Below are 57,671 nucleotides of genomic sequence, written 5' to 3'. Positions count from 1 at the left end.
CCCTATCATTGGCAATGGCGACATCACCACCCCTCAACATGCCAAAGAATGTTTCGACCGCTACGGCGTGGATGCCATCATGATTGGACGGGCCAGTTTCGGACGTCCCTGGATTTTCAAGGAAGTAAAGCATTATCTGGAGACCGGAGAAGAACTTCCACCCCTTTCTTTCAAATGGCGGATGGATGTCTTACGACAGGAAGTACTCGACAGTGTGAACCTGCTGGATGAACGCAGAGGTATTCTGCACGTGCGCCGCCACCTGGCTGCCTCCCCGCTGTTCAAAGGGATTCCCAACTTCAAGGATACCCGCATCGCCATGCTGCGTGCAGAGACACTCCAGGAGTTAAATACCATCCTAGATCACATTGAAAATACATTCGGTAAGGAATAAGACTCCTTACCGACTTTTTCCTTAATACATGATGCGCTTGAAAACGGGCGAAATGAACCACCGCTTGTACATCAGCGTAGCCAGCTGGTACACGAAGAATGCGGTAATCAATCCCACGAGAGAATCAATCAGGTAGTGCGCCTGAATGTAGACCGTGGCACAGCAAAGCAACACATAGAACGGGAAAAGGATATAAGCCAGCTTCCGGTTCACACGCCAGGCCATAATCATCACAATGGTAGAGATACCCACATGCGAGCTGGGGAAAGCGGCGGTAGGGCGTTCGCCCACTTCCTGAGAGGCCTCCACCAGATTATAGAAGAATCCATGCTCATATCCGGGCCCCGGAAGCAAGAACGTATTGTGGTTGAAATAATCGCCGATGGGCGTAAAGTCACACGCATTCACCTTGTCCATCCCAATGGCCGGGAAATAAAACTGCGGACCTGCAACCGGCACCAGAATATAGAACAGGTAGTAAATGAAGAAAGAGGTGACCAACACAAAACAGATTTTCTCAAACCACTCAAACCGGGTCAGAAAGTAATACACCACCACAATCAGCATCATGGGATAATAGAAGAAGTAACCCATATTGAACGGCTCACTGAACCATACCGAGGGACACAGCTTACTGAATTCCACGGAGGGCTGGCAATGGAAAATGGTCTGTTCGGCAGAAGCAAACAGATAGTCCAGGTTCGGGAACAGACGGTTGAACTCAAACGTGTCCGGATACCAGTAGGCCAGCAGTGACATCTGCACCACCATCCGGACAAAAGCTGTCAACCGGCAGGGAAATGCCTGATACAAATGAATCAGTACGAACGTCAGTACTACAATACCCAGACGTTCCAGCAACATGGTCCCGGGATGGTCCATCCGGGGATAGAGCAACAAAATCAAAATAGAGGTCAGGGCATTATAAATCAAACTGATGCTTTCTACTGCAAACAGTCCCTTCCCACTTTCTACTCGTTCAAATAACTTCAGTTCTATAGCCATCCTTCTTTCTTATACCAGGCAATTATTTCTTTTACACCTCTCTCCAACGGATATTCAGGCACATAGCCCAACTCTTTTTCCAGCGGGGAAATGTCACACCTCCAGTTCCGCTGCTTCATGATACGATACTTGTCACAGTTCAATGTACTGGTCTTCCGGGCCAACCGCCCAATATTCTCTGCCACAAACGAGATGGCTTTCAAGAGAAACAACGGACACACCACACGAACCATCCACGGATTGTCCAGCTCCCTCCGAATCAGATCGGAAAACGTGTGGCTACTGTACACTTTCCCGTCACTCACGAAATAGGCCCGGCCGGTGACATTCTTTTCAATGGCCAGATAAATGGCCTGCACCAAATCTTTCACAAAAACAAACGTGATGTCCTGACGCTTAAAGCCTGCCGCAAAATCCACATGCTGCTTTACAGACTTGGCCATCAGGAAATAATCTCGCTCCCGAGGCCCGTACACGCCGGTAGGACGGAAAATCACATACGGGAAACCGGACAAAGATTTCAGGTATTCCTCTGTATGAAGCTTACTCAATCCATACGCCGTATTCGGGCGTGGCGTATCTTCCTCGCAAATGGGAGTGTAATCTTTCTCACGTATCGGTCCGAATATACTTAACGAACTAATGTAAATAAAGTTCACGGGAAGCATGTCCAAGCGCTTCAGCGTCTCGATAAAATGCCGCGTAGCCCAGTAATTTCCGATTTCAAAATCGGCCTTATCCAGGCATTTGGTCACCCCGGCACAATGAATGATGTAATCCCATTTCCCATACAAGCGTTTCTGTTCCTCCAGCTGTCCGGCCAAGCGGTCGGAATCGGTGAAATCCAACACCGCAAAACGAATGCGTGCATCCTGCAAATATTTCCGGCTGCTGGTTTTCCGCACGCCTGCCCATACCTGAAAGCCCCGTTCCAAGGCCCCTTCCACCAGAAAACTGCCAATAAACCCACTGGCACCGGTCACCAATATCTTTTTCTCCATACACTTATTTTTCTGGTTCGACATGGATACTGATATACGTATTTGCTCCGAAAGCTTCTCTTAACTTACGCTCCACTGCGGTCGCTTTCTCGTGTGCCTCATGCAATGGAATATTCCCATCCATGCGTACATGCATGTCCATCGCATAATGACTTCCTATCCGCCGGGTACACAGATGATGAGGTTCTGACACCCCTTCCTCCGACAAGACAATCTTGGTGATTTCCTGTTCAATATCGTCCGGAAGCGAGCGTTCCAGCAATTCGTCCACACACGACTTGAGCTGCTTGACAGCCACCTGCACAATAAAGACACTGACAATCACTGCCGCCAACGGGTCGAGTACCCGCCAGCTGTCGCCCAACAGAATGGCTCCTCCGATACCGATGGCCGTACCGATGGAAGAAAAGGCATCGCTGCGGTGATGCCAGGCATTGGCAATGACCGCCGGACTGTTATAACGTTTCCCGACAATACGGGTATAATGAAACAAAATTTCCTTGGATACAATGGATACAATGGCTGCTACCAGGGCAATCCAACCGGGAGACTGCAATGTCTCTCCTCTGAAAAAGAGTACAATCGACTCCACTCCACTCCAGCAAATGCCCACGCCCACAGCCAGCAGGGCCGCTCCAATCAGTAGAGTAGCCAGCGTTTCATACTTGCCATGCCCATAGTCATGGTCTTTGTCTTCTGGCTTACTGGAAATGCGTACAAAGACGATTACGATTAAATCCGTAATCAAATCCGACAAAGAATGGACCGCATCGGCAATCATGGCCGCACTCTTGCCCCAGAAACCTGCCGCAAACTTGCAGACTACCAGCAAAATGTTCACCAGGCTTCCTACCAGGGTCACTTTGTATATCTCATGCTCGCGGACGGATGATTCAACTTCATTCATATCAGACTTTGTAATAAGAACGCGGCAAAGATAATAGTTTTTCAGCATCTTAACAGAAAAATCCGCGTTTATTCCGTGGAATTTGCTTTCTTTGTATAATCGAACATGCCGGTTACTAAGAGAGGAGCCGGCTCTAAACTATAAACAACATGGCTAAAAAGAAAAAAGAGAAAAAAGGCGGAAAGCACCTGAAGAAAAAAGAGCTCGTAGAAATGCTGCTCAACTATTTCCGCACAAAGCCGAATGAAGCATTCAGCCTCAAGCAGTTGTTCCAAGCTCTAAAACTCACGACCCATCCGGGAAAAATGCTCTGTGTCGATGTCGTAGAGGAAATGGTGGAAGACAATTTCCTGATTGAAATCGAAAAGGGGCGCTATAAAATCAATGACAAAGGACAGATTCTGACCGGTACCTTCCAGAGGAAAAGTAACGGAAAGAACTCGTTTATCCCCGACGACGGCGGAGAACCGATTTTCATTGCAGAACGTAACTCCGCGCACGCCATGAACAACGACAAAGTGAAAGTGTCCTTGTGTGCCAAATGCAAGAAGCGCCAGCTGGAAGGACAGGTAATCGAGATTTTGGAACATGCCAACGAAACGTTTGTCGGCGTATTGAAAGTCTCCAAGAATTATGCCTTCCTGCTGACAGAAGCCAACACACTGGCCAACGACATCTTTATCCCAAAGGACAAGCTGAAAGGCGGAAAGAACGGCGACAAAGCTGTAGTCCGTATCACCGAATGGCCGGAAGAGGCTAAGAACCCGTTTGGAGAAGTGATTGACATTTTGGGAAAAGCCGGCGACAATACCACCGAAATGCATGCCATCCTGGCCGAATACGGATTGCCTTACACTTATCCGCAGGCTGTGGAAGCGGCTGCTGAAAAACTGTCGGCTGAAATCACACCGGAAGACTATGCCGAACGTGAAGACTTCCGCGACGTGGTGACCTTCACCATCGACCCGAAAGACGCCAAGGACTTCGACGATGCCCTGTCTATCCGCAACCTGAAACCGGGACTGTGGGAGGTAGGTGTACACATCGCCGACGTTTCGCATTATGTGAAAGAAGGAAGCATCATCGACAAGGAGGCTGTGAAACGTGCCACTTCCGTCTATTTGGTCGACCGCACCATCCCGATGCTGCCGGAACGGTTGTGCAACTTCATCTGCTCTCTGCGACCGGACGAGGAAAAGCTGGCTTACTCTGTCATCTTCGACATGAACGACAAGGCCGAAGTGAAGAATTTCCGTATCCGCCACACCGTCATCAAGTCCAACCGCCGCTTCACATACGAAGAAGCACAACAGATTATTGAAACAGGAGAAGGTGACTATAAGGAAGAAATTCTGGAACTGAACCGTCTGGCTCAGATTCTGCGAGAGAAACGAATGAGTGCCGGCTCCATCAACTTCGACCGTTGCGAGGTGAAATTCGAGATTGACGAAAACGGGAAACCGCTCAGCGTGTATTTCAAGGTTTCCAAGGAAGCCAACAAGCTGATTGAGGAATTCATGCTGCTGGCCAACCGTACCGTGGCCGAATACGTCGGGAAGGTACCCAAGAACAAGAAGCCGAAGGTATTCCCTTATCGTATCCACGACCTTCCGGACCCCGACAAGCTGGACAACCTGAACCAGTTCATCGCCCGCTTCGGTTACAAAATCCGTACGGGAGGCAGCAAGGTGGAGGTCTCCAAGTCACTCAACCACCTGCTCACGGAAATCAACGGCAAGAAGGAACAGAACCTGATAGAAACAGTTTCCTTGCGTGCCATGCAGAAGGCCCGTTACTCCATCTACAACATCGGACACTACGGACTGGGATTTGATTATTACACCCACTTCACCTCTCCTATCCGCCGTTACCCGGACCTGATGGTACATCGTCTGCTCACCCGCTACCTGGCAGGAGGACGGAGTGCACAGGCCGACAAATACGAAACCTTGTGCGAACACAGTTCGGCCATGGAACAGACAGCCGCCAGTGCGGAACGTGCTTCCGTGAAATACAAACAAGTGGAATTCATGGGCGAACGTATCGGACAAGTCTACGATGGAGTCATTTCCGGAGTCACGGAATGGGGCCTTTACGTAGAAATCAATGAAAACAAATGCGAGGGCATGATTGCCATGCGTGATTTGGGCAACGACTTCTACGAGTTCGATGAAAAGAACTACTGCCTCATCGGACGACGCCATCACCAGAAGTTCAGCCTCGGTGACCCGATTAAAATTAAAGTGGCCCGTGCCAACCTGGCCAAGAAACAGCTGGATTTTGTTTTGGCTGAAGAATAACGGACCCACATCCGTTCTATCCCATAAAAAACTCCCCGTTCTTCTTAAAGACCTCAGTCTTGCCAAGAAGAACGGGGATTCTTATTATTTCACCCTGCGGTTCAACTGGTTATTCGCTTTTTCCGGACGGGATTTCCCGACCCGTTTTCCACTTGTCTTTTTCTTGTGGCTCTGCTTCGCCTTGAAAGCAAAAGGATTTTTCTTGTTCACTACCATACTGCACTGATTTTTCCACAAAAATAGGATTTTATTGGATTCATCACAAAATATCGCTACTTTTGTCCATTATCAAAATGAAATGTCCATGAGTCCAACTGATTACACGCATATACTGACTAAGGCCGTTGACGAACTTTCCGATAACCAATCCTACCGGGGACTGTTCCATCAGCATCGGGAAGGAGAGCCGCTTCCTTCGGGAAAATCGCTGGAACGGATTGTGGAACTGGCACGCGCCATCCTGTTTCCCGGCTATTTCGGAAACTCAACCATCAACAGCCAGACCATCAACTACCACATCGGAGTCAACATCGAAGAGCTGTTTTCCCTACTGATTGAACAAATACAGGCCGGATTGTGCTTCGGCGTGGAAAACGAAGGACAATGTGACTGCCAATCTCCCTGCCGGGCCACAGCAACCCAACTGGCAGCGGAATTCATCAGCCGTCTGCCTGAAATCCGACGTATCCTGGCCACGGACGTAGAGGCTGCCTACTACGGTGACCCTGCCGCCACGTGCTTCGGAGAAATCATCTGTTGCTATCCGGTCATCCGGGCCGTGACCAACTACCGGATTGCCCACGAACTTTACCGGCTTAACGTACCACTCATCCCGCGTATCATCACCGAAATGGCCCATTCCGAAACCGGTATCGACATCCATCCGGGTGCCCAAATCGGACACCACTTTACTATTGACCACGGCACAGGTGTGGTCATCGGAGCGACCTGCATCATCGGTAACCACGTGAAACTGTATCAGGGAGTCACCTTGGGAGCCAAGAGCTTCCCCTGCGACGAGCAAGGGAATCCTATCAAAGGTATTCCCCGCCACCCGATACTGGAAGACAATGTGATTGTCTATTCCAACGCCACCATCCTGGGACGTATCACCATCGGCGAAGGTGCCACCATCGGCGGTAACATCTGGGTGACGGAAAGTGTACCTGCCGGTGCCCGCATCGTACAGCGGAAGAGCAAGGAAAACAAAGGATAAAAGGAGCAACGAAACCCAATCGTCCTCAAGATAGAATTGTGACAATAAAAATCTCCTGCTTTAGCCTCTATATTAGGACTGAAAGCAGGAGATTTTTATGTGACCACTTATTATAGTTAAAAAAAACAAGCTCTTAGAAATCTTACGAAAAACTCTTCTCAATGTCTTCGACCGAGAACGTCTGCGGAGGCCACCACCCAATGATAAGTACCCGACAACACTTCCACCCGGAGCATACCCTCCTGCCACACCACTTCTTTTACACCCTCTTTTCCTGCCTGCAAGACACGACCGTTTCCCGTCACCTTGTCGGCCGAAGCAACCGGCAAATAAAGTGTGGCACTCGTATTGGCCGGAACAGTGAATGAATACCTCACTTCCCCGTCTTTCACTTCCCATGCACTTTCTATCCGACCGTACAAAGAGTCATAATGCCCACGGGCAAACCTCATCTGTCTGGTCGGGTCTACCCGCGGGGACAACACAAAATGCTTGAATCCCGGATGATTCTCATCCCGCATAATCCCCAGTGAATAGGCATACATCCAAGCCCCTACGGCCCCGAATGAATAATGATTGAACGAGTTCATCCGGTTGTTTTCCCCAAAACCATCCACATGAGTATAAGAATTCAGCCGCTCCCAGATGGTCGTAGCTCCCTGTTCCACGGAATACAGCCACGAAGGATAGGTGGTCTGCTGCAACAACTTGTAAGCCACGTCGTCGTAGCCATTGTCCGACAATGCCTTGCTAATCCAGGCCGTCCCGATGAATCCCGTCATCAAAGAATACGCCGGATAAGTCTTTCCGTCGTCACCCACATTTTCCCGCCGAACCGTTTGGGCGAGACGAGCAGCAAACTCTTCCCGAAGCTCCGGCGGGACAAGACCGAACGCCAGCGGCAGCACGTACGAAGTCTGTATGTCTACCGGTTTCCCTTTTTCAGGCCCGTCGGCCCCGGAAGAAATCGTCCGGGCCGTTGCTTTATCCACATACGTACGCAGGAAGAAATCCTTCCGCTTCCGATACAAATCCGCATACCTCCGTGCCTCACTTTCCTTGCCCAATAGCTTGGACACTTTCACCATGATATCTAAGTCGTACAAAAAATAAGCCTCCCACATCAGTGTCTTGTCGTTCTTGTTGTCCTCCGGCCCCAGCCAGTCGCCCAGATTTCCCCACACCTTCTCCTGCTCCAAGATACCCGTTTCCGGGTTGATGGTCTTTGCCAGTATATAATCGATGTAACGGCCCATCGCCGCATAATGTGCCGCCAGCAAACTCTTGTCGCCGTACTGCTGGTACACTTCCCAAGGCACCGTGATGCCCGCACTACCCCACAACAAGCCCCCAAAGCCTACACCCAGCGGAGCTACGTCGGGGAAACGTCCGTCTTCCCGCTGCACATCGCGCATGGCCTGCAAATAACGGCAAAGAAATTGCGGCACATCGGCCAAGTAAGTCGCCGTCCGGGAGAAGACCGAGATATCTCCCGCCCACCCCAAGCGTTCGTTCCGCTGCGGACAGTCGGTCGGGATGGAGAAGAAGTTGGCATAGGTCGACTACACGATGTTGTGCCACAGCCGATTCACTTTTTCGTTCGAAGTTTCATACTGAGAAGCAAGCCCGTCAATCGAGCTCAGCATCGTACCCTTCACACTTTCCAAGGGCAAGGCCTTGTCAATGCCCGTAATCTCGACATACCGATAGCCATGATAAGTGAACCGCGACGCAATCGTTTCCTCCCCTCCCTTGGTGATATATTTGTCCTGTGCCATTGCCGCACGGATATTTTCGAGCATAATCATTCCCTCGTTACCGGCATAACGCGGCAAGTCCGGATATTTCACTTCGGCATAACGGAGATTGATTTCCCGGCCCGCTTCCATTCCGTGGAGCGTGATTTCAGGCACTCCCACCATGTTTTGTCCCATGTCGTACACGAAGATACCCGGCCGTACTTCTTCCACCGACCGAGCCGTCAGTTACTGAATGGCCCGTACCGTCTGGCCATACTGGGCCTTCAAGTGAAAAGCCGAATAATCGTTCACTTTCGGCACGTTTCCTCCTCCCACCTGACTGACATGATTTTCCAGCGTCACTTCCACCGCTGGCTTCCACGCCGCATCTTCGTAACCCGGGCAAGACCATCCGGCGATTGCCTGTTCCTTCCGGGCATCATAGACTTCTCCCTGAAAGAAACTGCCATACACCACCGGTCCCTGGTTGAAATACTTCCATGTGTCCGGTGAAGTGACCACCGTCTGCTGCTGTCCATCCTCGTACGTCACTACCAGCTGGGCCAGCAACGACTGACGGTCGCCGAAGAAGTTCCAGTTTTCTCCGGCATAAGTGGCACCTCCGCTCCACCACCCTTCGGCCAGCAACGCACCCAGTGCATTCTTCCCAGTTTGTACCAGCTGCGTCACATCGTACACCTGATACAGGTGTGTTTTATTATACTGCGTTACGCCCGGATTGAAATAATCCTTTCCTACCCGCTGCCCGTTGAGATACATCTCATAAATACCGCGGGAAGTGACATACAGCCGTGCTTTCTTGATTTTATTGGAGGAAGTCGCAAACTCCGTACGCAACATCGGCATGGAGTTACGGCTCGGGTCTTGCACATACCATTTCCTCACTCCTTTCAATCGAGACGCATCCAGCTTCACGGAAGTCAGTCGGTTTTCCGGACTCCGGAAATTACGGATATCCGTCTTCACACCCGAAAAAGCCTTCGCATCCTCCAAGGCAAAGCCCACCTCACCCACTACGGGAAAGGCAATGAAGTCGCCTCCCTGCCCCAAGGGATTCACATTTACTTCCCCCAACTGCACGTCTCCTTTTTTCAGGGTCGTGAAACCCAAGTTGGAATACAGAGAGAAAGTATGCGCCTGATACTGGTTCCCGGCATTCAACACGTCATTCGGTATCAAAAAAGATTTCAACGGTACGGAAGGCTTGTCATCGGGCTGATAACCCGCACGATAAAGATGTATCCATGCGTTTCCGTCTCCTTTCAGCGGCGTCAAGTCGAACTCCACCTTGATGTAAGAAGCATCCTTCCCATTGGAAAGATGATACAGGTTCTTGTTCGTATCCATCAACCGCTCGTCATTCGCTCCATACACAAAAGCTATCTTACGGGATACGGCCTGCTCCTTCATCTGGAAAGAAAAATCCAAGCGGAACACAGGCAGATAGGGTGAATAAAGTACCATATCCTCGTCGCCACCCCCAATCCATCGGGCTCCGTGCCAGCCATTCGCCTCGTGGTCTGTCAGCAGACTGGTTTCAAACCAGGACGTTCCTTCCTGCACCTTTCCTTGATTGTTCCATACCTTTACCTGCCACGTATAACGGGTCGTCGGCTGCAAAGCTTCTCCTTGGTACACCACATGCTGGGAGATATCTCCCGTCACCTTTCCGGAATCCCATACCCGCTTTCCTGCCTCATCTTGGACTGTCAGCTGATAGGCCGTCTGATAGATTCCTCTTTCCTTCGAAGTGGTCGTCAGCTGCCAGCCAAACCTCGGAGCGGGGGTGTCTACACCAAGAGGAGTCTCGGCTAATTCTACGGTCATCCCCGCCAAGGAGGGCGATTCTTTCTTATAGGTATTGCTCGACAATATGATTCCCAACAAAATTGCGATAAATAAGTGCTTCCCAACCATAGCCTGTTTCATTATCTTGCCTTCCAAATTTTCAATGCCTTTCTGTATTATTTCATTTCAAATGTATTCATGGAATGAGGAGTCAACACCACTTCCAAATACCGCTTGCCCAACTTTACGGTCAGCTTTTGTGACTCTTCCTTGAAGTTTCCGGCTATCACCACATATTTCTGCGCCGGAGTCTTTACCACCAGCACCGGTTTCTTGTCGTCTCCTTCTGGCTTATAAGCCAGTACTTCCGAACCGGAAGCGATGTAATGAGCATAATGCTTCACCGCAAAGTATTCAGGTGTATACGTAAACGTACGTGTCTTTGAATCAACCCGAATCAAGGCATTCTGTTTCCATCCCCAGGTGCTTTCTCCATTATCCGAAAGGATAAAATTCCAAAGGTTATACTCGTTGCATCCGTTCCCCAGATAATGATTGATTAGTTCAAAAGTATGTTCGCCCGACTTCCAGTCGAAGCTTCCCCAGCCACATTCACTCTCGGAACAAATGTAACTCCAGTCGGGATGCTGCTGCCGGATGGCTGCCAGAATCTCGCGTCCTTCCCACTGAAAACCCATTCCGGAAATACAAGCCTGCAACTGTTTGTCCGAAAGAATCTTCTCCACATGATCCTGCCGGTTCGTGTTCAGGGTACCTAAATACAACTTCACCTCGGGATGCGCCTTTTTCAGTACCGGAGCCAGGTAATCCCGATTAAAGAGGATAGTACCTTCTGCCGTCCATGCACATCCGGGATAGGGCGTATAGCTGTACGCCTCATTCTGATACATCACCATATCAATAGGAATGCCTTCTGCCTTGTAGGCATCGATGAACTTACAGAAGTAATTGGCATACGTCCGCAAATAGCGAGGGTCTTGTATCATATAGTCGGTAGTAGCCAGCTGACGGGGGAATTTTCCTTTGCGTTCTCCCACCAGCTTCATCTCGTCCGGATCGGTCGTTCCGCCTACATTTCCATACAGCAGGTAATCCAACTTCGGCGACAGATGATTGGCCGGACTGCTCAACACCGGATAATCTCCATTTATTTTCAACCAGCTGGGGGGAGACCAGGGAGAAACCCAAAAGGTAAGTGCCGGATTGTATTTCTGTGCCGCCCGGATGAAAGGAATAATCGCCTGTTTATCCCGGTCGATGTTGAAGTAACGTAATTCAAAATCCCCTTCCACCTCATCGCAGCTGTACCAGGAACGGGCATAGTCGTTGGCACCCAATGAAATTCGTCCTCGCCCGATACGCAAATCACCATCCGGAGCAAATACCTTTTTCAAAATTTCATCCTGCTCTTCACGGGTCAGCACGCCCAACGCATCCCAACAAAGCTCATTGAAAGTGACTCCCCAAGTCTTAAACGTGGCGATTTTAGCCTTTCCGTCCACAGACACATCCGGAAGGGTATTTACTTCGCTTTTCAAACGGACAATGGATTGCTGCCAAGTATCATTCTCACTGCTATGTATCCAATGATAAGTTTGTGCGGAAAGTTGTACGGCCCCTAAAGTTACCAGACAACTTACACAATACATTCTTAATCGAGTTTTCATGGTAAATACAGGTTTTTGTTGAATCTAAAGACAACGTAAAAGTATTAATTTTAAATCTAACACGGCATTAAAAGGAGAATTTATCAGTATTTTTTATGTTTCCCTATATAGAAACGTACATTTTCCTATCGCGAAACGTACGTTTCCGCATTGAGAAACGTATGTTTTCCGTAAGAGAAACGTAAAATAAACCACTGCATTTCTCCATCCATACCCTTAGGTTTTCCAAAATTCAGACCTCACCATACGCCTATGCTCCTTAAAGCCTGCAAAGTCCTCTTTTATCCTTTTCCAATCCTTTAAGCCTCATTTTTCCCGTAAAAAAGGGGAAATTTATCGTTTTTCGATAAAATATCTCTGTTTTTCTTTTGTAGTTCAAAAATAACACCTACATTTGCATATCGAAAAACGATAAATATTTATCGAATACAAACGACACACACTATTATTTACACACAAACACGTACAGTTATGAAAAAGACATTCACAAAAAAGACACTGGCAGCAGGAATCGCTGCTGTGCTGATGACATTGACAGCCACACACGCACACGCAAAAGAAACCTTCATTTACGGACAGAACCAGCAGAGCTTGACGGTATCTACCCTGAATGAAGACGGCAAAACACTCACTCCCAAGTGGAAGTACGAATACCGGTACGACACACTGGGAACCCTGACCGAGAAAAAGGCTTACCGCTGGGATGCGGACCGAAAAGCCTGGAATCCGGCTTATCTGCTGACCTGGGGCACTGAAGGTCCAGTTCTTCAGAAACTTTCAACCAACAAGTAAACAAACTTTTTAAAACGTACACGATTATGGGACGCACCATCAAATTATTACTGTATTTCTTTGCTTACCAACTGGCTTTCATGGGGGTAGCCATCTGTGGATACATGTGGTATCGCCACACCTTCGAATTACCGAAGATCCCCGACGCTCTTTATACAAACCTGATTATGCTGGCACAGGTACTCTCTACCGCTGCAGTAGGCATTCATTTGCTGGCAGGTAAATATGTGGGCCTGGACCGGAAGACTTGGGGATATCACTGCTCACCCAAACTGTTGGTCACTTCGGCGGTATTTATCTTAGCAATGGGCTTATGGACCAACTACTTCAACGAACTGGCCGACCTGCCCAACAATATGGAAGCCGCCTTTGACATGATGATGCACCATCCCTTAGGTATCGTGGCCATCGTCATCATGGCTCCCCTCGTAGAGGAACTGCTGTTCCGTGGTGCCATTCAGGGACATCTGCTCCGCAAATGGAAACATCCGGCAGGGGCCATCGTACTTTCCTCTCTGATTTTCGGACTGGTACACGGCAACTGGGTACAAGCACCTTTCGCCTTTGTCACCGGCCTGGCACTGGGATGGATGTACTACCGCACGGGCAGCCTGCTCCCCGGCATCCTAATGCACTTTGTCAACAACGGTACGGCTGTGATTGCTTTCTTATCGGCAGACGACCCGAATGCGACCATGGTTTCTACTTACGGAGCCACCGGAGCGGCACTCATGGCAGCCGGAGGATTTGTCCTCACCATCCTCTGCGTATTGTTCATCCAAAAGAAGCTGATTCCGCAACCGGCTTCCTGGCAGCAGCCTGCCCAGGCAGAAGTTATTGAACTAGAAAACAATAAATGATTTGACCATTTAAAATTTTCATCTGCATTATGAAAAAGAAATTGAATATATTCTGTGCATGCGTGATTGCCGCTTTTCTGCTGTCTGTTTCCGGAAATGTATACATGGTCGCAAAAATATTTATCAACGGAATTGAAATCGGCATGAAAACCGCTCAAGGAGAAATCATGGACGTTCCCCAATATAAAACGGTGCACATTCTGCCCACCGACCTGACGGAAACAGCCGGTACGGTCACCAACCTAAAAGACGGCAAGCAACTGGCCATCAAACCTATGACAGCACTGATTGAATATCCTTACACCAATATTAGTCTTGGCATCAGTGTATTACAGGGATTCATCGGTTTCATTGTCCTCGTTGGATTTATCTATGTCGTTGTCTATTTCGGCAAGCTGATAATACACATCAACCGGAACATCGTGTTCGACTGGATTAACGTAAAACACCTGCGCCGCATCGGTTGGAGCATGGTAGGGATGTGTGTACTTGGGTATATCAGTATCTGGATTTCAAACCATCAGTTTGCACAGGCCATTGAACTGGCGGGAAGCGAATTCAACACCCTGATGGCTTTTTCTGACTCCACACTGATTTTAGGTTTCATCGCCCTGCTGGCTGCTGAAATCTTTGCCCTCGGCCTGCGACTGAAAGAAGAAAACGATTTGACCATTTAATTAAACACTCGAACAATGAAAACCCAATCCTACAAGCGCCTGATGCAATACTGCGACTTTGTTTCGGTACTCAGCCTTTTTGCATCCATTGCTTACGGCTTTAGCCAGATATTGCCTCTCTGTTATGAAATGGGAAAAGACAACAACGATACTTTTATATGGGAAGCGTTGGTACAAGCCATTGAGTGCTACGCCATTTTCTTTATCGGCCTGCTGACCTATTTCATGGCACGCAACGTGAAAAAAGGAAAAGTATTCTGTCGCGTCAACCAACGGATTTTGTCAGCCATCGGAATCTCCACAATGCTTTCGGGAGTACTGATGAATGTCATCGTCAATCTCACCCCAATAGACACATTCCATCAGAACAGCATCCTGCTGATTGTGATAGGAGCCGTTTTCGTGCTGGTATCCTTGTTGTTTGAGATAGGTATCCAGATGCAGGAAGAACAAGATTTAACTATTTAACCCAACTACTAACTATGCCGATTATCGTAAATCTAGATGTGATGATGGCGAAACGGAAAGTTTCGCTGGGAGAGCTTGCCGAACGGATTGACCTGACACCGGCAAATCTCTCCATTCTGAAAACAGGAAAGGCCAAGGCCATACGCTTCTCCACCTTGGAGGCTATCTGCAAGGAACTGGACTGCCAGCCGGGGGACATACTGGAATATCGGGCGGAAGAATAGAAAAAATAAAGGTATGCACAAAAACAAGCCTGTCTGAAATGAATCATTCCTGACAGGCTCACCTATTTCTATAATTTACCATTCAAACAATTTGCTTCTGGATAACAGACAGGCGCCTACCACTCCTGCTTTTGCCTGCAACTTCGACAAGACCACCGCAGAATCTTTACTTACCAGATTCAAGGAGTATTTGCGGATTGCCGTCTTGATGGGTTGCAAAATATAATCTTCCGTCAACGCCAGCGTTCCGCCGATGACCACCAGTTCCGGATTGAACAGATTAATCAGCCCTGCAAGATAACGCCCCAGTTTGCGTCCGATTTCTTCCACCAATTCAATACACAGGATATCTTCCCTATTAGTGGCCTCCACAATCTCTTCCAACGTAAGCGGAGCATCCCCTGTAAGAATTCGCTTGGAAAGAATGGAAGTCTGCCCGTTCTTTACCCGCTCACAAAGAATCCGATGTAACGCCGAACCGGAAACTTCGGTTTCCAGACATCCCTTTTTCCCGCAACGGCAGATGATTTCATTGTCAAACACATTGAAATGACCAAATTCTCCCGAGAATCCCGAACGACCCGTATAGATTTTTCCGTCAATGATAAAGGCTGAACCAAGTCCCCAGCTGAGATTGATGAACACCACATCTTTTTCTCCTTTCACCACCCCTTTCAGCAACTCGCCATAGGCCATGGCACGGGTGTCGTTGTCAATGCTCACCGGAATCCCTATTTTTTCAGTCAAAATCTCGGCCAGCGGACGTTCCTCGAAATTAAACATGCTGAAGCTATAGCCTTCTTCCGGATTCACACGCCCGGATATGTTTACTCCCACCTGAAGAATTCTGTCCCTGATATTTTTATGTTTCTCAATGAAAGTACAAATATGCTGAATCAGCAAATCCAAACTTTCCAGCGTATTGTCGAGACGACATTCTATTCCCATCTGAATATCTACCATATCACCTGTAAAGTTCATCAAACCGATATTCAGACAAAATGCCTTGATATCCACTCCCACCATATACGCTGAATCCGGATTCAATCCATACAGATTAGGAGGTCTGCCTTCACTGGTCTCCTGCTTTCCATAATTGATGATGTATCCTTCTTCCACCAGTTCCATCACAAACTTGGTGACAGTCGGAATACTCAAGTCTATGTCTTTCGCCAAATCAGGAATAGTAGACGAGTGATTGTGCATCAGATAGGTAATTATCCGCTTTTGAGTAAGCATATTTTTTGTGCCATTTCCCAGACCTTCGATTAACTTGTGTACCATAATATCATAACCATACTTTAGTTAAACCCGCAATAACCAGCCAAAATAATAGGCTATTCTTTGTTTTATTAATATCAACGTCCCATAAGGCGGTCATACTTATTAAAATGACCTTCCCAACGAACCGATGGCTAAGATAATAAATTTATTGATACAAAACAACAAAAGCAAAATATTAATTATCTATAGCGAAAACCAAGAAAATTCTTCATTAAATCATGGACTACTTAAATATTATGCTTATTTTAGCAAAAATAATTCCATCCTCCATTAACCGAATAAAGATACGTATGAAAAAAAAACAACTCCTGATTTGGGGAATCTTGGTATTCCAGTATGCAATATCTTTGGCACAATCTATACCCGACTATCCGATTGCACAAGGTGTATCCGCTCCTTTTGCGGGCTTCATAAAAGACTGGCTGATAGTGGGTGGGGGCTGCAACTTTCCCCTCAAACCCGCTGCCGAAGGAGGAGAGAAAGTGTATTACGACCAATGTTATGCCTTAAATGTCCAGTCTGAATGCCCACAGTGGATACCACTTCCATCACTTCCCTGCCCAATAGCCTACGGCTGTGCCATAGAAACTCCGGAAGGGTTGGTCTGCATCGGAGGAGCCAATGCGGATTCCTGCCTGACCCGCGTATTCCGTATTCAAGCTACCGACTCTCCACAAAAGTTTACTATCCAGCCACTTCCTTCCCTGCCCGAGACTATAGACAACGCCGCGGCCACCCTTCTTAACGGCTGTATCTACCTTACCGGAGGAAACCAACAGCACAGACAGAACACTCTGTACAAACTGGACTTGAACACAGGCCGTAACTGGCAGAAGCTGTCTGCCTACCCAGGGCCTCAGCGCGTACAGCCGATTCTGGTCCACGACGCACACAAGCTTTATTTAATAGGTGGATACCAGGCAGCATCGAACACCTCGGAAAGCATACTTTCACACGACATCGTATGCTATCTCCCCGAAACCGACCGCTGGGAGTACGAGTCGGACATACCTCTGGAAGAGAATGGGGAAAAACGCTGTATGGCGGGAGGAAGCGGCACCCAAACCTCCACACATCTCATCCTTACCGGAGGAGTCAACTATAGCATTTTTAAAAAGGCTTTGGACGGAAAAGCCGGAAAGGACTATCTCACTCACGACCCATCCTGGTATCGGTTCAACGATGACCTCCTCTGCTTTGACTTCACACATAAAAAATGGGCCCAGCATCCCAACATCCCGGGTATGGCACGGGCCGGGGGCATTCTCCTGCTACATCATCATTGTTTATACATGGTATGCGGAGAAATAAAACCAGGAATACGTACGCCAAAAATTACAATTTATCCCCTTAAAAAAGAAAAACTTCTTTCAAAATAGCCCCTAAAAACCTTGTAATATAAAAATTATATCGCTATTTTTGCCGATATTAAATAAATCAATTTATTAAATATAATATTATGGAAAAAATTATTGGCTTAATTGATGCTCCGTTTACTCCGTTTTATGAAAATGGGGAAGTAAACTATGAACCGATTGCTGCGTATGCAGCTATGCTGGCAAAAAACGGCCTGAAAGGTGTGTTCATCAATGGTTCATCTGGTGAAGGCTACATGCTGACGGAAGAAGAACGCATGAAACTGGCTGAACGCTGGATTGAAGTAGCTCCCGAAGGTTTCAAAGTAATTGTACATGTGGGAAGCTGCTGTGTAAAGGCAAGCAAGATGCTGGCCGAACATGCACAGAAAATCGGCGCATGGGGTATCGGTGCCATGGCTCCTCCTTTCCCGAAAATTGGCCGTATCGAAGAACTGGTGAAATACTGCGAAGAAATCGCAGCTGGAGCGCCGAATCTTCCATTCTATTATTATCACATTCCGGCATTCAACGGTGCCTACCTGCCGATGGTGGAATTACTGAAAGCTGTAGACGGACGTATTCCGAACTTTGCCGGTATCAAATATACGTACGAAAGCATTTATGAATACAACCAGTGCCGCCTGTACAAGAACGGCAAGTTCGACATGCTGCACGGTCAGGATGAAACCATCCTTCCGTCACTGGCCATGGGCGGTGCACAAGGCGGTATCGGTGGAACGACTAACTACAATGGTATCAACCTGGTAGGCATCCTCGATGCCTGGAAAGCCGGCGACATTGAAAAGGCTCGCGAATTGCAAAACTTCTCACAGGATGTCATCAACGTAATCTGTCACTACCGGGGCAACATCGTAGCCGGAAAACGGATTATGAAACTGATCGGACTGGATCTGGGCAAGAACCGTACACCGTTCCAGAACATGACCGACGAAGAAGAGGCCCGCATGAAGGCGGAACTGGAAGCTATCAATTTCTTTGACCGTTGCAACAAATTCTAATCGTCGGCCTTATGATGTGCATAGATACCTACGCAAAGTACTGGGCTGAGAACTACAAAGAAGATCTCACCCACAACATCATGCCTTTCTGGCTGAAATATGGTCTCGACAAGAAACACGGAGGTGTATATACCTGCGTGGCACGCGACGGACAGCTGTTCGACACCACCAAGTCGGTATGGTTCCAGGGCCGTTTTGCCTTTATCTGCTCTTTTGCCTACAATCATGTAGAAAAGAACCCGGAATGGCTGGAAGCAGCCAAACTGACGCTGGATTTCATTGAAAACCACTGTTTCGATACAGACGGAAGAATGTATTTCGAAGTCATGGCCGACGGTACCCCACTCCGGAAAAGAAGATATGTGTTTTCTGAAAGCTTCGCCGCCATCGCCATGTCGGAATATGCACTGGCTACCGGCAACCAGGAATATGCAAAAAAAGCACTCGACCTGTTCAAGCGGATGCGTTATTTCCTGCACACACCGGGCATTCTAGAACCGAAATACCTTCCGACTCTCCAGGCACAGGGCCATTCCATCACCATGATCATGGTCAACGTGGCTTCCTGCATCAAGCAAGTGATTTCCGACCCAGAACTGGATGCCCAGATTGAAGAATCCATCCATGCGTTGAAAAATTACTTCATGCACCCGGAATTTAAGGCTTTACTTGAAATGGTAGGTCCTAAAGGAGAATTCATCGACACCATGAACGGACGTACCATCAACCCGGGACATTGCATTGAGACATCCTGGTTCCTGTTCGACGTAGCCCGTAACATGGGCGGCAACAAGGAGCTCATCGACATGGCGCTGACCATTCTCGACTGGTCATGGGAATGGGGATGGGACAAGCAGTACGGAGGCATCATCAACTTCAAGGACTGCAAGAACCTGCCTCCTCAAGACTATTCACAGGACATGAAATTCTGGTGGCCGCAAACCGAAGCCATCATCGCCAACCTGTATGCCTATAAGCTGATCAAAGACGAAAAGTACCTGAAACGCCACAAACAAATCAGTGAGTGGACGTATGCCCATTTTCCCGACAATGAGTTCGGCGAATGGTATGGATACCTGCACCGCGACGGCACAGTAGCCCAACCCGCAAAAGGTAACTTGTTCAAAGGTCCTTTCCATATTCCAAGAATGATGGTCAAGGGATACACTTTATGTAAAGAAATACTTGCCGGAGAATAATCCGGCAAGTTTCATCACTAATCTGAATAACCATAATATATGAAAAACTCTAAGATTTATCCTTGGATTGTAGTAGGACTGCTGTGGGGCGTGGCATTACTCAACTATATGGACCGGCAAATGCTCAGCACCATGAAGGAAGCCATGCAAGTGGATATCACGGAACTACAATCAGCCACTAATTTTGGATATCTGATGGCAATCTTTCTCTGGATTTATGCCCTCATGAGTCCGGTTTCAGGTATCATCGCCGATCGTTTGAGCCGTAAATGGCTGATTGTTGGAAGTCTGTTCGTATGGTCTTCCGTCACCTACCTGATGGGAATTGCCAACACCTTCGACCAGATTGTTTGGCTGCGCGCCTTAATGGGAGTGAGTGAAGCACTCTACATCCCCGCCGGACTTTCCTTAATTGCAGACTACCACACGGGAAAATCTCGTTCTCTGGCTGTGGGTATCCACATGACAGGACTTTATATGGGACAAGCCATCGGTGGATTTGGAGCCACTGTGGCTGCCGCTTTCTCTTGGCACACCACTTTCCATTGGTTCGGAATCATCGGAATAGCATATGCCGTGATTTTGATGTTATTCCTACATGACAAGAAGATAGAAACAATTCCGACAGAAAAACTCCAAGCCAAGCCACATGAGAAAGAAAGCGTATTCATCAGTCTGAAATCCTTGCTGACCAACGTAGCCTTCTGGGTAATCCTGCTTTATTTTGCTGCTCCCAGCCTTCCCGGATGGGCCACCAAAAACTGGCTCCCAACCTTATTTGCCGAAAACCTTAATTTACCAATGTCACAGGCAGGTCCCCTCTCTACCATTACGATTGCGGTCTCTTCCTTTATCGGTGTCATTATCGGGGGACCGTTATCCGACAGATGGGTTCAGAAAAACCTGCGCGGGCGTGTATATACCGGAGCAATCGGTCTGGGACTGACTATCCCTTCCTTGCTTTTATTGGGATTCGGACATAACTTAATCGCCGTAGTAGCAGCCGGATTATTGTTTGGTATCGGCTATGGCATCTTCGACACCAACAACATGCCTATTCTCTGCCAGTTTGTGTCACGCAAACAAAGAGCTACTGCCTACGGGGTGATGAACATGATAGGAGTTGCTGCCGGCGCCTTTATTACGCATCTGTTAGGCCGATGGGGCGACAACGGCAATCTAGGAATTGGTTTCGCCATGCTCGCCATCGTAGTGGCCGTTGCACTCTTCGTGCAGTTATACTTCTTGCGCCCCAAGACAGACAATATGGAATAATAAAACTTTGAAAATATGATTGTTTCCAATTTACAACACAGTGCCCGGATTGAAGCACTCCACCCTCTGTTCAAACAGTTGTTTGATTATGTAAAAAGTCATGACCTTCTGCATACTCCATGTGGAAGAATCGAACTGGACGGGAACAACCTGTTCATCAACAATGTGAATCCTACATGTGTCAAGGCTTCTGAACAGGTACTTGAAGTACATCGCGACTACATCGATATACACATCCTGCTGGAAGGAAAGGAACGTATTGGCTGGAAAGCGATGGAAGAGGTCAGCCAACTGAAACAAGCTTACCAGGAAGAAGGAGATTGCGCCCTCTATACGGACACTCCCACCTGTTTCGTGGACCTGCTTCCGGGACAATTCCTGATTGTCTATCCGGAAGACCCTCATGCTCCAGTCATCGGAGAAGGAAAAATCAGAAAACTGATAGCTAAAGTAAAAATCTAACCCAAATCCTTAATTATGAGAAAATTACTTTCCCTATGCATCGGAATGATTTCTATCGGCCTGCAGGCTGCAGACACGGTATTTGTGAAAACCCCACAAGTGCCCATTCTGATAGAACGACAAGACAACGTGCTGGCCTATATGCGTCTTGACGCAAAAGAGACCCAGACACTGGAAAATATTACCCTCACTTTTGACAAGGAGGTGCCGCTTTCACAGATAAAAGCAGTCAAACTCTATTATAGTGGTACGGACGCTTCCCAAGACAGAGGGAAAAAACGGTTTGCTCCGGTAGAATATATTTCCAGCCAGACTCCCGGCCAGACGTTATCGGCAAACCCTTCCTATTCTATCAAGAAATCGGAAGTAACCCCCAAGAACCATACCCTTACACTGGAAGGCAAGCAGAACCTGTTTCCCGGATACAATTTCTTCTGGGTCAGCATAGAGATGCAACCCACGGCTTCACTGCAAACCAAAATCAGTGCCGAAATCACGCAAGTGAAAGCAGACGGGAAAGTTCTCCCAACCAAAAATGCAGAGGAACAAAAGGTGGTACAGAGGATGGCAGTCGGCGTACGTCATGCTGGTGACGATGGTTCTGCCGCTTTCCGTATCCCCGGTCTGGTTACGACCAACAAAGGAACTCTTTTGGGCGTATATGACGTACGCTACAACAGCAGTGTGGACCTGCAGGAACACATCGATATCGGCCTCAGCCGTAGTACAGACGGTGGAAAGACTTGGGAGAAAATGCGTCTGCCACTGGCCTTTAAAGAATATGGAGGACTTCCATCGGCTCAGAACGGCGTAGGTGACCCTTCCATTCTGGTAGACACCCAAACGAATACAGTATGGATTGTAGCAGCCTGGACACATGGAATGGGCAACCAACGAGCTTGGTGGAGTTCTCACCCGGGCATGGACCTGAACCACACGGCCCAGCTGGTACTGGCCAAAAGTACAGACGATGGGAAGACCTGGTCCGAGCCTATCAACATCACCGAACAGGTGAAGCTTCCGGAATGGTACTTCCTGCTTCAGGGACCGGGACGAGGCATCACTATGGAAGACGGTACCTTAGTGTTCCCTATCCAGTTCATCGACAAGACCCGTATTCCGAATGCAGGCATCATGTATAGCAAAGACCATGGAAAGACTTGGACCATCCACCACCATGCACGTACCAATACCACAGAAGCGCAGGTGGCTGAACTTGAACCTGGCACCCTCATGCTGAACATGCGTGACAACCGGGGAGGAAGCCGGGCGGTATACACCACACAGGATTTAGGCAAGACGTGGAAAGAACATGAATCTTCCCGTACGGCCCTGATAGAGCCTGTATGTATGGCCAGCCTGATCAGCGTGAAAGCCAAGGACAACGTGCTGGGAAAAGACCTGCTGATTTTCTCCAACCCTAACTCAACCAATGCCCGCAAGGACATGACCATCAAAATCAGTCTGGACGGAGGAAATACCTGGAGCCCGGAACATCAGTTACTATTGGATGAGGGATACAACTGGGGATATTCCTGCCTGACCATGATTGACAAAGAGACCATCGGCATCTTGTACGAAAGCAGTGTAGCTCACATGACGTTCCAAAGTATTAATCTCCGAGACATTATAAAATAATTTATTATATAATCAAATTGACTAAAAAGGGAATATTTATTATTATAATATTCCCCTTTTATTTGTTGATAATCAGAGGATATCATGATTACTTCCCATCCATATACAAAGCTTAGAAATGATTAGAAAATAAACGAACGTTCGTAAATAGATTTGACAAACAAAATACAAAGCCGACAAAAAGTGATATTTTATAAAATATTTTATCAAATAATTGTGATATCAATTTTTTTATTTATATATTTGTCGCATACGAATAGAAACATTAACAAAATCGACTAGAAAAACTTAAAGTTAACCTAAAATCCTTCAAACGCAAACTTTAACCTTATATATACAGGAGTTATGAATAAAAAAATGAAATCAGTCGGCATGTGTCTGCTACTAGGCAGTTTATCCACAGGTATGACGTATGCAGACTTATCCACCAACAAATCTGATATTGACATTGTACAACAATCGGGTATATGTCAAGGTATTGTGAAAGACGCTACAGGCGAGTCTGTCATCGGTGCTTCCGTAATCGTAAAGGGGACCACTAACGGAACCATTACAGACATCGACGGAAACTTCTCGTTATCGAACGTAAAGAAAGGAGAGATTATTGAAATTTCTTTCGTAGGATATATCACACAAACTATAAAATGGGATGGAACCCCAATCAACATAATCTTGAAAGAAGACACTCAAACTTTGGAAGAAGTAGTGGTAACAGGATATGGAGGTTCCCAGAAACGAGCTGCACTGACTACAGCTATCTCTAAAATGGATGACCAGGTGTTGAAAAACGCAGCCATGAGTAATGCTGGACAAGCCCTGCAAGGTTCAGTAACCGGTTTGCGTGTAATCAATACTACCGGACAACCGGGTGCGGAACCCGACATCACACTGCGTGGTGGAGCTACCATTACAGGAAGTAACAGTAAAGCTTTGATTGTTGTGGATGGTATTATTCGCGAAAGCATGAGTGACATCAACCCTTCAGATATTGAATCTATACAAGTATTGAAAGATGCCGCTTCTACTGCTATCTATGGTGCACGTGCCAACGGAGGTGTTATCCTTGTAGAAACAAAAAGCGGAAAAGCAGGTAAAGCTTCAGTAAACTATAAATTTAAACTAGGTGTAAACTTTGCACGTTACGGATATGATTTCTGTAATGCCCACGATTATCTTTACTATAACCGTTTGGGTTATAAACGTTATACAAACAACGTATCGGGAGCAGCAAGCGTAGATACTCAAACTGGATATGGTACACAAAATGACCTTATCGACGTAAAATATCTAACTGATGAAAATTCTCATCTAAGAAATGAAGGTTGGTTAGTTATGGATGATCCATACTATGAAGGTAAACAGCTTCTTTATAAGGATTATAGTGGTCAATTGGATGATGCAGTTTTTGCAAATACAGCTTTGACACAAGATCATTATGTAAATATTACCGGAGGAAATGATAAGGGTACTTACATGGCCAGCATGGGATATTACAATGAAGATGGTCAGATTAAGGGAACTGGGTACAAACGTTTCAACGGCTCTGTAAGCGGTACCTACAAAATTTTCCCATTCTTAAATGTGAAAGCCGGTGCTACCTATACATGGTCACAGCAACCATCGTTATGGATTGGTTCTTATGAATTATTCTATCGTACACGCTCACAACGTCCGACATGGAATCCATACAACGAAGATGGTTCGCCTGCATCAGGTTGGGGAACAGGTGATGGTAATCCTGAATATTATCGAGACAAACTGACTAGTGAAGATGGTACACGTAAAGCGACATATAACTTTGGTTTCAATCTGGATATTATTCCTAAAAAACTGACATTCAGCGGAAACTCATCGCTTTACCATTATGATTATCAATATGAAACATTCAATAAATCATACCAGCTTCAAACCTCATCTACACCAACTAACACACGTGATGCTAGTGCAAAGATAGAACGCTATACTCAGATTCAGGTCAATGGAACATTGAATTATAAGGATACATTCAAAGACAAGCACAACTTGGATGTAATGGTAGGAAGTGAATATTTCGGTTATAATGAATTTATGATGGAGGCCAAAACTCAGAACTCTCCAACAGATGATATTCCGACTCTAAATGCAGGAGCATCACGTACATCCACCAAGTCTGAAAAAACAGGTTATCGGATTGCATCCGTATTTGGTCGTGTAAACTATAACTATCAAATGAAATATCTGCTTTCATTAGTAGCTCGTTACGACGGTATTTCTCGATTGAAAGACAACCGTTGGGGTTTCTTCCCTGGAGTTTCTGTGGGATGGAATGTCACAGAAGAAGATTTTTGGAAAGAATCTAAAATTTCAGAAGTAATCAGTAACATCAAACCACGTTTAAGTTATGGAGTAAACGGTAACGTAAATGGTATCGGGAACTTTGATATTTACGGAATTTATAAGCAGATTGGAGCCGGTAATTACGATGGTGCAACTGCATACTACAACTCTTCTTTAATAAATACAGGATTAAGATGGGAACAGAGCCGTTCATTTGAAGCCGGTTTGGACCTAGGATTCTTCAACAACCGGTTAAGCTTCATCTTCGACTATTACAACAGAACAACAGATGATTTGCTAACCGATGTGAACCTGCCCGCATATACTGGTTTCTCAAGTATGAAAACCAACTTGGGAAAATTGCGTAACTCAGGATTTGAAATGGAGGTAAGAGCTAATATTCTATCTAATGCTAAAGGTTTTAACTGGGAAGTTTCTGCTAACTTAACTTCAGTGTCAAACAAGGTTTTAAAATTACCTACAAGTGACAAACCATTTAACCAGATTGATGGTTATGAAGTGGCAGCTGGACTCTACAACCCTGAAACAGGAAAGACTCCGACCAAATGGATTGGCGGCTATAGAGAAGGTGGAAAACTCGGTGACATGGTAGGCTATGTGCAGAATCATATCTTTAGAGATTGGAATGATGTAAAAGCTAACGCCAACATGGTCATTGACGAAGTTGCCAACTTGTATGGACCAGGTATGGCCAATGAAATAAACCCACAGACAGGTGTAACTTATGCTGAATCAAACGGATGGAAACCCATAGAACCAGGAGATGTATGCTGGGAAGACATCAATAAGGATGGAAAGATTAACAGCCTTGACCGTGCTGTAGTTGGTAATATATTCCCTAAAGTAACAGGTGGATTCTCAACGACCTTATCTTACAAGAACTGGTCATTGTACGCACGTTTCGACTATGCCGTAGGACACACTATTTACAACGACTTAAAGGCCCGTTCTTTAGGACAGTATCAAGGACAGTTTAATATCATAGATAAAGTGCATGACACATGGAGTGAAACGAATCCTGATACGGATCTTCCAGTCTTCACTTATGCTGACCAGTTGAACAAGAAAAACATTACTCGTTCTAACAATGGTACTACAGCTGTCGATAATAATAGTTCACGTTTCTATGAAAAAGGAGATTATCTGGCACTAAGAGAGATTACCCTCAGTTACTCTTTGCCAAAGAAATGGATTGGTAAAGCAGGTATGCAAGATGCATCTGTATATGTAACAGGACAAAATCTATTCTATATTACTGGATATGACGGTGTATCGCCTGAACCAGCCGTATCTACAGTTTACGGACGAGGTATTGATAATGGCCGTTATCCAACTCCTAGAACCTTATTGTTTGGCTTATCTGTAACATTCTGAAAAAACAACAATTATGAAAAAAATATTCAACTATATTATAGCCGGATGTCTGGCAACATCTTTTACTGGTTGCTTGGACATGGAACCTGTTAGTAGTATTACTGATGTAAACTATTGGAAAGATGCGGCTCAATTTGAGGCATTTAATGTGGGACTTCACGGTCTGCTCCGCGAAAGATCTTATACTATTTTCGAATTGGGAGAACCTCGCGCTGATATTTACAATTCCAATCCATTCACTGGAGAAGCTACTCAAGGAGTGGAGAGAATGATTGACAACACGCTGAATGCTGCAAACCCTGTCATTAGTAATTATGGTGATTTCTACGTATTAATCAACCAGTTAAACCTGATGATCAATCATGCAGAAGCTACCGATTTGCTGGATGCCAGCACTAAGAACTATTATCTAGGAGAAGCTTATGGTTTAAGAGCTTATGTATATTTCCATTTGCTACGTTCATGGGGTAATGTAGTACTCCAGTTAGATTATACTAATGGTAACTCCATTGATATAGGTAATCCTAGCAAAGCCGCTTCATCTGCAGCTGATGTAATGACCCAAATTAAAAAAGATATCCAAAGTTCAGAAGATGCCTTTGGTGATGACTATTCTTTCAAATACGGCAAATGCTATTGGTCAAAGGCTGCTACTATGATGCTAAAAGGTGAAGTATACTTATGGAGCGGAAAGCAGATGGGAGGTGGTGAAGCAGACTATACTACAGCCAAAAACGCATTGACAGCAGTAAAAGCAGCTGGAGTAGGATTGCTGGATAACTTCCAGAAAGTATTTGCATACGACAATAAAGAAAATAACGAAATTATTTTCGCCATACACAATGGAAGAAATGAGTATAGCATGTGGAATGACCAATATCGTTCAACCATGGTCATGAACCAAGCTAACTTTGGTACCTATTATGACGAAAACGGCATTCTGCTAAATGAGACCGAAATGGCTGATATGAGCGGACTGATTCGTTATCAAGTAGAACAAGATTTATATACTCAATTATTCCGGGAGGGAGATAGCAGAAAATCATATTCTATAAAAGGTATTTATAGCAAAAACAGCGATAACGGACCACTCACTTTTAGTGCTCCTATTGCCTATAAATTTCAGGGAGTTTTGCTAGAAGGTGACGCAACTAGAAGCTGGCTAGATGACTATCCAATCTACCGATATGCAGACTGCCTGCTTGCATTAGCAACTGCCAAAGCCTTCTTAGGAGAAGATATTTCTGCAGAAATCAATGAAGTGCGTGAACGTGCCTATGGGACAGAATATTTTAACGAACATAGAAACGAAATAGCATACCCCAATGACAAAGATGCCAACTTCTATTCTAATAATCGCTTTGTAGGCAGTGATGAAAATCCGATTGAAGCTATACTGAAAGAAAGGATGAGAGAATTCTTGTTCGAAGGAAAACGCTGGTATGACATTCGCCTGATGGGTAATGAATATGCCACTAAATATTCTAGTGCAAACGAAAGCCGTCTGTTATGGCCACTCGATGAAAATACATTAGGAGAAAACAGCGCTTTGAAGCAGACCCCGGGATACTAATCTCCCATAAGATGAAAAAGGCCTTAGAATTTTCTCCAGAAAGAAAAGAGAAAGCTCTAAGGCCTTTTTGTATAAAATCACCTTTCCCATGTGAATCCCTTAACATCAATATTATATGAAAACATTATTTTTAGGAATCTGTCTGCTCTTTATTGCTCTGACTGAAGGATTTCCACAAAAGGTTTATACACCTGATTGGAAATCTCTAGATAAACGTCCCATCCCAACCTGGTTTCAAGATGCAAAATTTGGCATATTTATCCATTGGGGACTCTATTCTGTACCAGCCTGGTCTCCTAAAGGAACCTATGCCGAATGGTATCAATACTGGTTAGATAATAAAACATTATTTGGAAATGGCGACTTTAAAGGAGATGAAATCTATAATTATCACCGACTAACCTATGGAGAAGATTTTACTTACATGGATTTTGCACCACTGTTTAAAGCCCAAGATTACAATGCCACAGAATGGGCTGATTTATTTGTAAAATCCGGAGCAAAATATGCTGTTCTAACCACTAAACATCACGATGGATTTGCTCTATGGAACAGTAAAGAGGCATCCCACAATCACGCACGCCCATGGAATAGTGTAGAAATTGGTCCTCACAAAGATTTAGTAGGTGAATTTGTCAAAGCCATGCGAAAAGCGTCTCTTAAAGTTGGATGCTACTTTTCTCTAAGAGAATGGAATAATCCTCTCTACACTTCCGAAAACATGCCTATTTATACTGAACAACATCTATATCCACAACTAAAGGATCTCATCACAAAATATAAACCAGACCTAATCTGGGCAGACGGGCCAGACAGCTACGATGAGGACATTTGGAAGACAAAAGAATTCTTCTCATGGCTATATTCTTCTTCCGACATAAAAGACAGCGTGGTAATCAATGACCGTTGGGCCAAGTTCAAAAACGGTAGACACGGAGACTTCTACACAAGTGAATATAGCTCTTCTAATAAGAAATATGATAAACCATGGGAAGAATGCAGGGGCATGGGGTTTTCTTTTGGCTACAACAAACTTGAAGATATCGAAGATTACGCTACCCCACAAGCCTTAATCCATACGCTTGCAAAAATCGTTAGCCAAGGTGGAAATCTTTTACTGAACATAGGGCCTACGGCAGAAGGAAAAATTCCTCCAATCATGCAAGAACGATTGCTTCAGATAGGAGAATGGCTTAAGATTAACGGAGAAGCTATATACAAAACAAGACCTTGGAAGAAAAGCTGTCAGTGGTCGGAAGGGAAACGGGACTGGAAATCAAAAGAAAAATATTATGTTAGTGGTAACGCCATCCTGAAACAGACTGTTAATCCTGATCCTGGATACGCTGTACAAGAGGCGTTCTTCACATCAAAAGCCAATAATTTATATGCGATCTTAACTTCCTACCCGAATGATAAAATTACATTGCAAGATATCAAGTCTACATCACTTACCACTATTCACTTACTTGGCTATTCCAACGAACTAAAATGGGAACAAAAAGGGAAAAATCTAATCGTATATTTACCGCAATTGACTTTTACTGAGATGCCATGCAACTATGCATGGACTCTAAAAATCACTCATATTCAATAAACCTACATCATGAAACCTTTTTTCATTCTCATAGCCTTATTCTATTGCTGGATTCCTAACTGGGGGAAATCCCTCTACCCACTTCTGCCTTATCCGCAGAAAATAACCTATACAGATAAACAATTGGTATTAGATAAACTATATCTTGACACGACAGAAGAAATATCCCAACACTGGAAAGAGTGGCTACAAAACATAAATGCAACTCTCACTCCCGCACAAACTGATAAAACAATCAAAATTAAAATTAAAGGCAGTCTGCCGGAAATTCCTATTCCTTCCGATGAAAGCTACAAACTGAGTATCACCGAAAAACAAATAGAAGTCACTGCCACTTCTTCCACAGGAGCCTACAGAGCATTACAAACAATCCAGCAATTAACGACCTATGCAAAAAACAATAGAAGCTATTGCCTTCCTACCTGTGAGATTATAGACTGGCCTGCTTTCCGCATCAGAGGATTCATGCTGGATGTAGGCCGTACCTATATCTCTATAAACGAACTGAAAAAAGAAATCGAGCTACTCAGCAAGTTCAAAATCAATGTATTCCACTGGCATCTGACCGAAAATCAGGCTTGGCGTCTAGAAAGTAAAATATATCCAAAACTCAACGCCCCTGAAAACATGACTCGCATGCCAGGCAAATATTACACGCTACAGGAGGCTAAAGAACTTGTAGCGTTCTGCAAACAACGATATGTAACATTGATTCCAGAGATTGATATGCCTGGCCACAGTGCTGCTTTTGTAAGAACTTTCCACACCGACATGCAAAGCGAAAAAGGCATGGAAATTCTAAAAAGGCTCATGGATGAGGTATGCGAAACATTCGATGTACCCTTTATTCATATAGGTACAGACGAAGTACTGTTTACCAACCCACAATTTGTTCCGGAAATGGTGGCCTACATCCGTAATAAAGGGAAAAAAGTCATTTCATGGAACCCCGGTTGGAAATACCAGACAGGCGAAATAGACATGACACAATTATGGAGTTTCCGGGGAAAAGCCCAACCAGGAATTCCAGCCATCGATAGCCGCTATCACTATATCAATCATTTCGACACTTTTGCCGACCTGATTGCTTTATACAACAGCCGAATTTACAACCAAGATATGGGAAACGAAGACCTTGCAGGAAGCATCTTAGCCATTTGGAACGACCGTTACCTCCAAAACGAGAAACAAATCGTGGCGGACAACAATCTGTATGCTCACATGCTGGCACTTGCCGAAAGAAGTTGGCGAGGAGGAGGATATGGCTATTTCGATGAAAAGACGAACCTTTTACGGAAAAAAGATACAGAAATCTATACTCAGTTTGCCGATTTTGAGGACAGAATGCTTTGGCATAAGACACACACCTTTAAAGGAGAACCTTTTCCCTACGTCAGACAGACCAACGTAGTATGGCGTATTACAGATGCATTCCCCAATGAAGGAGATCTGGACCGTGCATTTCCTCCAGAACAAGAAGAGAAAGAAAGCTACTTATATAAAGGGAAAATCTACCAAAGCCATATCGTCTACGGAGCAGGAGTTTACTTGCGCCATGTATGGGGAGAGTTGGTTCCCGGATTCTATCCCTCACCTGAAGAAAACCACACGGCTTATGCCACTACCTGGGTATTTTCTCCTGAGGAACAGAAGGTCGGGTTATTCCTGGAATTCCAGAACTATAGTCGTTCCGAAAGTGATTTAGCTCCACAACAAGGAACATGGGATTACAAAGGTAGCCGCGCTTGGCTGAACCAAGAAGAAATACTCCCACCAGTATGGAAAAACAGCCATAAAGACCGGTCAAACGAAATTCCTCTGACGAATGAAAATGCAACCTCCCGCCCTCCGATACAAGTTACATTACACAAAGGATGGAACAAGCTCTTCCTCAAACTGCCGATTGGAAAATTCAAAACCCCAGAGGTTAGATTAGTAAAATGGATGTTTAATGCCGTTTTTGTCACACCGGATGGACAAAAAGAAATAGAAAATATTGTGTATTCCCCTGATAAAAAATAAAATTAAAACATATTAATCTACAACTCATGAAAACAATTCTACTGCTAATTATAGGCTTAATATATAGCCTATTCACTTTCGGACAAACAGAAAGAAAATATTCTACTTATTACTACCAACGAGCTTCGCTGTTTGAACAACTCCCTATAAGTTCGGATGACATTCTTTTTATCGGAAATAGTATAACTGATGGAGGAGAATGGAGTGAATTATTTCAAAATCCTCATATCAAAAATAGAGGAATCAGCGGAGATACCACTTGGGGAGTATATGATAGAATCTCTGTCCTTCTTAAGGGAAAGCCTGCACAAATCTTTCTAATGATTGGGATCAATAATGTTCCTCAAGGAGAATCCCCTAAGAATATAGCCTCTGATATACAACAAATCATACAAAAAATAAAAAAAGAGTCACCGCATACAGAAATATTGATACAAAGTGTTTTACCTGTCACTATAAAGTACAACCTGTATCAAGAACATACTTCCCATTGGCAGGAAATCCCTAACATTAATCAAGCTATTTTAAGTATTTGCCAAAAAGAAAATGTGAAATATATTGACCTTTTCACTCACTTTGTAGATGATAATGGACAAATGAAACCCGAATATACCAATGATGGGCTGCACCTTTTAGGAAAAGGTTACATATTATGGAAAGAAATTATCACTCCCTACTTAAAGAAATAAAATGAAACCAACAATCTTAATACTACTGCTCTGTCAATTCATTTGCTTATTACAACCCGTACAGGCTGCCAAGAAAATAAAAGTAGCCTGTGTAGGTAATAGCATTACCTACGGAACCGGTATCAAAAACCGTGATACAGACTCCTATCCTGCACAATTGCAAACGCTGTTAGGACAACAATACACTGTGGGAAACTTTGGAAAACCGGGAGCTACTTTGCTGATACACGGACATCGGCCGTACATCCAGCAAGAGGAATACCAGAAAGCCCTTCATTTTGCTGCTGATATCGTTATTATTCATCTAGGCATTAATGATACAGACCCAAGAAATTGGCCCAACTATCGCGATGAGTTCGTGCATGATTATGTACAATTGATAAAGTCCTTTAAGAAGGTGAATCCTCAATGTCGCATTTTAGTGGCACACATGACACCTATTGCCGACCGGCATCCCCGTTTTATTTCAGGCACCCAGCAATGGCACGAAGAAATCCAGAAGGCCATCAGTGTGGTGGGGCAGGTCAGTCAGGCCGAAGTCATCGACTTCCATACCCCACTCTACCCTTATCCTATCCTATTGCCCGATGCCATCCATCCGAATGAAGAAGGAGCACGTCTTCTGGCTCAGACAGCATACTCAGCTATCACTGGCGATTATGGAGGACTTAAACTGCCTATTCTCTATACTGATTATATGGTATTACAACGCAATATTCCACTGCGCATTCATGGCACAGCCAATACGAAAACTCCTGTCACTGTAAGCATTGACGGCCAAAAGAAAAAAACGATTACTGATAAAAACGGTAAATGGGAAGTCATATTAGATCCGATAAAAGCAGGAGCCAACTATGAACTCTCCATACAAACTCCACAGCAATCGCGCACCTTTCACCATGTAGCCGCAGGAGAGGTATGGTTGTGTTCCGGACAATCTAACATGCAGTTCATGTTGCAACAAGCCAAAGATGCTGCTATCGACATATCACAGGCATACAATTCCCACATCCGTTTCTTTCACATGAAAGGGAAATGGGATACCAATGCCACGGCATGGCCAGCCCAAGCCATCGATTCCATCAATCATCTTTTCTATTACCAACCCACCGTATGGACTGAATGCACCCCCAATACGGCGGCAACTTTTTCTGCTGTAGCTTACTATTTTGGAAAAATGCTACAAGACAGCTTAAAAGTCCCCATCGGACTGATTTGTAATGCAGTAGGAGGGTCTACTACAGAATCATGGGTCGACCGCCACTCATTGGAAAAACATTTCCCCGCCATTCTGAAAGATTGGACTCAAAACGACTTTATTCAAGAATGGGCCAGAAAAAGAGCTCTGCTCAACCTCCAGAAAAGCACAAATTCATTCAAACGTCATCCATACGAACCTTGCTATTTATATGAAGCCGGTATACTTCCCCTTCAGCAATATCCCCTCAAAGGAGTTATCTGGTACCAAGGAGAGTCAAATGCGCACCACATGGAAGCACATTATAAATTATTCAAGTTATTGGTGAACGGATGGAGACAAAACTGGAACCAGCCAGACATGCCTTTCTATTTTGTCCAGCTTTCCAGCCTGAACCGTCCCTCATGGCCCTGGTTCCGTGACAGCCAACGACGCCTTATGAATGAACTGCCCCATACGGGCATGGCTGTATCCTCCGATAAAGGTGATTCACTGGATGTACATCCTAAAGACAAACGTCCTATTGGAGAGCGTTTAGCCAGATGGGCATTAAATCAAACTTATCATTATTCTTTACTTCCATCCGGTCCTTTGTACAAACAAGCCATCAGAAAAAATCATGAAGTAATCGTAGAATTTGCGTATGCAGCAGGCCTACACACTTCGGATAGAAAACCGCTCACCGGCTTTGAACTGGCAGAATATGAAGGAATCTATTTCCCTGCGCAAGCCGTCATAGAAGGAGATAAAATCCGAGTCTACTCCGATTCTATCAAACATCCGCGATATATACGGTATGGCTGGCAACCTTTTACCCACGCCAATCTTGTCAATAAAGACCAGCTTCCAGCCTCTTCTTTCCGCGATAAAATCCGGTAACCGATTTCATGTTTCCTTAGAAAACAATGTCAAACAGTTGATTAGCAAACCGAAATTTCGTAATTTTGCCCCTATCAATTGAAATTACGTAATTTTATCAAGATGAATCAAGAATTCGAGCTTATCGCCAAGACTTTCCAGGGACTGGAAGAAGTTCTGGCACAAGAACTCACAGAGCTGGGAGCCAGCAACATTGAAATTGGCCGACGCATGGTTTCTTTCACCGGCGACAAGGCCATGATGTATAAGGCAAACTTCTGCCTGCGCACCGCCATCCGTATTTTAAAACCTATCAAACATTTCACTGCCAAGACTGCCGATGAGGTATACGATGCCGTAAAAAGCATCGAATGGGAAAAATACCTCGACAACATGAGCAGTTTTTCCGTGGATGCCGTGGTTTATTCCAGCGAATTCCGCCACTCCAAGTTTGTGGCCTACAAGGTGAAAGATGCAGTAGTCGACTATTTCCGTGAAAAGACCGGAAACCGTCCTTCCGTACGTATCAGCAATCCGGACCTGGCCATTCACATTCACATTGCGGAAGAAGAATGTACACTGGCACTCGACAGTTCCGGCGAATCTCTTCATCGCAGAGGCTACCGTCAGGAACAAGTGGAAGCACCGCTGAATGAAGTGTTGGCTGCCGGTATGATTCTGATGACAGGCTGGAGAGGCGAATGCGACCTGATTGACCCGATGTGCGGTTCAGGTACCATCCCTATTGAAGCGGCACTGATAGCCCGTAACATTGCGCCGGGAGTGTTCCGCAAAGAGTTCGGATTCGAAAAATGGAAAGATTTTGACCAGGAACTTTTCGATGCCATTTATAACGATGATTCACAGGAACGTGAATTCACACATAAGATTTACGGGTACGACAACAATCCGAAAGCCAACGAGATTGCCCAGCACAACGTGAAAGCGGCAGGAGTCAGCAAGGATGTCATCCTGAAAATCCAACCGTTCCAGCAGTTTGAAAAGCCGGAACAGAAAAGCATCATCATCACCAACCCGCCGTATGGCGAACGTATTTCTTCCGACGATTTGCTGGGCCTCTACCAGATGATTGGGGAACGTTTGAAACATGCTTTCGCCGGAAACGATGCCTGGATTCTGAGCTACCGCGACGAATGTTTCGACCAGATTGGCCTGAAGGCTTCCGTGAAAGTACCTTTGTTCAACGGTGCCTTGGAGTGTCAGTTCCGCAAATACCAGATTTTTGACGGGAAATACAAGGAATTCCGCTCAGAAAACAGTGACAAGGAGTTCAAGCCGAAGCACGAAGAGAAACCGGTCCGCCCGCGTCACCACGGAGAAAAAGTGGAATACGTACGTAAGGAACGCAAAGAGGGCACTCGTGGAGAACGGAAAGAAGGTTTCCGAAGCGAACGCAAAGAAGGTTTCCGCAAGGATTCCGACCAGAAAGAAACGTTCCGCGGACGGAAAGCCGGCGACGGAAAAGAATTTACCCGCGAACGCCGCAAGGAATTCAAATACAAAGAGGAACCGAAACCGCGCAATCCGCGTCCTTCTACGGATGACGGACGCCCGAAAGCGGCTCCTGCTCCTCGCTACATGCACAAGCGCCGCAGCGAGGAAGAAGAAAATTCACAGGATTAAAGACAAGTCACACATGAAACGTATATTTTTATTCTTCTTTTTATGTAGTATGACCGTCCTCACCACTTTTGCCCAGGAAAAGAAAGCCGACTATACGCTGGAAGATGTCATTCCGGGCGGCAACAATTATTTCAACCTGATGCCCAAGAACATTCCGGGACTGCAATGGTGGGGGGATGTATGTGTACGCGCGGACGTGGAAAATATCCGCCGTATCCAGTTGAAAGATGGAAAGGAAACCGTACTGGTAACCTTGGAAGAAGTGAACCAGGCTCTTGAAAAAGGAGAAAAGCCTTTCCAGCCGTCGCACGAACTGAAACCGCTCCGCAGTCTGATGGCTGCTTCATTGCCTTGGGCGGAACGGAAAGTGATTGTATTCCAGCAGAGCAACTACTGGGTGGAATATGATTTCGGACAGAAAAAGATTACCAACCTGTTCCGTCTGAACGAAAAAGCAGGTAACCTGGACTTCTGCAAGGCCAATGACAAAGTAGCCTATACCATCGGCAACGGCCTGTTTGTAGCTGACAAGGGAGAAGAAAGCCGGCAAATCAATCCGTCACAGACGAAAGAAGGAGTGGTTTACGGTCAGGCTGTACACCGCAACGAGTTTGGTATCTATAAGGGTACATTCTGGAGTCCGAAAGGAAACTACCTGGCTTTCTATCGCATGGACCAGAGTATGGTGACCGATTATCCGCAGGTAAATACTTCCACCCGTATCGCTACCCTGGAACCGGACAAATATCCGATGGCGGGCATGACCAGCCACAAGGTGACCGTGGGAGTGTACGATGTAAAAACTGGGAAAGTGATTTACTTGCAGGCAGGCGACCCTACCGACCGTTATTTCACCAATGTCAGCTGGTCACCCGACGAGCAGCATATCTACGTCATCGAGCTGAACCGCGACCAGAACCATGCACAGCTGGTCAGCTACAAAGCTACTACCGGTGAAAAGGAAGGTATCCTGTATGAAGAAAAGCATCCGAAATACGTAGAGCCTCAACATCCACTGGTATTCCTGCCGTGGGATGAAAGCAAATTCATCTACCAAAGCCAGCGCGACGGTTTCAACCACCTGTATCTGATGGATACGAAAACCAAAGGAGAAGGAGTTTGGAAGAATGGCAAACTGGAAGGCAGCACCTATCTGGAACACCTGAAAGTCACTCCTTTGACCCAAGGTGACTGGCTGGTTCAGGAGATTCTGGGATTCAATGCGGGAAAGAAGGAGATTATTATCGGCAGTACGGAAGTCTCTCCGCTGCAGACCAATCTGTTCAGCCTCAACGTGAAAACTGGGAAACGTGCACTACTGGGAGAAAAAGACGGCATGCACCGGGCTTCTCTCTCCGCCAGCGGTACGTATTTGATAGATAACTTCTCTTCTTTCACCGTGGGACGGGAAATCACCTTGCTGCCTACCAGCGGCAAGAAGGGAACCACCCTGCTGAAGGCGGACGACCCGATGCGCAGTCAGTTCAACTTGCCGGAAATCACCATCGGTACCCTCAAGGCTGCCGACGGAAAAACCGACTTGTACTACCGTCTAATCAAACCGGTGGACTTTGACCCGAACAAGAAATATCCGGCCATCATCTATGTATATGGCGGACCGCATGCACAGCTCATCCACAACACGCGCTTCTACGATGCCAGAGGATGGGACCTGTACATGGCACAGAAAGGATATGTCATGCTGACGGTAGACAGCCGGGGAAGTGACAACCGGGGACTGGCGTTTGAAAACTGCACGTTCCGCCACTTGGGAGTAGAAGAGATGAAAGACCAGGTGAAAGGAGTGGAATTCCTGAAATCCCTGTCGTACGTAGACAGTAAACGCATCGGCGTACATGGCTGGAGCTTCGGCGGTTTCATGACCACCAACCTCATGCTGACTTATCCCGATATTTTCAAAGTGGGGGTAGCCGGCGGACCGGTCATCGACTGGAAGTTCTATGAAGTGATGTACGGCGAACGTTACATGGATACGCCACAGGCGAATCCGGAAGGCTACAAAGGCTCCGACCTGAAACTGAAAGCCGACAACCTGAAAGGCCGTCTGGAAATCATCATCGGCGGAACCGACCCCACCTGCGTACCCCAGCACACTTACACGTTCCTGAGAGCATGTATCGAAGCTGGCACACACCCCGACCTCTTCATTTATCCGGAAGACGGACACAACATGATGGGACGCGACCGTGTACACTTGCACGAACACATCACCCGCTATTTTGAAGACCATTTGAAATAATCGACTAAAAAACAGATACATAATATGAAACTTTTACTGTTAGGTTCAGGAGGACGCGAACATGCACTGGCATGGAAAATCGCACAAAGCCCGAAAATTGAGAAGTTGTACATCGCTCCGGGAAATGCCGGCACACGCGAAGTGGGCGAAAATGTAGCCATCAAGGCCGACGACTTTGAAGGTATCAAGCAATTTGTCATCGACAACGGTATCGACATGGTAGTGGTAGGTCCGGAAGACCCGCTGGTGAAGGGGGTATATGATTTCTTCAAGCACGACGAAGCCTTGAAACACATTCCGGTCATCGGCCCGTCGAAAGCAGGAGCCGTACTGGAAGGAAGCAAGGAATTTGCCAAAGGATTCATGCAACGTCACCACATCCCGACAGCCGGATACAAGAGCATTACTGCAGCCAATCTGGAAGAGGGACTGGCTTTCCTGGAAACACTGGAAGCTCCTTACGTGCTGAAGGCCGACGGACTTTGTGCCGGAAAAGGGGTGCTGATTCTCCCTACCTTGGAAGAAGCCAAGAAGGAACTGAAGGAAATGCTGGGCGGCATGTTCGGCAACGCTTCGGCTACGGTGGTAATCGAGGAATTCCTGAGCGGCATTGAATGTTCGGTATTCGTACTGACCGACGGAAAGAGTTACAAGATTCTGCCGGAAGCCAAAGACTACAAGCGTATCGGTGAAGGCGACAAAGGCCTGAACACCGGCGGTATGGGTTCTGTTTCTCCCGTTCCGTTTGCCGACGCTGACTGGATGAAAAAAGTGGAAGACCGCATCATCCGTCCTACGGTAGAAGGATTGGCGGAAGAAGGTATCGACTACAAAGGATTTATCTTCTTCGGACTGATTAACGTGAAAGGTGAACCGATGGTCATCGAATACAACGTACGCATGGGTGACCCCGAGACAGAAAGCGTCATGCTGCGTATCAAGAGCGACCTGGTAGACCTCTTCGAGGGAGTAGCCCAGGGCAACCTAAACGAAAAGACGCTGGAAATCGACCCGCGGTCGGCTGTCTGCGTCATGCTGGTATCCGGCGGCTATCCGGAAGCCTACGAAAAAGGATTCCCGATTAGCGGCATTGAGGAAGCCAAAGCAGGTGGAAGCACCGTATTCCATGCCGGTACGGCCCTGAAAGACGGACAGGTAGTGACTTCCGGCGGACGTGTCATCGCCGTCAGCTCTTATGGAGCCAACAAGGAAGAAGCCTTGGCACAGTCTTTCCGGAATGCGGGAAGAATCCACTTCGAAAAGAAATATTTCCGTTCTGACATCGGATTTGATTTATAAGAATGTTTGCTCGAAATAAATTTCAATATGACCTGGCAACAGGAAGGATGACCCTTCCTGTTGCTGTCATTATCTGCCTGGCAATGTGTGGCATCACATACCAGACACAAACCGACCTGCTTTCTTTGGCTATCAATGGATTGATCGCTTACTGTCTGCTGGAACTAAACACAACCTTTTCACTTATCCGAACCCGTACGACTCTCCATGTAGCTCTATTTTTACTTTTCTTTGCCGGATTTCCTTTTCTACATACTTATTCACACGAACAGTGGATTCCCCTGCTGTTTATTGTCAGTCTGTCATGCTTATTCCGAAGTTATGAGTCACCTTATGCTGCGACTCCTATTTTCCATTCATTCTTTTTCCTTGGAATAGGCAGTTTTTTACTTCCACAAGTTCTCTATTTTGTGCCATTGCTCTATTTCTATATGATTGGACTAAGAGCTTTTACGCTTCGTACTTTCCTGGCTGGACTGATTGGTTTACTGACACCTTACTGGATTGTACTTTCTTACCATCTTTACACCGGACAACCGGGACAGACCTGGCAACCTTTTATGGCATTGGGATCATTTCCTCCCATTGATTATTCTGTACTTACACTCTCACAACTGGTTTCCGGTATAACAGCCATTTTAATTGCTGCAATCTGTTGTGTAGAGAGTCTCCTGCACAGCTACCAGGATAAGGTACAAACACGTATTATGCTTCGCATTCTGATTATCACAGGAAATGCCACCTTGCTCTGCATGTTGCTCATGCCCTCTCACTTCAACACATTCTTTCTTATGACCCTCATTGTAGGTTCTATCATGGGAGGCCATTTGCTGGCATTAACATTCAATCGCTTCACTCGTATTTTTTTATGGAGCATACTTGGACTTTGGGTCTGCGTATGCATATTTAATTTATGGATGTATTTGTTCAATTTCTGATAGACTGGGGATACTGGGGAATGTTCCTCTCTGCCTTTCTGGCAGGTACAATTCTACCTTTCAGCTCGGAAGTCGTACTACTGGCTTGTGTGGGACTGGGACTTGATCCTGTATGGTCTACTCTTTTCACTACTGCCGGAAATGCCTTGGGAGGAGTAACCTGCTACTGGATAGGAAGAATGGGCAAAACCGAATGGATTGAAAAATATTTTAAAGTAGACAAAAAGCAAATGGACAAAGCCATTCGTTTTATCCATGGAAGAGGGTCATGGATGGCTTTCTTCTCGTTTCTACCCGTCATTGGAGATGCTCTGCTGATAGCCTTAGGATTTATGAGAGGGAATATTTGGATTACCACTCTTTCAATGACCATCGGAAAATTGGCGCGCTATGCCATTATTGTAGCCACGGCACTAGGGGTATTCCATTACATACAATAAGAAAAGGCAGAGAATTTCTAAACAAATTTTCCGAACTCAAAAGATATGACTATCTTTGTGAAAACTACCGGAAATCGCCTACGAAAAATAAGCCAAGACATGAAAAGACTTCTCTGTTTCCATTTTCTATTATTTCTTGTATTTTCTACTTCTGCACAAGATTTAAAATTCAAAGCTGATGGAAAGTTCAAAATCGTACAATTCACAGACATACATTATATCTTCAAGGATACTCGCTCGGATATAGCACTAGAGCGTATTCAAGAAGTTCTGGATACGGAGAAGCCGGACTTGGTCGTATTTACTGGAGACCTCATCTATGGAACACCGGCAGAACAAGGTATCCGCACCGTATTAGAACAAGTTTCCACACATAAGATTCCTTTCACTGTAACCTTCGGGAACCACGATGACGAACAAGGATTGTCGCGTGAAGAACTTCTAAAAATTGTTCAAACGATTCCATATAACCTGACATATACCACTAAAGGCGTTTCCGGAGTTTCCAACTTCATTCTCCCCATCAAGTCATCCGATGGAAAAAGAGATGCAGAAATTCTCTATTTTTTCGACTCCCATTCTTATTCTCAAATAAAAGGAATAGAAGGATACGATTACATTCACATTGACCAGATTCAATGGTATCGTGAAAACAGTAGAAAATATACAGAAAATCATAAAGGGATACCTCTGCCCTCACTGGCTTTCTTTCACATTCCATTGCCGGAATATCATCTGGCTGCCACCGACGAAAATGCCGCCTTGTTCGGCAGCCGCAAAGAAAAAGTGTGCTCACCATTCTTAAACTCCGGCCTTTTTACAGCCATAAAAGAAATGGGAGACATAGAAGCCATATTTGTAGGTCATGATCACGACAATGACTATGCCGTCATGTGGCAGGGAGTGCTGCTGGCATACGGTCGTTATACAGGTGGAAACACGGTTTACAACAATCTGCCCAACGGAGCCCGTGTCATTGAACTGACAGAAGGAGTGCAAGGTTTTCGCACTTGGATCCGTACAGCAAACAATCAGATAGAACAATATGTAAAATTTCCGGAAAGTTTTCTGAAACCCAACAAATAGTTATTGAAACATGAATTACGTTCCAGAAAAAGTCTCTTGCACCGGTTGCATGACCTACTACCGATTCAAGCACCTATTTTTAGGGGTTATAAGAAGAAAGTAAGATTTCTTCCCTAAACAGATAATTGTTGAACAAACGCAACTAAGATCCATATATGATTACACTTGAAACTACTGCCGACGGAAGCAATACGCTATTTGTTCCTGAGCTGAATGAACACTATCACTCTGTAAAAGGAGCACTGACAGAATCAGAACACATTTTTATCCAGATGGGACTGAATCACTCTCCAGTGAAGAACCCTCATGTGTTAGAAATCGGATTTGGAACAGGGCTAAACGCTTTTCTTACTCTACTAGAAGCAGAAAAACAACAAAGGACAGTTTCCTTTACCAGCATAGAGAAATTTCCATTAGGAGAAGAGACTGTACGTAAACTGGCCTATCCGGAAAAAATAGCACCAGAAGAAAGCCAGAAATTTTATGCCTTACATACCACACCATGGAATCAACCGGTAAAAATCTCTCCTTATTTTACTTTACATAAAATAGAAACAGATTTTACTTGCTTTGCATTCAAAGAATACTATGATGTGGTGTATTTCGATGCTTTTGCTCCTGAAAAACAACCGGAAATGTGGAATCAGACTCTTTTTGACAAGCTATACCAACAACTGAATTCTGGAGGAATCCTTACTACCTATTGTGCCAAAGGAGTGGTCAGAAGAATGTTACAAACAGCCGGATTCACGGTAGAACGGCTGCCAGGCCCTCCGGGAGGTAAGCGCGAAATACTTCGAGCCAGCAAAGAAAAAGCCTGAACTTCACCCCCAAAAAGAAACTGGCAACCCCAAAAGAAACTACTATCTTTGTATTACAAATTATTCAATCTCACACAAACTCATGAGAAAATGCATCTTTATACTGGCAAGCTTCATGATATTGCTCGCCTCTTGTACAGGAAAGCCCAATAAAAATACAACTCCTACACTCACTGTAACCATTGAACCGTTACGATATTTCACAGAAGCCATTGCAGGAGACAAGTTCCAGGTAGTCAGCATCGTGCCCAAAGGCGGTAATCCAGAGACCTACGACCCTACCCCGCAGCAACTCGTTGATTTGGCTCGTAGCAAAGCTTATTTACGTATCGGACACATCGGATTTGAACAGGCATGGACAGAAAAATTACAAGCCAACACTCCTAAATTGCCATTCTATGACATGTCGCAAGGGATTGATTTAATTTATGCCATCCATCCCCATACACATACTCACGGAAACATAGATGGAGTAGAACCACACATTTGGAATTCCATTCCAAATGCCCGCATCATCTCACTTAATATTTGTAAGGCATTATCTGAAATCGACCCTGAAAATCAAAATTACTATCAGCATCGTTTAGACAGTCTGCAACAAATTATTGACAAAACAGAACAAGAAATTCAAGGTTACCTGACCAATGCAGATACCAGTTTTCTGATTTATCATCCGGCATTAAGCTATTTTGCCCGTGATTATAGTTTGCAACAAATCAGCATAGAAGAAGGAGGAAAAGAACCTTCTCCCACACATTTACAGGAGCTGATGAAAACTTGCCGCCAGAAAAAAGCCAGAATTGTTTTCGTACAACAAGAATTTGACCAACGTAATGCCGAAGTGATAGCACAGGAGCTTAATTTGAAAATCGTCCCCATTAATCCATTAAGCTATAACTGGGATAAGGAAATGGTGGCTATTGCCAAAGCCTTGCATCGAAACAATATGAATTAAACTACTTAGAATCAATGAATCAACCGCTTATCAGATTAACCGGAATTTCCGCCGCATACGACCAAAAGAAAGTATTGGAAAATGTAAACCTAGAAATAGCAGAAAAAGATTTTCTGGGAGTTATAGGTCCTAACGGAGGGGGGAAAACCACGTTGGTAAAAATCATATTGGGACTACTGAAACCTACTGCTGGACAAATCCTGTTCTTTCAAGAAGGAAAAGAGGTAGAGGAAATTACCATGGGATATTTACCGCAATATAACAGTATCGACAAAAAATTTCCCATTTCCGTGTATGAAGTGGTATTGTCTGGTCTGAACAAGCAGAAATCATTGTTCCGTTCATTTTCCAAAGAACAACATGAAAAGGTACGACAGACTATTGCTCGTATGGGACTGGAGGGACTGGAAGAAAGGGCTATCGGACAACTGAGCGGTGGACAACTGCAAAGGGCACTGCTGGGAAGAGCATTGGTTTCCAGCCCGAAAGTCGTTATTCTAGATGAACCGAACACGTACATTGACAAGCGGTTTGAAGCCCGGCTCTATGCCTTGCTGGAGGAAATCAACAAGGAATGTGCCATCGTACTGGTGAGCCATGACATCGGCACCATTCTGCAAAACGTGAAAAGTGTGGCCTGCGTGAACGGCACACTGGATTACCATCCGGATACGGAAGTCTCTGCCGAGTGGCTGGAAACCCATTTTGAATGCTCCATCGAACTGCTAGGACATGGCAATTTGCCTCATCGCATCCTGAAATGCCATCATCATGAAGAGTAAAAAGCCGCTTTTAACGCCTTTTGCAACATTATCATTTACTTTTGAGACTTGATTAGCAAATGTTTGCTATCTTTGCCGCACTGAATTTTAACGAGAAACTAAAAATAATTCATGAAACAGTACAACAAGATTAACAACCTGGTTGGCTGGCTCACTTTTGCGGTGGCCGCATTTACTTATTGCATGACCATCGAACCGACAGCCAGCTTCTGGGACTGTCCGGAATTCATTACCACCGGATATAAGCTGGAGGTAGGACATCCTCCCGGCGCACCTTTCTTCATGCTGACCGCTAATTTGTTCAGTCAGTTTGCCAGTGCCCCCACACAAGTAGCCCGCATGGTCAATACCATGAGCGCCCTGATGAGTGCCGCATGTATCCTGTTCTTGTTCTGGAGCATCACCCATCTGGCCAAAAAGCTGATTTGCCCAGATGAGAACCAGATGACGACCGGCAAACTGATTGCCATCATGGGGTCTGGACTCGTAGGTGCCTTAGCTTACACGTGGAGTGACACCTTCTGGTTCAGTGCCGTGGAAGGAGAAGTATATGCGTACTCCAGCTTGTTCACGGCTCTCGTTTTCTGGCTGATTCTGAAATGGGAGAACCGGGCAAACGAGCCTCACAGTGACCGCTGGCTGATTCTGATTGCCTACCTCACAGGATTGTCCATCGGCGTACACCTGCTGAACCTGCTTTGTATTCCGGCCATCGTACTGGTATATTATTACAAGAAAAACCCCAATGCCAACCTGAAAGGCAGTCTGATTGCCCTGATTGGTTCCATGGTGCTGGTAGCAGTCGTGCTTTACGGCATCGTGCCGGGCATCGTGAAAGTAGGCGGATGGTTTGAACTGCTGTTTGTCAACGACTTCGGTATGCCTTTCAACACGGGTGTCATCATCTACATGATTATCCTGGCCGCAAGCATCATCTGGGGTGTATATGAAAGCTATACGGTGAAAAGCCGCAAGCGGATGAACATCTCTTTCCTCACCACGGTGGGTCTGCTGGGTATTCCGTTCTACGGACACGGATGGAGCAGCGTGTTCATCGGTGTAATCGTGCTGGCGATTCTGGCCATCTACCTCTTCGCCAACCTCAGCGAGAAATACCGTGTCAGTGCCCGTACGCTGAATACCAGCCTGCTGGCCATGATGATGATTGTAGTGGGTTATTCTTCGTATGCCATCATCGTCATCCGTTCTTCGGCCAACACGCCGATGGACCAGAACTCTCCGGAAGATATCTTTACGCTGGGCGAATACCTTGGACGTGAGCAGTATGGTACCCGTCCGCTGTTCTACGGACAGACCTATGCTTCCAAACCGGCCTTGAAACCGACGGAAGGAGGCTGTGTGTACGACGTAGAAGAAGGGGCTCCGGTTTACCAGCGGAAAGAAAAGGAACACCCAGACGAAAAAGACAGCTACGAAATCGTACGACACAAGACGGAATACAAATATGCGCAGAACATGCTGTTCCCGCGTATGTACAGTGATGCACACGCACAAGCCTACGAAGACTGGCTGGGCGGTGTGGAAGGACGTCAGGTGCCTTACGACCAGTGTGGCGAGATGATTATGGTCAAGATTCCGACCCAATGGGATAACATCAAGTTCTTCTTCATCTATCAGCTGAACTACATGTACTGGCGTTATTTCATGTGGAACTTCGCCGGACGTCAGAACGACATCCAGGGCCAGGGAGAAATTGAACATGGCAACTGGATTACCGGTATCCCGTTCATCGACAAGATGTTGGTTGGCGACCAGTCTCTTCTTCCGAGCGAGCTGAAGAACAACAAGGGACATAATGTGTTCTACTGCCTGCCGCTGATTCTGGGACTTATCGGTCTGTTCTGGCAGGCTTACAGAGGTGAAAAAGGCATCCAGCAATTCTGGGTGGTATTCTTCCTCTTCTTCATGACCGGACTGGCCATCGTGCTTTACCTGAACCAGACACCGCAACAGCCGCGTGAACGAGATTATGCGTATGCTGGTTCCTTCTATGCATTCGCCATCTGGATTGGACTGGGAGTCGCTGCCATTGCGGAATATCTGAGTAAGAAAATCAACGAAAAACCTGCGGCCATTCTGGCCAGCGTAGTATGTCTGCTGGTACCGATACAGATGGTCAGCCAGACCTGGGATGACCACGACCGCAGCGACCGCTATACCTGCCGTGACTTCGGACAGAACTACTTGAACTCTGTACCGGACAAGGGAAATCCGATTCTCTTCACCAACGGTGACAACGATACTTTCCCCTTATGGTACAACCAGGAAACGGAAGGTGTGCGCACGGATGTACGTGTCTGCAACCTGAGTTACCTGCAGACCGACTGGTACATCGACCAGATGCGCCGTCCGGCCTACGATTCTCCGTCGGTTCCTATCAACTGGGAACGTATTGACTATGTATCCGGGCACAACGAAGCCGTGTATGTACGCCCGGATGCCATGCCTACGGTACTGGAATTCTACAAGAAGAACCCGGAAGAAGCGGCCAAGGAATTCGGAGACAACCCTTACGAGCTGAAGAACATTCTGGAACACTGGGTGCGCTCTCCGAAAGAAGACTTGCAGATGATTCCGACCGACAGTATCGTCATCAAACTGGACAAGGAAGCTATCAAACGTTCGGGTATGCTGACACCTGATTCCATTCCTGACTATATGCACATTTCGCTGAAAGGCAAACGGGTGTTGTACAAGAGTGAGCTGATGATGCTGGAAATGCTGGCCAATACCAACTGGGAACGCCCGATGTACATGGCCATCACCGTGGGTTCGGAAAATCACCTGAACCTGACCAACAACTTCCTGCAGGAGGGGCTGGCCTATCGTATCACTCCGTTCGACAACGCGCAGCTGGGCAGACGTCTAGACAGTGAGAAGATGTACGACAACCTGATGCACAAGTTCAAGTTCGGCGGCATCGACAACCCGAACATCTATCTGGATGAAACGGTACTGCGCATGTGCGACACACACCGCCGCATGTTCGTGCAGCTGACCAGCCAGCTGATTAAGGAAGGCAAGAAAGACAAGGCCCTGAAGGCACTCGACTACTGCGAGAAGGTCATTCCTTCCACCACGGTGCCTCACGATTACGTGATGAGCAGCTCCAAGGAGATGGCCGACAACTACCTGGCATTGGGACAAACCCAGAAGGCAGAGAAGATTCTCAACGAACTGGCCAACAATGCGGTGGAATACGCTACCTGGTACTTGAGTCTGGACGATACACGCTTTGCCAGCTCTTACGAGAACTGCATGCGTTATTTCTACATACTGGATGATGTGTGCAAGACCTTGGCTACAATTAAAGACAGCAAAACGGGAAAGGAAGTCGATTCTGCCCTACATTACGCACAGAAGTTTGACCAGCTGTACAAACTGCTTGAACAACGGGTAGGAACCAGTAGACAGGCTCAGTAACCGTTAGTGACAGCTGTAGCATCAGATACAAAATGTCATTCTGGACGCAGCAAAAGATAATTCACCTTATGCTTGCTCCGGAATGACATTTTTTTCGGCTGACTTCTGGATATTATACAACCATAAAAAACAACGAAAGCATGTTCATTGAACAACCTCCCCAATTCATCCGTCTGTTGTATTCTAAGGCCTTATGGCGCATGGACAAGACCGAGAAGTCGGTGTATCTGACTTTCGACGACGGTCCGATACCCGACATTACGCCATGGGTGCTCGACTTATTAGACAAATACCACATAAAAGCCACTTTCTTCATGGTAGGCGACAACGTACGGAAACATCCGAAGGAGTTCCAGATGGTGGTGGAACGAGGCCACCGCATCGGCAACCATACATTCAACCACATACGGGGATTTGAGTTCTTGAGCCGGAATTACCTGGCCAATACGGACAAAGCCAACGCTTACCTTCAGACGAACCTCTTCCGACCGCCCCACGGTCACATGCGCTGGATGCAGTATCACGTGCTAAAAAAGAAATATCAGATTGTAATGTGGGATTTGGTGACCCGGGATTACAGCAAGCGTCTCAACGGTCCGCAAGTATTCGATAAAGTCAAGAAATATGCCCGAAACGGCTCCATCATTACGTTTCACGACTCTTTGAAGTCGGAAAACAACCTCAAATATGCCCTTCCCCGCTCCATTGAATGGCTCTTGAAGGAAGGATACGAATTTAAGGTATTTCCCTGATACAAAAAAGCGCAAGGCAAACCTCCATGTTTACCCTGCGCTTTTTTATGTCTGATCTGTCCGAATAATGACAGTCTCTTATTTCTGAATGGTGACCGTCAACGGGTTGCGTACCTTCTGAGCATAGTCTTTCAGATACTTGTTCCAGTCATCGGCTTTCGAGAAACCGTACTTGCTCCATCCGGAACCCCAGTAGTAGACAAACTCGTTACCTGATTCATAATCGCATATACCCAACACATGTCCCAAGGCATCACCCACAGGCTTGTCAAACAATTGTACACAGGTCTGCACCGTTTCAGGGAACACAGCACCTACATACACAATTCCGTTATCAGAATTGGGCTCTGTAGTCGGGTCTGCATAAGAAATATAACCTGCAGAAGCATCATACGCATAGCCTTTCGGATTGGCCGCATGCAACACCAGACCGGCAGCCACAGGAGTAGCCTGTGTCAGATAATCATAGGTCACCGTGGTTTTATTCAGCTGGGAACCTTTGTCTAACTGGATGATACGGGTTTCTATCACATTCGAGTCATTCTTCACCACCAACGGATTGAACACTAGCTTGACCGTGAAACGCAAAGGCCCGTTATCCAAAATCTCATAATCCTTGTAACAATAAGGGTATACAATAGCAGAATCGGGCATCAACGCAGCCGTTCCCCCGCCTAACGTAGGTCCTACCGCATAGCAGTCCATTCCGTTGCCATGATCCACGTGATAAGAAATGGTACGCTGCAGGCTATCTGCCGCTGCTTTTTTACCCTCTTCACGTAAAGCATGAATTTTAACCCAAGCCATGGAATCCAACTCCATTGCATAACGGTCTTCTACGACCAAGTCTTCCACGCTCTTAGTAAATACATCATAACCATACGCTTTTTCACCACTTTTCTGCAATGCAGGTCCGTATGCACGGTAAGCCGCACGATCATTTTCCCAGGCAATATCGTCCAGACGCTCCGGATAATAACGACCATAGACCACCGCATTCACAAGGGCAGGAGTACCTTGCTGTATAGTATAATTCACAGAGGCATTGGAAGCTATAGAAACAGGAAATATCACTTTGTCATCGTAAGTGAGCTGATAAGGAACTTCCTGAGCTTTTTCATCATAAATTACAAACTGAGCAGTATCTGACAGATTTAGCTGCTTATAAATATCGTCTACAGGAATTTCTACCATCTCCCCCGCACGCTCCATGCCCAAAGGATTCGAAATAGTCACTGTGACAGATTCTGATTTGCTACATCCTGCCAGCAGCCCTGCGGCACAGGCAGCAATGGCAAACAAAGTCTTTCTCATAATATTATCTTTATCTTATTTACCAAAAAGTCATTCTGGGAAAGAATCCCCTCCCAGAATGACATTTTTATTCACGAATATATTTTTACTTATTTAGGCTGTTTGCCGATATAAGCCAAAATACCACCGTCTACATACAATACGTGACCGTTTACGAAGTTAGATGCGTCAGAAGCCAGGAATACAGCAGGACCCATCAAATCTTCCGGAGTTCCCCAACGGGCAGCCGGAGTTTTAGCCACGATGAATGCATCAAACGGATGACGAGAACCGTCAGCCTGACGTTCACGCAACGGAGCGGTCTGCGGAGTAGCGATGTAACCCGGGCCGATACCGTTACACTGGATGTTGAATTCACCGTATTCAGAAGCAATGTTACGAGTCAGCATCTTCAAACCACCTTTGGCAGCAGCGTATGCAGAAACAGTTTCACGACCCAGTTCACTCATCATAGAACAGATGTTGATAATCTTTCCATGACCCTTCTTAATCATGCTAGGAATAACGGCTTTAGAAACGATGAACGGAGCGTTCAAGTCTACATCAATCACCTGACGGAACTGTTCTGCAGTCATATCACACATCGGAATACGTTTGATGATACCTGCATTGTTTACCAGAATATCAATCACACCGACTTCTTTTTCTACCTGTGCAACAAATGCATTTACAGCTTCTTCGTTAGTGACATCACAAACATAACCGTGTGCATTGATACCTTTTTCTTTATAAGCAGCCAGACCTTTGTCAACCAATTCCTGTTTGATATCATTAAACACGATAGTTGCACCAGCTTGAGCAAAGGCTGTAGCAATAGCAAAACCAATACCGTAAGAAGCACCTGTTACAAGGGCTACCTTACCTTCAAGTGAAAAGTTTACCATAATAATTATAATTTAATTCACTGTGTTGCTTTCTGTGAAAACACACAGACAACAACAGCATGTTATTATTTAAAATATTCTTTTTCTCTCTACGCAGACAAAATTACAAAAGTAACTTGAGTCTTATGTATAATATTTGTTCACAAAACCTATAAAATTGTGCTGTATTCTCCGTATTTCCTACTTTTTCACTCTAGAAATACGTTTTTCCTGTCTTTCATACTCAATTCATATTCACTAATAATTCACAAACCTTGTCTTGAAACATACGAGCCGGACGAGCTTTCAATACGTTCTGATTAATGATGACAAAAGAAATTTTGTGTCCGTTCACGGATGTCAAATAACCAGCCAAGGAACATATACCTGTCACAGTACCCGTTTTTGCTCTTACATTTCGAAAGGCTTTTCCTTTTCTCATTCTTCCACGAAGCGTACCATCCACACCTGCTACAGGCAAGCAATCATAAAAAATACGGAACAAAGCCGGGTGGCGATACGCATAGTTCAAATAAGCCAGAATCAACCGGGGAGAAACATAATTATACAAAGAAACACCACTTCCATCTACAATCTGGTAATTCTTCGGATCGTATCCCAAAGAATGCTGCATAAAATCACCTACCACTTTCTGGCAAGTTTCAAAAGAAACATGTAAGGTATCTTTTCCTCCTGCTCTTCCTAACTGACGAAACAAGGCCTCCGCGGAGAGGTTATCACTTTCCTTCAACGCACGTTTCATCACAATATCCAATGGACGACGGCACGAATAAAGTGCGTGAGCCTGAGCAGTCACTCCACGAAAGGAAATGCTGTCTTTGGCCACGGAGATACCTTCCTTTTCCAGCTTATACCGGAAAGTCTCCATAAAAAAGCGCTTGGAATCATATAAATTCAGAGTTCTTCCACGAGCAGATGACACACAACCGGAAATTTTTATCGTGTTTCCATTGGTCAGCCAGTCACGGGTAATCTTCAGCCGACCGGCATCCGGATGCAAGCTGACTGAACGATTGTCTACCTGATAATAATCTGATTCGGGAGTTATCTTTACGTTTCCAGCTTGTCCCTTTGTCGCAGGTGTCACCTTTATATCCACACAACCTCTATTCAGCATAAGCGGTGAAAGATAAGGCTGAAACGATTCAGGAGTATCATCCCACGACCATCCTGCTCCCCAATAAAGAGAATCCATCAGAGTAACATCTCCCACAAGCTGACCGGAAACCGTCTCTATTCCTGCATTTTTTACAGCGCGTACCAGGAAATCCATATCCAATTCCATAAATTCCGGATCAAATCCGCCAGTCACACACAAATTTCCTTGCAACACACCTTTTTCTATGACTCCCTCATACGACAGTCTTGTTTGAAACTGATAATCTTCCCCCAGTAGCTTCAAGGCTGTTACCGCCGTTACTACTTTTTCAATGGAAGCTGGTCTGTACAATTTATCAGCCTGGTAACTATAAAGCTCTTTTCCTGTCGTCAAGTCGTGCACCACGATACCTACTTCGGAAATTTTCAACAAGGGGTCAGAAGATATTAACCGATCCAGTTCTTCTCTGCATGTATTCTGAGCCTGAAGAACCCCCGTCCAAAAAATCAAAAGAAACAGCAGTCCGTTTATTTGTTTCATTCACTTTTAAATTTTATAACTCGCGGAATATTTCGCCTACCGTAGGATGAGGAAATACATATTTTTTCCACTCAGCTAGTTTACGCCGGTCTTCTATCATCATTCCAGCTTGTATTATGAGCTCTGAAGCTGGATTTCCTAGCAGATGTACACCTAATATTTCCTCATCTTCGCCAACAAGCACTTTACAAATTCCGTTTACCCCTTCATTCTCGGCTACAAAACGCCCTGAATAGGCGGCAGGCAAACGCAGAACCTGATACGTCCGTCCTTCCTGCTTCAGCGCTTCTTCCGTCAAGCCTACCGAAGCGACTTCCGGGTTTGTATACACCACTCCTGGAATTGCCCGGTAACTCATTGTACCTTTTTCTCCCAGCAGATGATGGACAGCCACTTCTGCCTCGCGTACGGCTGTATGAGCCAATAAGGATACTCCATTTAAATCTCCACATACATATACACCTGGCACAGAAGACTGTAAATATTCATTCACTTTTACCGTACCACGATTTGTCAACTCCAGGTGCAAATTCTCCAACCCGAAACCTGTCATAACAGGACGTCGGCCTACACTCATCAACAGCTTCTCTGCACATACACTTCCTTTATCCTCACCGCAAGTATAGCTCACTTCTACCGTTTCCTCGCTCTGTGCAATTTGAGTTACCTTTGCTCCCAACAGGAATTTTACTCCTTTCTTGGCATAATCCATCCGCAACAAGCCAGCCAGTTCTTTATCTATTCCACCTAGAATCTCATCCATCATCTCTATCACCGTGACTTCTACTCCCAAACTATTGAAAAAAGAGGCAAATTCCATCCCAATTACTCCTCCACCCACAATCACCAACGAAGAAGGAATTTCTTTATTTTCTAATGCCTCACGATGTGTCCAGTAATTCACCGTGTCAAGCCCTGGAATAGACGGTACAAAAGTAGTACTTCCCGTACATACCATCAGGTAATCACACTCATAAACCTCCTCGTTGCAACAAACTGCATGAGCATCCTGAATATAAGCCTCTCCCTGTATCAACGTCACATGTTGCGCAGTCAGTTTGGCCTTAATGCCCATTACCAGTTTACGCACTACCTTTGTTTTTCTGGCTACAATCTTTCCCAAATCGACAGAAACGTCTTGTACACTCACTCCATACTTGGAAGCATGAAGGGCCATGTCATGCACTTTCGCTGAATACAGCAAGGTTTTAGTCGGAATGCATCCCTCGTTCAGACAAACGCCTCCCACATTGTTTTTTTCAAACAAAACCACACTCAATCCTGCTTTTCCAGCCGTTTCTGCCGCTGTATATCCAGCCGGACCTCCACCTATTATAGCCAGTTGATACTTCATAGTCATTAAATTTATAAGGATGATTATTCTTCACGATAGTCAGCATGGGGATTACGCTCTTTCGCACATGCCAAAAAACCTTTCAAGTCCGCCGGATCAAAATTAAGGAATCCCTTGGTATAATATACCGTCACACGGCCTTTCAATAACGAATCTTTTTTACGCAACACAATCCGCATGACACCGTATGCCTTAATACTCCCACTAAAGCCCCTTTTCAACCAAATATCGCCGTTTTCTTGTACTTGAATACGCGTCATCTGCTCGTCAATCAATAAAAGAACAGGAAGCACAATCGGTGAAAGATTCCAGTAATTCTCAGTGTGCAAGGCCATCAACACGATGGCTACAATTACAATGACAACCCCTAGCCACACTTTGAAAGGGGTTCTGCGGATTTTAAACTCACGTACCATAGTATTTTTTTCAGTTAATTGTTTGTCTCAGTCATAAAATTGAATCGCTTCATTCTTTTTGAGCAGACAGCGGACAAAATCTTCTGTATTTTTAGGAGAAAGGCATACAGAACAGACCTTTCCATGCTTTTTAAACGTAATTTCCAGACGTTCAAACGACAACGCCGGTTCCCAAAAGGCCATGGAACGAACTTTCCGTATACGAAGAATCTGACTAATTTCGATAGAAGCATTCGGCACGAATCGTCCTGTTTCTACATTCAGCCATCCATCGCTTGTAATCACATACTGTGTGTGAATGAGCATCTCTATCTCAAAAATCACCACAGTTGCACACAAGATAGTACAAATAACCTGATGCTCCCAGAAAAAGAAGAACAACAACACCGAAGTTACTCCTATTACAATCCAATACCACCAGCCAACTTTTGATTGAAAAGTGCGATTCATTTCTTGAGTTTTGTTTTAATTTCCCGTGAAGATAAGAATTTCTGCTTGAAAACAAAACATCTCAAACGCATCTTTAAGTATTTTAAAAGTCCGCTTACAAAGCATTTATAAAAAAGAATGCTTTTAAGCATCATCTAACTGACTTTTTTGTAGTTTTGTGTCATAATATCCAACGTTATGATAAGAAAATTCGATTTTCTCGTTATCGGTTCAGGAATTGCCGGAATGAGCTTTGCGCTGAAAGTAGCGCACAAAGGTTCGGTTGCACTGATCTGCAAGGCCGGACTGGAAGAAGCGAATACCTACTATGCACAAGGTGGAATCGCTTCAGTGACCAATCTGAAGGTGGATAACTTTGAAAAACATATCCACGACACCATGGTTGCAGGAGACTGGATCAGCGACCCTGCCGCTGTCAGAAAAGTAATCTGCAACGCACCCTCTCAAATAGAGGAACTCATAAAATGGGGAGTAAATTTCGATAAAAAAGAAAATGGAGAATTTGACTTGCATAAAGAAGGTGGACATTCCGAATTCCGTATTCTCCACCACAAAGACAATACGGGAGCCGAAATCCAGACCAGTCTGATTGAAGAAGTGAAACGTCATCCCAACATTACGGTATTCACCAATTTCTATGCCGTAGAAATCATCACCCAACATCATTTAGGCATCATTGTCACCCGCCATACGCCGGGCATCAAATGCTACGGAGCTTATGTACTGAATGAAGCTACGGGAGAGGTCGATACCTTCCTGTCTAAAGTGACGGTAATGGCCACCGGCGGATGTGAAGCCGTTTACAACCATACTACCAACCCGTTGGTAGCTACCGGAGACGGTATCGCCATGGTTTATCGTGCCAAAGGAGTAGTAAAAGACATGGAATTTATCCAGTTCCATCCTACCGCCCTGTATCACCCAGGCGACCGTCCTAGTTTCCTGATTACGGAAGCCATGCGCGGATATGGAGCTGTATTGCGAAACCTCGCCGGCGAAGAATTCATGCAGAAATACGACCCGCGCCTTTCTCTAGCACCGCGCGACATCGTAGCTCGTGCCATCGACAGTGAAATGAAACAACGTGGAGAAGACCATGTATATCTGGATGTCACTCACAAAGATCCGGAAGAGACCAAAAAACATTTCCCGAACATTTACAAGAAATGCCTGAGCCTGGGTATCGATATAACCAAAGACTACATCCCAGTTGCACCGGCTGCGCATTATCTGTGTGGAGGTATCAAAGTGGATTTGGACGGACAGTCCAGCATCAAGCGGTTGTATGCCCTCGGAGAGTGCTCTTGCACCGGACTGCATGGAGGAAACCGTCTGGCATCCAACTCACTGATAGAAGCCATCGTATATGCTGATTCAGCAGCCAAACATGCCCTCAGCGTACTCGACCGTTACGATTTCAATGAAGATATTCCGGAATGGGATGCAGAAGGTACCATCAGCAATGAAGAACGTATCCTGATTACCCAAAGTATGAAAGAGGTGAACCAAATCATGGAAGCCTACGTAGGTATCGTTCGAAGCAACCTGCGTTTGGTACGTGCCTGGAACCGTCTGGACATTCTGTACGAAGAAACAGAACGTCTGTTCAAACGTGTAAAAGCTTCCAGAGAGATTTGTGAGCTCCGTAACATGATTAACGTAGGTTACCTGATTACCCGTCAGGCCATGGAAAGAAAAGAGAGCAGAGGACTTCATTACACGATTGATTATCCACATGCAGCCAAGAGTGAAGCTGAAAAATAATCTGCTACACACCCTATCAAAAGCCGGAATTCTTCGTTCCGGCTTTTTTTATACCCTTTTATTTCCCCTCAGACGCAAGATTTCTACACATTCTATGCCAATCCTTAAAAGCGTCAAAAAATTGCCGAGAAGGCTTTAAAATAGTGCCTGGAGATAATATAAGTTTAGAAGCTGAATAGAAGAGACACGAGTTTACCTATTTTAAGAAATCGCGTCTGCAAAACATACAGGGAGCATCTAATGCCAGCCAAAAAAGAATCCACATCAGAGAACCTCCAGCGGAGTTTCCTTCCGCCACGGGGAAGGCCGCATTTCCGGAGCTAGCGTGCGGGGAACGGGCACAAAAAAAGCCCCGGAGCATTTCTGCCTCGGGGCTTCCCTAAAACGGCGACTACCTACTCTCCCACTTGTACGCAGTACCATCGGCGTGGCGAAGCTTAACTTCTCTGTTCGGAATGGGAAGAGG

General features: G+C 45.6%; 47 protein-coding genes, 1 rRNA gene and 1 pseudogene (1 of these 49 running past the window's edge). 32 read left to right on the top strand and 17 right to left on the bottom strand.

Annotated features, from left to right (window positions below; genetic code table 11):
• On the top strand, positions 1–394 hold the 3' end of the coding sequence (gene dusB, locus OCV81_RS02690) for a tRNA dihydrouridine synthase DusB (protein WP_148328150.1). The gene continues 593 nt to the left of window position 1, outside the view; 394 of the gene's 987 nt are visible here — the last part of the coding sequence; its start codon lies off the left edge, out of view; its stop codon occupies positions 392–394.
• Positions 395–415: 21 nt separating this feature from the next.
• Here dusB and OCV81_RS02685 read toward each other — a convergent pair whose 3' ends face one another.
• Genes OCV81_RS02685 through OCV81_RS02675 form a run of 3 tightly spaced genes read right to left on the bottom strand, consistent with a single transcriptional unit; the run spans position 416 to position 3,307 of the window.
• Positions 416–1,393: a phosphatase PAP2 family protein gene (locus OCV81_RS02685; RefSeq protein ID WP_148328275.1), complete on the bottom strand. Its 978-nt coding sequence runs from the start codon at positions 1,391–1,393 to the stop codon at positions 416–418.
• Positions 1,390–2,400 carry an NAD-dependent epimerase/dehydratase family protein gene (locus OCV81_RS02680; RefSeq protein WP_148328148.1) on the bottom strand — a complete coding sequence of 337 codons (1,011 nt, stop codon included), beginning with the start codon at positions 2,398–2,400 and terminating at the stop codon, positions 1,390–1,392. Before OCV81_RS02680 ends, OCV81_RS02685 begins: the two co-directional genes overlap by 4 nt.
• Before the next feature lie 4 nt (positions 2,401–2,404).
• Complete coding sequence (locus OCV81_RS02675; RefSeq protein ID WP_148328146.1) at positions 2,405–3,307, bottom strand: cation diffusion facilitator family transporter; 903 nt, start codon at positions 3,305–3,307, stop codon at positions 2,405–2,407.
• A 149-nt stretch (positions 3,308–3,456) separates the two neighbouring features.
• On the opposite strand from OCV81_RS02675, the gene rnr reads away from it, so the two are divergent.
• Entirely contained in the window at positions 3,457–5,607 is a 2,151-nt protein-coding gene (gene rnr, locus OCV81_RS02670; RefSeq protein ID WP_148328144.1) for a ribonuclease R, read from the top strand.
• A gap of 84 nt (positions 5,608–5,691) precedes the next feature.
• Here the strand turns inward: rnr and OCV81_RS02665 are convergent, their stop codons facing one another.
• Positions 5,692–5,823, bottom strand: coding sequence for a hypothetical protein (locus OCV81_RS02665; protein WP_022353547.1), 132 nt, complete (start codon positions 5,821–5,823; stop codon positions 5,692–5,694).
• An 88-nt stretch (positions 5,824–5,911) separates the two neighbouring features.
• On the opposite strand from OCV81_RS02665, the gene OCV81_RS02660 reads away from it, so the two are divergent.
• The gene (locus OCV81_RS02660; RefSeq protein ID WP_072541290.1) at positions 5,912–6,823 is read left to right on the top strand and encodes a serine O-acetyltransferase; all 912 of its coding nucleotides are present in this window, start codon (positions 5,912–5,914) and stop codon (positions 6,821–6,823) included.
• A gap of 158 nt (positions 6,824–6,981) precedes the next feature.
• On the opposite strand, the gene OCV81_RS17920 is transcribed toward OCV81_RS02660, so the two are convergent.
• The 5 genes and pseudogenes from OCV81_RS17920 to OCV81_RS02650 all read right to left on the bottom strand — a co-directional run bounded on the left by OCV81_RS17920 (position 6,982) and on the right by OCV81_RS02650 (position 12,059).
• Positions 6,982–7,344, bottom strand: coding sequence for an alpha-L-rhamnosidase C-terminal domain-containing protein (locus OCV81_RS17920; protein ID WP_449581880.1), 363 nt, complete (start codon positions 7,342–7,344; stop codon positions 6,982–6,984).
• A 24-nt stretch (positions 7,345–7,368) separates the two neighbouring features.
• A pseudogene (locus tag OCV81_RS17915) lies at positions 7,369–8,370 on the bottom strand (alpha-L-rhamnosidase-related protein); the annotation flags it as partial.
• Between the two features lie 15 nt (positions 8,371–8,385).
• Complete coding sequence (locus OCV81_RS17910) at positions 8,386–8,793, bottom strand: family 78 glycoside hydrolase catalytic domain (RefSeq protein WP_449581879.1); 408 nt, start codon at positions 8,791–8,793, stop codon at positions 8,386–8,388.
• A gap of 15 nt (positions 8,794–8,808) precedes the next feature.
• Positions 8,809–10,470 carry an alpha-L-rhamnosidase N-terminal domain-containing protein gene (locus OCV81_RS17905; RefSeq protein ID WP_449581878.1) on the bottom strand — a complete coding sequence of 554 codons (1,662 nt, stop codon included), beginning with the start codon at positions 10,468–10,470 and terminating at the stop codon, positions 8,809–8,811.
• A 77-nt stretch (positions 10,471–10,547) separates the two neighbouring features.
• Positions 10,548–12,059 (bottom strand): glycoside hydrolase family 30 protein, encoded by a 1,512-nt coding sequence (locus tag OCV81_RS02650; RefSeq protein WP_148328142.1) that lies wholly within the window; start codon positions 12,057–12,059, stop codon positions 10,548–10,550.
• A 471-nt stretch (positions 12,060–12,530) separates the two neighbouring features.
• Between OCV81_RS02650 and OCV81_RS02645 the strand changes: the two genes are divergently transcribed.
• Genes OCV81_RS02645 through OCV81_RS02625 form a run of 5 tightly spaced genes read left to right on the top strand, consistent with a single transcriptional unit; the run spans position 12,531 to position 15,080 of the window.
• A complete protein-coding gene (locus OCV81_RS02645) occupies positions 12,531–12,851 on the top strand; it encodes a DUF3836 domain-containing protein (protein WP_148328140.1) in 321 nt (106 codons plus the stop codon).
• Between the two features lie 26 nt (positions 12,852–12,877).
• Positions 12,878–13,711 (top strand): CPBP family intramembrane glutamic endopeptidase, encoded by an 834-nt coding sequence (locus tag OCV81_RS02640; RefSeq protein WP_148328138.1) that lies wholly within the window; start codon positions 12,878–12,880, stop codon positions 13,709–13,711.
• A gap of 29 nt (positions 13,712–13,740) precedes the next feature.
• On the top strand, positions 13,741–14,388 hold the full coding sequence (locus tag OCV81_RS02635; protein ID WP_148328136.1) for a DUF2975 domain-containing protein: 648 nt from the start codon (positions 13,741–13,743) through the stop codon (positions 14,386–14,388).
• A gap of 15 nt (positions 14,389–14,403) precedes the next feature.
• Complete coding sequence (locus tag OCV81_RS02630) at positions 14,404–14,856, top strand: DUF2975 domain-containing protein (RefSeq protein WP_148328134.1); 453 nt, start codon at positions 14,404–14,406, stop codon at positions 14,854–14,856.
• A gap of 14 nt (positions 14,857–14,870) precedes the next feature.
• Positions 14,871–15,080 carry a helix-turn-helix domain-containing protein gene (locus tag OCV81_RS02625; RefSeq protein ID WP_022353539.1) on the top strand — a complete coding sequence of 70 codons (210 nt, stop codon included), beginning with the start codon at positions 14,871–14,873 and terminating at the stop codon, positions 15,078–15,080.
• Between the two features lie 75 nt (positions 15,081–15,155).
• On the opposite strand, the gene OCV81_RS02620 is transcribed toward OCV81_RS02625, so the two are convergent.
• On the bottom strand, positions 15,156–16,364 hold the full coding sequence (locus OCV81_RS02620; protein ID WP_148328132.1) for an ROK family transcriptional regulator: 1,209 nt from the start codon (positions 16,362–16,364) through the stop codon (positions 15,156–15,158).
• Between the two features lie 290 nt (positions 16,365–16,654).
• Between OCV81_RS02620 and OCV81_RS02615 the strand changes: the two genes are divergently transcribed.
• The 23 genes from OCV81_RS02615 to OCV81_RS02505 all read left to right on the top strand — a co-directional run bounded on the left by OCV81_RS02615 (position 16,655) and on the right by OCV81_RS02505 (position 49,384).
• Entirely contained in the window at positions 16,655–17,743 is a 1,089-nt protein-coding gene (locus tag OCV81_RS02615; RefSeq protein WP_148328130.1) for a cyclically-permuted mutarotase family protein, read from the top strand.
• 80 nt (positions 17,744–17,823) lie between these two features.
• Entirely contained in the window at positions 17,824–18,741 is a 918-nt protein-coding gene (locus tag OCV81_RS02610; RefSeq protein WP_072541283.1) for a dihydrodipicolinate synthase family protein, read from the top strand.
• An 11-nt stretch (positions 18,742–18,752) separates the two neighbouring features.
• Positions 18,753–19,940: an AGE family epimerase/isomerase gene (locus OCV81_RS02605; protein ID WP_204433974.1), complete on the top strand. Its 1,188-nt coding sequence runs from the start codon at positions 18,753–18,755 to the stop codon at positions 19,938–19,940.
• A gap of 39 nt (positions 19,941–19,979) precedes the next feature.
• A complete protein-coding gene (locus OCV81_RS02600; RefSeq protein WP_148328128.1) occupies positions 19,980–21,215 on the top strand; it encodes an MFS transporter in 1,236 nt (411 codons plus the stop codon).
• A gap of 15 nt (positions 21,216–21,230) precedes the next feature.
• Entirely contained in the window at positions 21,231–21,677 is a 447-nt protein-coding gene (locus OCV81_RS02595; protein WP_022352610.1) for a YhcH/YjgK/YiaL family protein, read from the top strand.
• Positions 21,678–21,692: 15 nt separating this feature from the next.
• The gene (locus OCV81_RS02590; RefSeq protein WP_148328126.1) at positions 21,693–23,315 is read left to right on the top strand and encodes a sialidase family protein; all 1,623 of its coding nucleotides are present in this window, start codon (positions 21,693–21,695) and stop codon (positions 23,313–23,315) included.
• Between the two features lie 345 nt (positions 23,316–23,660).
• Positions 23,661–27,026: a SusC/RagA family TonB-linked outer membrane protein gene (locus tag OCV81_RS02585; RefSeq protein ID WP_148328124.1), complete on the top strand. Its 3,366-nt coding sequence runs from the start codon at positions 23,661–23,663 to the stop codon at positions 27,024–27,026.
• Positions 27,027–27,039: 13 nt separating this feature from the next.
• On the top strand, positions 27,040–28,599 hold the full coding sequence (gene nanU, locus OCV81_RS02580; RefSeq protein WP_148328122.1) for a SusD family outer membrane lipoprotein NanU: 1,560 nt from the start codon (positions 27,040–27,042) through the stop codon (positions 28,597–28,599).
• A gap of 115 nt (positions 28,600–28,714) precedes the next feature.
• Entirely contained in the window at positions 28,715–30,196 is a 1,482-nt protein-coding gene (locus OCV81_RS02575) for an alpha-L-fucosidase (protein WP_148328120.1), read from the top strand.
• Positions 30,197–30,205: 9 nt separating this feature from the next.
• Positions 30,206–32,218, top strand: a complete 2,013-nt coding sequence (locus OCV81_RS02570) for a family 20 glycosylhydrolase (protein WP_148328118.1) — start codon at positions 30,206–30,208, stop codon at positions 32,216–32,218.
• 26 nt (positions 32,219–32,244) lie between these two features.
• Positions 32,245–32,907: a GDSL-type esterase/lipase family protein gene (locus tag OCV81_RS02565; RefSeq protein ID WP_148328116.1), complete on the top strand. Its 663-nt coding sequence runs from the start codon at positions 32,245–32,247 to the stop codon at positions 32,905–32,907.
• A 1-nt stretch (position 32,908) separates the two neighbouring features.
• Positions 32,909–34,984: a GDSL-type esterase/lipase family protein gene (locus OCV81_RS02560; protein ID WP_148328114.1), complete on the top strand. Its 2,076-nt coding sequence runs from the start codon at positions 32,909–32,911 to the stop codon at positions 34,982–34,984.
• Between the two features lie 102 nt (positions 34,985–35,086).
• The gene (locus tag OCV81_RS02555) at positions 35,087–36,607 is read left to right on the top strand and encodes a THUMP domain-containing class I SAM-dependent RNA methyltransferase (RefSeq protein WP_148328112.1); all 1,521 of its coding nucleotides are present in this window, start codon (positions 35,087–35,089) and stop codon (positions 36,605–36,607) included.
• Between the two features lie 13 nt (positions 36,608–36,620).
• Positions 36,621–38,867: a S9 family peptidase gene (locus tag OCV81_RS02550; RefSeq protein WP_262639994.1), complete on the top strand. Its 2,247-nt coding sequence runs from the start codon at positions 36,621–36,623 to the stop codon at positions 38,865–38,867.
• Between the two features lie 24 nt (positions 38,868–38,891).
• A complete protein-coding gene (gene purD, locus OCV81_RS02545; protein ID WP_148328110.1) occupies positions 38,892–40,166 on the top strand; it encodes a phosphoribosylamine--glycine ligase in 1,275 nt (424 codons plus the stop codon).
• 431 nt (positions 40,167–40,597) lie between these two features.
• On the top strand, positions 40,598–41,104 hold the full coding sequence (locus OCV81_RS02540) for a hypothetical protein (RefSeq protein ID WP_148328108.1): 507 nt from the start codon (positions 40,598–40,600) through the stop codon (positions 41,102–41,104).
• Positions 41,080–41,544 (top strand): YqaA family protein, encoded by a 465-nt coding sequence (locus OCV81_RS02535; RefSeq protein WP_148328106.1) that lies wholly within the window; start codon positions 41,080–41,082, stop codon positions 41,542–41,544. Before OCV81_RS02540 ends, OCV81_RS02535 begins: the two co-directional genes overlap by 25 nt.
• A gap of 99 nt (positions 41,545–41,643) precedes the next feature.
• The gene (locus OCV81_RS02530; protein WP_148328104.1) at positions 41,644–42,630 is read left to right on the top strand and encodes a metallophosphoesterase family protein; all 987 of its coding nucleotides are present in this window, start codon (positions 41,644–41,646) and stop codon (positions 42,628–42,630) included.
• 158 nt (positions 42,631–42,788) lie between these two features.
• Entirely contained in the window at positions 42,789–43,451 is a 663-nt protein-coding gene (gene mnmD, locus OCV81_RS02525; protein ID WP_148328270.1) for a tRNA (5-methylaminomethyl-2-thiouridine)(34)-methyltransferase MnmD, read from the top strand.
• Positions 43,452–43,533: 82 nt separating this feature from the next.
• Positions 43,534–44,406, top strand: a complete 873-nt coding sequence (locus tag OCV81_RS02520; protein WP_148328102.1) for a metal ABC transporter solute-binding protein, Zn/Mn family — start codon at positions 43,534–43,536, stop codon at positions 44,404–44,406.
• 14 nt (positions 44,407–44,420) lie between these two features.
• Positions 44,421–45,188, top strand: coding sequence for a metal ABC transporter ATP-binding protein (locus tag OCV81_RS02515; protein ID WP_148328100.1), 768 nt, complete (start codon positions 44,421–44,423; stop codon positions 45,186–45,188).
• 111 nt (positions 45,189–45,299) lie between these two features.
• Complete coding sequence (locus OCV81_RS02510) at positions 45,300–48,632, top strand: DUF2723 domain-containing protein (RefSeq protein ID WP_148328098.1); 3,333 nt, start codon at positions 45,300–45,302, stop codon at positions 48,630–48,632.
• Between the two features lie 140 nt (positions 48,633–48,772).
• Entirely contained in the window at positions 48,773–49,384 is a 612-nt protein-coding gene (locus OCV81_RS02505; protein ID WP_148328096.1) for a polysaccharide deacetylase family protein, read from the top strand.
• A 78-nt stretch (positions 49,385–49,462) separates the two neighbouring features.
• On the opposite strand, the gene OCV81_RS02500 is transcribed toward OCV81_RS02505, so the two are convergent.
• The 6 genes from OCV81_RS02500 to OCV81_RS02475 form a co-directional block, all read right to left on the bottom strand.
• Positions 49,463–50,698, bottom strand: a complete 1,236-nt coding sequence (locus tag OCV81_RS02500) for a DUF4861 domain-containing protein (protein WP_148328094.1) — start codon at positions 50,696–50,698, stop codon at positions 49,463–49,465.
• A gap of 89 nt (positions 50,699–50,787) precedes the next feature.
• Positions 50,788–51,582, bottom strand: a complete 795-nt coding sequence (locus tag OCV81_RS02495; RefSeq protein WP_148328092.1) for a gluconate 5-dehydrogenase — start codon at positions 51,580–51,582, stop codon at positions 50,788–50,790.
• A 223-nt stretch (positions 51,583–51,805) separates the two neighbouring features.
• Positions 51,806–53,221 carry a D-alanyl-D-alanine carboxypeptidase/D-alanyl-D-alanine endopeptidase gene (dacB, locus tag OCV81_RS02490; protein WP_148328090.1) on the bottom strand — a complete coding sequence of 472 codons (1,416 nt, stop codon included), beginning with the start codon at positions 53,219–53,221 and terminating at the stop codon, positions 51,806–51,808.
• 13 nt (positions 53,222–53,234) lie between these two features.
• Entirely contained in the window at positions 53,235–54,575 is a 1,341-nt protein-coding gene (gene lpdA, locus OCV81_RS02485) for a dihydrolipoyl dehydrogenase (RefSeq protein ID WP_148328088.1), read from the bottom strand.
• A gap of 23 nt (positions 54,576–54,598) precedes the next feature.
• Positions 54,599–54,991 carry a hypothetical protein gene (locus OCV81_RS02480; RefSeq protein ID WP_022353434.1) on the bottom strand — a complete coding sequence of 131 codons (393 nt, stop codon included), beginning with the start codon at positions 54,989–54,991 and terminating at the stop codon, positions 54,599–54,601.
• Positions 54,992–55,018: 27 nt separating this feature from the next.
• On the bottom strand, positions 55,019–55,441 hold the full coding sequence (locus OCV81_RS02475) for a PH domain-containing protein (RefSeq protein ID WP_022353433.1): 423 nt from the start codon (positions 55,439–55,441) through the stop codon (positions 55,019–55,021).
• Positions 55,442–55,618: 177 nt separating this feature from the next.
• Between OCV81_RS02475 and nadB the strand changes: the two genes are divergently transcribed.
• Complete coding sequence (gene nadB, locus OCV81_RS02470) at positions 55,619–57,205, top strand: L-aspartate oxidase (RefSeq protein ID WP_022353431.1); 1,587 nt, start codon at positions 55,619–55,621, stop codon at positions 57,203–57,205.
• Positions 57,206–57,587: 382 nt separating this feature from the next.
• On the opposite strand, the gene rrf is transcribed toward nadB, so the two are convergent.
• Positions 57,588–57,671: ribosomal RNA gene (rrf, locus tag OCV81_RS02465) — 5S ribosomal RNA — on the bottom strand; the annotation flags it as partial.

The sequence above is a fragment of the Phocaeicola fibrisolvens genome (assembly GCF_025567125.1).
Lineage (GTDB): Bacteria > Bacteroidota > Bacteroidia > Bacteroidales > Bacteroidaceae > Phocaeicola > Phocaeicola fibrisolvens.
Note: the sequence above shows the minus strand (reverse complement) of the source record. Positions and strands in the feature narration are given on the sequence as shown.

Bases quoted from the DNA above. Each gene is read 5' to 3' on its own strand.
- OCV81_RS02680 (WP_148328148.1), bottom strand. From the start codon at position 2,400: ATGGAGAAAAAGATATTGGTGACCGGTGCCAGTGGGTTTATTGGCAGT.
- OCV81_RS02675 (WP_148328146.1), bottom strand. From the start codon at position 3,307: ATGAATGAAGTTGAATCATCCGTCCGCGAGCATGAGATATACAAAGTG.
- rnr (WP_148328144.1), top strand. From the start codon at position 3,457: ATGGCTAAAAAGAAAAAAGAGAAAAAAGGCGGAAAGCACCTGAAGAAA.
- OCV81_RS02665 (WP_022353547.1), bottom strand. From the start codon at position 5,823: ATGGTAGTGAACAAGAAAAATCCTTTTGCTTTCAAGGCGAAGCAGAGC.
- OCV81_RS02660 (WP_072541290.1), top strand. From the start codon at position 5,912: ATGAGTCCAACTGATTACACGCATATACTGACTAAGGCCGTTGACGAA.
- OCV81_RS17920 (WP_449581880.1), bottom strand. From the start codon at position 7,344: ATGCGGGATGAGAATCATCCGGGATTCAAGCATTTTGTGTTGTCCCCG.
- OCV81_RS02650 (WP_148328142.1), bottom strand. From the start codon at position 12,059: ATGAAAACTCGATTAAGAATGTATTGTGTAAGTTGTCTGGTAACTTTA.
- OCV81_RS02645 (WP_148328140.1), top strand. From the start codon at position 12,531: ATGAAAAAGACATTCACAAAAAAGACACTGGCAGCAGGAATCGCTGCT.
- OCV81_RS02640 (WP_148328138.1), top strand. From the start codon at position 12,878: ATGGGACGCACCATCAAATTATTACTGTATTTCTTTGCTTACCAACTG.
- OCV81_RS02635 (WP_148328136.1), top strand. From the start codon at position 13,741: ATGAAAAAGAAATTGAATATATTCTGTGCATGCGTGATTGCCGCTTTT.
- OCV81_RS02630 (WP_148328134.1), top strand. From the start codon at position 14,404: ATGAAAACCCAATCCTACAAGCGCCTGATGCAATACTGCGACTTTGTT.
- OCV81_RS02625 (WP_022353539.1), top strand. From the start codon at position 14,871: ATGCCGATTATCGTAAATCTAGATGTGATGATGGCGAAACGGAAAGTT.
- OCV81_RS02620 (WP_148328132.1), bottom strand. From the start codon at position 16,364: ATGGTACACAAGTTAATCGAAGGTCTGGGAAATGGCACAAAAAATATG.
- OCV81_RS02615 (WP_148328130.1), top strand. From the start codon at position 16,655: ATGAAAAAAAAACAACTCCTGATTTGGGGAATCTTGGTATTCCAGTAT.
- OCV81_RS02610 (WP_072541283.1), top strand. From the start codon at position 17,824: ATGGAAAAAATTATTGGCTTAATTGATGCTCCGTTTACTCCGTTTTAT.
- OCV81_RS02605 (WP_204433974.1), top strand. From the start codon at position 18,753: ATGATGTGCATAGATACCTACGCAAAGTACTGGGCTGAGAACTACAAA.
- OCV81_RS02600 (WP_148328128.1), top strand. From the start codon at position 19,980: ATGAAAAACTCTAAGATTTATCCTTGGATTGTAGTAGGACTGCTGTGG.
- OCV81_RS02595 (WP_022352610.1), top strand. From the start codon at position 21,231: ATGATTGTTTCCAATTTACAACACAGTGCCCGGATTGAAGCACTCCAC.
- OCV81_RS02590 (WP_148328126.1), top strand. From the start codon at position 21,693: ATGAGAAAATTACTTTCCCTATGCATCGGAATGATTTCTATCGGCCTG.
- OCV81_RS02585 (WP_148328124.1), top strand. From the start codon at position 23,661: ATGAATAAAAAAATGAAATCAGTCGGCATGTGTCTGCTACTAGGCAGT.
- nanU (WP_148328122.1), top strand. From the start codon at position 27,040: ATGAAAAAAATATTCAACTATATTATAGCCGGATGTCTGGCAACATCT.
- OCV81_RS02575 (WP_148328120.1), top strand. From the start codon at position 28,715: ATGAAAACATTATTTTTAGGAATCTGTCTGCTCTTTATTGCTCTGACT.
- OCV81_RS02570 (WP_148328118.1), top strand. From the start codon at position 30,206: ATGAAACCTTTTTTCATTCTCATAGCCTTATTCTATTGCTGGATTCCT.
- OCV81_RS02565 (WP_148328116.1), top strand. From the start codon at position 32,245: ATGAAAACAATTCTACTGCTAATTATAGGCTTAATATATAGCCTATTC.
- OCV81_RS02560 (WP_148328114.1), top strand. From the start codon at position 32,909: ATGAAACCAACAATCTTAATACTACTGCTCTGTCAATTCATTTGCTTA.
- OCV81_RS02555 (WP_148328112.1), top strand. From the start codon at position 35,087: ATGAATCAAGAATTCGAGCTTATCGCCAAGACTTTCCAGGGACTGGAA.
- OCV81_RS02550 (WP_262639994.1), top strand. From the start codon at position 36,621: ATGAAACGTATATTTTTATTCTTCTTTTTATGTAGTATGACCGTCCTC.
- purD (WP_148328110.1), top strand. From the start codon at position 38,892: ATGAAACTTTTACTGTTAGGTTCAGGAGGACGCGAACATGCACTGGCA.
- OCV81_RS02540 (WP_148328108.1), top strand. From the start codon at position 40,598: ATGATTGGACTAAGAGCTTTTACGCTTCGTACTTTCCTGGCTGGACTG.
- OCV81_RS02535 (WP_148328106.1), top strand. From the start codon at position 41,080: ATGGATGTATTTGTTCAATTTCTGATAGACTGGGGATACTGGGGAATG.
- OCV81_RS02530 (WP_148328104.1), top strand. From the start codon at position 41,644: ATGAAAAGACTTCTCTGTTTCCATTTTCTATTATTTCTTGTATTTTCT.
- OCV81_RS02520 (WP_148328102.1), top strand. From the start codon at position 43,534: ATGAGAAAATGCATCTTTATACTGGCAAGCTTCATGATATTGCTCGCC.
- OCV81_RS02515 (WP_148328100.1), top strand. From the start codon at position 44,421: ATGAATCAACCGCTTATCAGATTAACCGGAATTTCCGCCGCATACGAC.
- OCV81_RS02510 (WP_148328098.1), top strand. From the start codon at position 45,300: ATGAAACAGTACAACAAGATTAACAACCTGGTTGGCTGGCTCACTTTT.
- OCV81_RS02505 (WP_148328096.1), top strand. From the start codon at position 48,773: ATGTTCATTGAACAACCTCCCCAATTCATCCGTCTGTTGTATTCTAAG.
- OCV81_RS02500 (WP_148328094.1), bottom strand. From the start codon at position 50,698: ATGAGAAAGACTTTGTTTGCCATTGCTGCCTGTGCCGCAGGGCTGCTG.
- OCV81_RS02495 (WP_148328092.1), bottom strand. From the start codon at position 51,582: ATGGTAAACTTTTCACTTGAAGGTAAGGTAGCCCTTGTAACAGGTGCT.
- dacB (WP_148328090.1), bottom strand. From the start codon at position 53,221: ATGAAACAAATAAACGGACTGCTGTTTCTTTTGATTTTTTGGACGGGG.
- lpdA (WP_148328088.1), bottom strand. From the start codon at position 54,575: ATGAAGTATCAACTGGCTATAATAGGTGGAGGTCCGGCTGGATATACA.
- OCV81_RS02480 (WP_022353434.1), bottom strand. From the start codon at position 54,991: ATGGTACGTGAGTTTAAAATCCGCAGAACCCCTTTCAAAGTGTGGCTA.
- OCV81_RS02475 (WP_022353433.1), bottom strand. From the start codon at position 55,441: ATGAATCGCACTTTTCAATCAAAAGTTGGCTGGTGGTATTGGATTGTA.
- nadB (WP_022353431.1), top strand. From the start codon at position 55,619: ATGATAAGAAAATTCGATTTTCTCGTTATCGGTTCAGGAATTGCCGGA.